General features: G+C 71.0%; 44 protein-coding genes and 1 other RNA gene. 36 read left to right on the top strand and 9 right to left on the bottom strand.

Features of this window, described 5'->3' with window-relative positions:
* Positions 1-81: 81 nt before the first annotated feature.
* The gene (locus tag ACFU95_RS26025) at positions 82-273 is read right to left on the bottom strand and encodes a hypothetical protein (RefSeq protein ID WP_383831864.1); all 192 of its coding nucleotides are present in this window, start codon (positions 271-273) and stop codon (positions 82-84) included.
* A gap of 226 nt (positions 274-499) precedes the next feature.
* Between ACFU95_RS26025 and ftsE the strand changes: the two genes are divergently transcribed.
* The 8 genes from ftsE to dacB all read left to right on the top strand — a co-directional run bounded on the left by ftsE (position 500) and on the right by dacB (position 8,647).
* The gene (gene ftsE, locus ACFU95_RS26020) at positions 500-1,189 is read left to right on the top strand and encodes a cell division ATP-binding protein FtsE (protein WP_383831862.1); all 690 of its coding nucleotides are present in this window, start codon (positions 500-502) and stop codon (positions 1,187-1,189) included.
* 37 nt (positions 1,190-1,226) lie between these two features.
* Positions 1,227-2,144 (top strand): permease-like cell division protein FtsX, encoded by a 918-nt coding sequence (gene ftsX / locus ACFU95_RS26015; RefSeq protein ID WP_383831860.1) that lies wholly within the window; start codon positions 1,227-1,229, stop codon positions 2,142-2,144.
* A 68-nt stretch (positions 2,145-2,212) separates the two neighbouring features.
* Positions 2,213-3,379, top strand: coding sequence for a S41 family peptidase (locus ACFU95_RS26010; RefSeq protein WP_383831858.1), 1,167 nt, complete (start codon positions 2,213-2,215; stop codon positions 3,377-3,379).
* Between the two features lie 59 nt (positions 3,380-3,438).
* Positions 3,439-3,984 (top strand): SsrA-binding protein SmpB, encoded by a 546-nt coding sequence (gene smpB / locus ACFU95_RS26005; protein WP_383831947.1) that lies wholly within the window; start codon positions 3,439-3,441, stop codon positions 3,982-3,984.
* Between the two features lie 138 nt (positions 3,985-4,122).
* Positions 4,123-4,509, top strand: a transfer-messenger RNA (tmRNA) gene (ssrA, locus tag ACFU95_RS26000).
* Between the two features lie 192 nt (positions 4,510-4,701).
* Positions 4,702-5,781, top strand: a complete 1,080-nt coding sequence (locus ACFU95_RS25995; protein ID WP_383831856.1) for a DUF4232 domain-containing protein — start codon at positions 4,702-4,704, stop codon at positions 5,779-5,781.
* A 217-nt stretch (positions 5,782-5,998) separates the two neighbouring features.
* Positions 5,999-6,982, top strand: a complete 984-nt coding sequence (locus ACFU95_RS25990; RefSeq protein WP_383831854.1) for an alpha/beta hydrolase family esterase — start codon at positions 5,999-6,001, stop codon at positions 6,980-6,982.
* A 72-nt stretch (positions 6,983-7,054) separates the two neighbouring features.
* Complete coding sequence (gene dacB / locus ACFU95_RS25985; RefSeq protein WP_383831852.1) at positions 7,055-8,647, top strand: D-alanyl-D-alanine carboxypeptidase/D-alanyl-D-alanine-endopeptidase; 1,593 nt, start codon at positions 7,055-7,057, stop codon at positions 8,645-8,647.
* A 38-nt stretch (positions 8,648-8,685) separates the two neighbouring features.
* On the opposite strand, the gene ACFU95_RS25980 is transcribed toward dacB, so the two are convergent.
* The gene (locus tag ACFU95_RS25980; RefSeq protein ID WP_383831850.1) at positions 8,686-9,531 is read right to left on the bottom strand and encodes an SDR family oxidoreductase; all 846 of its coding nucleotides are present in this window, start codon (positions 9,529-9,531) and stop codon (positions 8,686-8,688) included.
* 111 nt (positions 9,532-9,642) lie between these two features.
* Here ACFU95_RS25980 and ACFU95_RS25975 point away from each other — a divergent pair, with 111 nt between their 5' ends.
* The gene (locus tag ACFU95_RS25975; protein WP_383831848.1) at positions 9,643-10,053 is read left to right on the top strand and encodes a winged helix-turn-helix transcriptional regulator; all 411 of its coding nucleotides are present in this window, start codon (positions 9,643-9,645) and stop codon (positions 10,051-10,053) included.
* A gap of 181 nt (positions 10,054-10,234) precedes the next feature.
* Here the strand turns inward: ACFU95_RS25975 and ACFU95_RS25970 are convergent, their stop codons facing one another.
* The 3 genes from ACFU95_RS25970 to yicI form a co-directional block, all read right to left on the bottom strand.
* Complete coding sequence (locus ACFU95_RS25970; RefSeq protein ID WP_383831846.1) at positions 10,235-10,369, bottom strand: hypothetical protein; 135 nt, start codon at positions 10,367-10,369, stop codon at positions 10,235-10,237.
* 252 nt (positions 10,370-10,621) lie between these two features.
* Positions 10,622-11,632 (bottom strand): LacI family DNA-binding transcriptional regulator, encoded by a 1,011-nt coding sequence (locus tag ACFU95_RS25965; protein ID WP_383831844.1) that lies wholly within the window; start codon positions 11,630-11,632, stop codon positions 10,622-10,624.
* Positions 11,632-13,884 carry an alpha-xylosidase gene (gene yicI / locus ACFU95_RS25960; RefSeq protein ID WP_383831842.1) on the bottom strand — a complete coding sequence of 751 codons (2,253 nt, stop codon included), beginning with the start codon at positions 13,882-13,884 and terminating at the stop codon, positions 11,632-11,634. Before yicI ends, ACFU95_RS25965 begins: the two co-directional genes overlap by 1 nt.
* 128 nt (positions 13,885-14,012) lie before the next feature.
* Here yicI and ACFU95_RS25955 point away from each other — a divergent pair, with 128 nt between their 5' ends.
* Positions 14,013-15,389: a cytochrome P450 gene (locus ACFU95_RS25955; RefSeq protein WP_383831840.1), complete on the top strand. Its 1,377-nt coding sequence runs from the start codon at positions 14,013-14,015 to the stop codon at positions 15,387-15,389.
* 102 nt (positions 15,390-15,491) lie between these two features.
* Here the strand turns inward: ACFU95_RS25955 and ACFU95_RS25950 are convergent, their stop codons facing one another.
* Positions 15,492-16,799, bottom strand: coding sequence for an MFS transporter (locus ACFU95_RS25950; protein ID WP_383831838.1), 1,308 nt, complete (start codon positions 16,797-16,799; stop codon positions 15,492-15,494).
* 101 nt (positions 16,800-16,900) lie between these two features.
* Between ACFU95_RS25950 and ACFU95_RS25945 the strand changes: the two genes are divergently transcribed.
* From ACFU95_RS25945 to ACFU95_RS25915, 7 genes are all read left to right on the top strand, one after another.
* On the top strand, positions 16,901-17,872 hold the full coding sequence (locus tag ACFU95_RS25945; RefSeq protein WP_383831836.1) for a LysR family transcriptional regulator: 972 nt from the start codon (positions 16,901-16,903) through the stop codon (positions 17,870-17,872).
* Between the two features lie 445 nt (positions 17,873-18,317).
* Positions 18,318-19,223 (top strand): hypothetical protein, encoded by a 906-nt coding sequence (locus ACFU95_RS25940; protein WP_383831834.1) that lies wholly within the window; start codon positions 18,318-18,320, stop codon positions 19,221-19,223.
* The gene (locus ACFU95_RS25935; RefSeq protein ID WP_383831832.1) at positions 19,223-21,427 is read left to right on the top strand and encodes a glycosyltransferase; all 2,205 of its coding nucleotides are present in this window, start codon (positions 19,223-19,225) and stop codon (positions 21,425-21,427) included. The genes ACFU95_RS25940 and ACFU95_RS25935 overlap by 1 nt, the downstream gene beginning before the upstream one ends.
* Entirely contained in the window at positions 21,424-22,746 is a 1,323-nt protein-coding gene (locus ACFU95_RS25930; RefSeq protein WP_383831830.1) for an acyltransferase, read from the top strand. Before ACFU95_RS25935 ends, ACFU95_RS25930 begins: the two co-directional genes overlap by 4 nt.
* 143 nt (positions 22,747-22,889) lie before the next feature.
* Positions 22,890-23,816: a hypothetical protein gene (locus tag ACFU95_RS25925; RefSeq protein ID WP_383831828.1), complete on the top strand. Its 927-nt coding sequence runs from the start codon at positions 22,890-22,892 to the stop codon at positions 23,814-23,816.
* A 183-nt stretch (positions 23,817-23,999) separates the two neighbouring features.
* A complete protein-coding gene (locus tag ACFU95_RS25920) occupies positions 24,000-25,382 on the top strand; it encodes a nitrate/nitrite transporter (RefSeq protein ID WP_383831826.1) in 1,383 nt (460 codons plus the stop codon).
* Positions 25,383-25,557: 175 nt separating this feature from the next.
* Entirely contained in the window at positions 25,558-26,709 is a 1,152-nt protein-coding gene (locus ACFU95_RS25915; RefSeq protein ID WP_383831824.1) for a uroporphyrinogen-III synthase, read from the top strand.
* A 78-nt stretch (positions 26,710-26,787) separates the two neighbouring features.
* On the opposite strand, the gene ACFU95_RS25910 is transcribed toward ACFU95_RS25915, so the two are convergent.
* Positions 26,788-27,300, bottom strand: a complete 513-nt coding sequence (locus ACFU95_RS25910) for a DUF1772 domain-containing protein (RefSeq protein WP_383831822.1) — start codon at positions 27,298-27,300, stop codon at positions 26,788-26,790.
* A gap of 204 nt (positions 27,301-27,504) precedes the next feature.
* On the opposite strand from ACFU95_RS25910, the gene ACFU95_RS25905 reads away from it, so the two are divergent.
* The 6 genes from ACFU95_RS25905 (at position 27,505) to ACFU95_RS25880 (ending at position 34,537) form a co-directional block, all read left to right on the top strand.
* Positions 27,505-28,101: a CGNR zinc finger domain-containing protein gene (locus ACFU95_RS25905; protein WP_383831820.1), complete on the top strand. Its 597-nt coding sequence runs from the start codon at positions 27,505-27,507 to the stop codon at positions 28,099-28,101.
* Between the two features lie 319 nt (positions 28,102-28,420).
* Positions 28,421-28,942 (top strand): sigma-70 family RNA polymerase sigma factor, encoded by a 522-nt coding sequence (locus ACFU95_RS25900; RefSeq protein WP_010039908.1) that lies wholly within the window; start codon positions 28,421-28,423, stop codon positions 28,940-28,942.
* Positions 28,942-29,775 (top strand): anti-sigma factor family protein, encoded by an 834-nt coding sequence (locus ACFU95_RS25895; protein WP_383831818.1) that lies wholly within the window; start codon positions 28,942-28,944, stop codon positions 29,773-29,775. The genes ACFU95_RS25900 and ACFU95_RS25895 overlap by 1 nt, the downstream gene beginning before the upstream one ends.
* Before the next feature lie 69 nt (positions 29,776-29,844).
* Complete coding sequence (locus ACFU95_RS25890) at positions 29,845-32,157, top strand: HelD family protein (protein WP_383831816.1); 2,313 nt, start codon at positions 29,845-29,847, stop codon at positions 32,155-32,157.
* A gap of 313 nt (positions 32,158-32,470) precedes the next feature.
* Positions 32,471-33,895 carry an NAD-dependent malic enzyme gene (locus ACFU95_RS25885; protein ID WP_383831814.1) on the top strand — a complete coding sequence of 475 codons (1,425 nt, stop codon included), beginning with the start codon at positions 32,471-32,473 and terminating at the stop codon, positions 33,893-33,895.
* A gap of 360 nt (positions 33,896-34,255) precedes the next feature.
* Positions 34,256-34,537: an HU family DNA-binding protein gene (locus tag ACFU95_RS25880; RefSeq protein WP_007498188.1), complete on the top strand. Its 282-nt coding sequence runs from the start codon at positions 34,256-34,258 to the stop codon at positions 34,535-34,537.
* A 268-nt stretch (positions 34,538-34,805) separates the two neighbouring features.
* On the opposite strand, the gene murA is transcribed toward ACFU95_RS25880, so the two are convergent.
* Positions 34,806-36,146, bottom strand: coding sequence for a UDP-N-acetylglucosamine 1-carboxyvinyltransferase (gene murA / locus ACFU95_RS25875; protein ID WP_383831812.1), 1,341 nt, complete (start codon positions 36,144-36,146; stop codon positions 34,806-34,808).
* Positions 36,147-36,455: 309 nt separating this feature from the next.
* Between murA and ACFU95_RS25870 the strand changes: the two genes are divergently transcribed.
* From ACFU95_RS25870 to ACFU95_RS25820, 11 genes are all read left to right on the top strand, one after another.
* Entirely contained in the window at positions 36,456-37,028 is a 573-nt protein-coding gene (locus ACFU95_RS25870; protein ID WP_030054423.1) for a YqgE/AlgH family protein, read from the top strand.
* A 29-nt stretch (positions 37,029-37,057) separates the two neighbouring features.
* Entirely contained in the window at positions 37,058-37,345 is a 288-nt protein-coding gene (locus tag ACFU95_RS25865) for a DUF3039 domain-containing protein (RefSeq protein ID WP_030054422.1), read from the top strand.
* Positions 37,346-37,532: 187 nt separating this feature from the next.
* The gene (locus tag ACFU95_RS25860) at positions 37,533-38,831 is read left to right on the top strand and encodes an extracellular solute-binding protein (protein ID WP_383831809.1); all 1,299 of its coding nucleotides are present in this window, start codon (positions 37,533-37,535) and stop codon (positions 38,829-38,831) included.
* On the top strand, positions 38,828-39,763 hold the full coding sequence (locus ACFU95_RS25855) for a carbohydrate ABC transporter permease (protein WP_383831807.1): 936 nt from the start codon (positions 38,828-38,830) through the stop codon (positions 39,761-39,763). The genes ACFU95_RS25860 and ACFU95_RS25855 overlap by 4 nt, the downstream gene beginning before the upstream one ends.
* Before the next feature lie 14 nt (positions 39,764-39,777).
* Positions 39,778-40,611 carry a carbohydrate ABC transporter permease gene (locus ACFU95_RS25850; protein WP_383831945.1) on the top strand — a complete coding sequence of 278 codons (834 nt, stop codon included), beginning with the start codon at positions 39,778-39,780 and terminating at the stop codon, positions 40,609-40,611.
* 15 nt (positions 40,612-40,626) lie between these two features.
* Entirely contained in the window at positions 40,627-42,237 is a 1,611-nt protein-coding gene (locus tag ACFU95_RS25845; RefSeq protein WP_383831805.1) for a beta-N-acetylhexosaminidase, read from the top strand.
* Between the two features lie 226 nt (positions 42,238-42,463).
* Complete coding sequence (locus ACFU95_RS25840; protein WP_383831803.1) at positions 42,464-43,357, top strand: FAD binding domain-containing protein; 894 nt, start codon at positions 42,464-42,466, stop codon at positions 43,355-43,357.
* Entirely contained in the window at positions 43,354-44,916 is a 1,563-nt protein-coding gene (locus ACFU95_RS25835; protein ID WP_383831801.1) for a 2Fe-2S iron-sulfur cluster-binding protein, read from the top strand. The genes ACFU95_RS25840 and ACFU95_RS25835 overlap by 4 nt, the downstream gene beginning before the upstream one ends.
* Complete coding sequence (locus tag ACFU95_RS25830; RefSeq protein ID WP_383831799.1) at positions 44,913-47,222, top strand: xanthine dehydrogenase family protein molybdopterin-binding subunit; 2,310 nt, start codon at positions 44,913-44,915, stop codon at positions 47,220-47,222. The genes ACFU95_RS25835 and ACFU95_RS25830 overlap by 4 nt, the downstream gene beginning before the upstream one ends.
* Positions 47,223-47,519: 297 nt before the next feature.
* Positions 47,520-48,743 carry an SUKH-4 family immunity protein gene (locus ACFU95_RS25825; protein WP_383831797.1) on the top strand — a complete coding sequence of 408 codons (1,224 nt, stop codon included), beginning with the start codon at positions 47,520-47,522 and terminating at the stop codon, positions 48,741-48,743.
* A gap of 6 nt (positions 48,744-48,749) precedes the next feature.
* Positions 48,750-49,262 (top strand): GNAT family N-acetyltransferase, encoded by a 513-nt coding sequence (locus ACFU95_RS25820; RefSeq protein WP_383831795.1) that lies wholly within the window; start codon positions 48,750-48,752, stop codon positions 49,260-49,262.
* A gap of 26 nt (positions 49,263-49,288) precedes the next feature.
* On the opposite strand, the gene ACFU95_RS25815 is transcribed toward ACFU95_RS25820, so the two are convergent.
* Positions 49,289-50,548 carry an LPXTG cell wall anchor domain-containing protein gene (locus ACFU95_RS25815; protein ID WP_383831793.1) on the bottom strand — a complete coding sequence of 420 codons (1,260 nt, stop codon included), beginning with the start codon at positions 50,546-50,548 and terminating at the stop codon, positions 49,289-49,291.
* Between the two features lie 569 nt (positions 50,549-51,117).
* On the opposite strand from ACFU95_RS25815, the gene ACFU95_RS25810 reads away from it, so the two are divergent.
* Positions 51,118-52,593, top strand: a complete 1,476-nt coding sequence (locus ACFU95_RS25810) for an alpha/beta fold hydrolase (RefSeq protein ID WP_383831943.1) — start codon at positions 51,118-51,120, stop codon at positions 52,591-52,593.
* Entirely contained in the window at positions 52,593-54,194 is a 1,602-nt protein-coding gene (locus ACFU95_RS25805; protein ID WP_383831941.1) for an alpha/beta fold hydrolase, read from the top strand. The genes ACFU95_RS25810 and ACFU95_RS25805 overlap by 1 nt, the downstream gene beginning before the upstream one ends.
* The last annotated feature ends 599 nt before the right edge of the window (positions 54,195-54,793 follow it).

Here is a 54,793-nt window from a genome sequence, read left to right as displayed (position 1 = left end):
GTGTTCCTCCACTGGGGTTCGCCTCTCCGCGGTAGTCAGGGGCCCAAGGATCCCCCCCCCCCCCGTCCCCCTCGCCATGTCCTAGGCGGTCTGGTGCGCCAGTAGTGCCACCGCCGCGATCAGCACCGCGAGCAGGGCGATCAGTGTCATCGGGTTCAGACCCGCGAACGGGTTCTGCTGCTGCAGCCGCTCTCGGTTCGCCCGGCAGACGGGGCAGCGGCCCTCACTCACGGGCGCGGCACAGCTCGCGCACACCAGCCGGTCGTACGTCATGCGCCACCCTCCTTGCGGGTCCCTCCGGGGGTTCAACGGGCCTGGCCCCGCGAATGTTCCCCTCTCCACCATGCCAGGTTCCGCCGGGAACGGCTCGGGCGCTCGTCAAAGAGCCAACCCCGTACAAAAGTGCACAAGGGTCGCGCAACCCTCCTGGTGACTGCGCCCCCGCCCCCGGTTCGCGTATGGTCCCCCTCATCTACCCCCGGCGACCCGTGGTGCATCCGTGATCCGATTCGACAACGTCTCCAAGGCCTACCCCAAGCAGAACCACCCCGCACTCAGGGATGTGTCCCTGGAAGTGGAGAAGGGTGAGTTCGTGTTCCTCGTGGGGTCCTCGGGCTCCGGGAAGTCCACCTTCCTGCGGCTGATCCTCCGCGAGGAGCGGTGCAGTCACGGGCAGGTGCACGTCCTGGGCAAGGACCTCGCGCGCCTTTCCAACTGGAAGGTGCCGCAGATGCGCCGCCAGCTGGGGACGGTGTTCCAGGACTTCCGTCTGCTGCCGAACAAGACCGTCGCCGAGAACGTGGCCTTCGCGCAGGAGGTCATCGGCAAGTCCCGCGGCGAGATCCGCAAGTCCGTTCCGCAGGTGCTCGACCTCGTCGGGCTGGGCGGGAAGGAGGACCGGATGCCCGGTGAGCTGTCCGGTGGTGAGCAGCAGCGGGTGGCGATCGCGCGCGCGTTCGTCAACCGGCCGAAGCTGCTGATCGCGGACGAGCCCACCGGCAACCTCGACCCGCAGACCTCCGTCGGCATCATGAAGCTGCTCGACCGGATCAACCGGACCGGTACGACGGTCGTGATGGCCACGCACGATCAGAACATCGTGGACCAGATGCGCAAGCGCGTCATCGAGCTGGAGAAGGGCCGCCTCGTCCGCGACCAGGCGCGCGGCGTCTACGGCTACCAGCACTGACCCCCGTAGAAGTCCGGAAAGGCCTGAAGAAGCCGCCATGCGCGCCCAGTTCGTACTCTCCGAGATCGGTGTCGGTCTCCGCCGCAATCTGACGATGACGTTCGCCGTCGTTGTCTCCGTCGCCCTGTCGCTCGCCCTGTTCGGCGGGTCGCTCCTGATGAGCGACCAGGTCAACACCATGAAGGGCTACTGGTACGACAAGGTCAACGTCTCGGTCTTCCTGTGCAACAAGGCCGACGCCGAGTCCGACCCCAACTGCGCCAAGGGCGCCGTCACCGAGGACCAGAAGAAGCAGATCCTCTCCGACCTGGACAAGATGACGGTCGTCGAGAAGGTGACGTACGAGTCGCAGGACCAGGCGTACAAGCACTACAAGGAGCAGTTCGGCGACTCCCCGCTGGCCGCCTCGCTCACGCCGGACCAGCTTCAGGAGTCGTACCGGATCAAGCTGAAGGACCCCGAGAAGTACCAGGTCGTCGCGACCGCCTTCAACGGGCGGGACGGCGTGCAGTCCGTGCAGGACCAGAAGGGCATCCTGGACAACCTCTTCAAGCTGCTCAACGGCATGAACTGGGCGGCGCGCGCGGTGATGGCGCTGATGCTGGTCGTCGCGCTGATGCTGATCGTCAACACGGTGCGCGTCTCGGCGTTCAGCCGCCGGCGGGAGACCGGGATCATGCGCCTGGTCGGTGCCTCGGGCTTCTACATCCAGGCGCCGTTCATCATGGAGGCCGCGGTCGCCGGGCTCATCGGCGGGACGGTCGCCTGTGCGTTCCTGGTGATCGCGCGGTACTTCCTCATCGACCACGGTCTCGCCCTCGCCGACCAGCTGACCCTGGTCAACTTCATCGGCTGGGAAGCCGTGTTGACCAAGCTGCCGCTCATCCTCGCGACCAGCCTGCTGATGCCCGCGTTGGCGGCGTTCTTCGCGTTGCGCAAGTATCTGAAGGTGTGACCAACGCCAAGGGGGCCGTACGGGCAACGGGCCGTACGGCCCCTTCGCGTTGTCCTAGACTCACCGCCATGTCAGGTCGTGACCTGTTCTGTCAGCCCCGCCGCTTCGGCCGCGGGGCCGCCCTGACATTGGTGTTCGCGAGCGTGCTCGTCGCCGGTGCCGCGACCGGCTCCCTGCCCGGCCCCGACCGGAAGGCCTCGGCCGACACCGCCGGTTCGGCAGCACCCGCGGGCCGGCACGTGGACGTCGCCGCGGCCGCCGCCGAGGCCATGGCCGAGGGCGAGTCCCCCGTGGAGGCCGCCGAGCGCGCGGTCAGCCGCAGCGGGGACCGCTGGGGCGCCGTCTACTCCCAGGGCGAGTACGAGGAGTTCGAGGAGGCCCTCGACGGCGAGTACACCGGCGTCGGGCTGTGGGCCCGGCGCGAGCGGGACGGCCGTATCGAGGTGACGAAGGTGGGGACCGGGTCGCCCGCGGCCTCCGCCGGGATCCGGGCCGGCGACCTGCTGCGCAGCGTCGACGGACGGAAGGTCGACGGGCGCCCCGTCACCGAGGTCGTCTCCTTACTGCGCGGCGACGCGAACGACGCGCCCGCCGGTACGCCGGTCAAGGTGGGTCTGGAGCGCGGCCCGCGCGCGTGGGACCTCACGCTGCGCCGCGCCCGGCTGTCCACCGACTCGGTCACCGTCTCGGAACTCGCCGGCGGAGTCACCGTCATCAGGATCGCCTCCTTCACCAAGGGTTCCGGCGACGCGGTCCGCCAGGCCGTGCGGCAGGCCCCGGCCGCCACCGGCGTCGTCCTCGACCTGCGCGGCAACTCCGGCGGCCTGGTCACCGAGGCCGTCACCGCGGCCTCCGCCTTCCTCGACGGCGGCCTCGTCGCCACCTACGACGTGGACGGCGACCAGCGCGCCCTGCACGCCGAGCCCGGCGGCGACACCGGCAGACCCCTGGTCGCGCTCGTCGACGGCGGCACGATGAGCGCGGCCGAGCTGCTCACCGGGGCCCTCCAGGACCGCGGCCGCGCGGTCGTCGTGGGCACCCGCACCTTCGGCAAAGGCTCGGTCCAGATGCCGAGCCGCCTCCCCGACGGCTCCGTGGCCGAGCTGACCGTCGGCCACTACCGCACCCCCTCGGGCCGTGCCGTCGACGGCCGGGGGATCACGCCCGACCTGGAGGCCGACCGAGGTGTCCTGGAGCGGGCCGAGACGGTCCTGAGCGGACTCGGCGACTCGTAAAAGGGCTTTCCGCCCACCCCCCGCGTAGTGCGAAAATGGACGGCACTATGAGCAAGGGAATGTACGTACCGAAGGAGTCCCAGCCCAAGCAGGGCGGGGCGGCGGCCGCGAAGGCCAGGGACGGCGAGAAGGGCGGCAAGCGCAAGATCGTCGCCCAGAACAAGAAGGCCCGGCACGACTACGCGATCATCGACACCTTTGAGGCCGGCCTGGTCCTCATGGGCACCGAGGTCAAGTCGCTGCGTGAGGGGCGGACGTCGCTGACCGACGGCTTCGTCCAGATCGACCGGGGCGAGGCGTGGCTGCACAACGCCCACATCCCGGAGTACCACCAGGGCAGCTGGACCAACCACTCCGCGCGCCGCAAGCGCAAGCTGCTCCTGCACCGCGAGGAGATCGACAAGCTGGAGGCGAAGTCCCAGGAGACGGGCCACACGATCGTGCCCCTCGCCCTGTACTTCAAGGACGGCCGCGCGAAGGCCGAGATCGCCCTCGCGCGAGGCAAGAAGGAGTACGACAAGCGCCAGACCCTGCGGGAGAAGCAGGACCGGCGGGAGTCGGACCGGGCGATCGCGGCGGCGAAGCGGAAGCAGCGGGGCGCCTGACCGGCAGGTAGGCCGGGAATACGGTGGCATCGTCGTGCGTTGGTCACGTACGATGGCACTGCACCTCACAGAGGGTGCGCGCCCCCCTCCGGTTCGCCGGGGAGGATTGAACTGTTTTTTAATTGAATACAGCAACATGGGGATGATCGGTTTCGACAGCGGCTGTTGAAACAGGGGAAGCGTGTCGAGGAAGCGGCAATGATCTCGTTAACCATATGTCGCAACCAATAATCGCCAATTCCAAGAGCGATTCCCGCGCCTTCGCCCTCGCTGCCTAATAAGCAGTGAGTGAAGGCCCTTACGGGTGTCAGACCGGGGATGTTCCCGACCCGGACCCTGGCATAATCTAGGGAACTAAACCATCCGGCCCGGTCACGGGGTCGGATGGGAAATCAAACAGTGGCTGGGCCCGTCGGCGACTTGTTCGCGTGATCGCCGGGGCCGAGAAAATCGCAGCGAACTGCACACGGAGAAGCCCTGATTCTGCACCGTTGGACGCGGGTTCGATTCCCGCCATCTCCACGATCGGGAGGTTTCCGAACCTCCTTTGACCCATGTGGGCAAAGGCCCCGCCGCCTTAGGGCAGCGGGGCCTTTGTCATGCCGGGATCTCGTCTGCCGTGCCGAATTCCCCTCCTGAACGATCTGTGACAGCGCTGTGACCGGAGCTGTGGCTTCCACCACAGCCGGGCGGTCCGACCGCTGATGAGGTGGGCGGATGTCTACCGCCTCGCGCACCGTTCCCACCGCCCTGGCCGGTGTTCTGCTGCTTGCCGCGTGTGGTTCCCAGAGCGCCTCACAGGGCGATGACGCGACGCGGGCTCGCGACGCGGGGGCTCCGGTCAGCGCCGCCCCGCTGTGCCCGTCGGACCACTCCGGGTACGGCGGCACGCCGCCGCCTGCCGGGGCCGAGGCGTCCGTCACCCCCTCCGGTTCGCCGACGCCGCTGCCCCTGCCCGCTCCCGGCGGTCCGGGCGAGAAGGGTGTGAAGGTCACCGGCCTGTACGCCTGGGGCGCGGAGACCGGCTGCGCGGCCGACTACTCCGCCGAGTTCGAGATCACCAACAACGGGAGGAAGACGGCCACCTACACGGTGACCTTCGGGTTTCTCTCGGCGTCCGGCGGCGCGGTCGACAACGTCGAGCAGACCGTCGCGGCGGTCGGGCCCGGGCGGACCGTCAAGGGAGCAGTCGCCATGGCGGAGACCACCGTGAGCGCACCCGAGGTGTCGGGCATCGAGGTCGTCAAGGTGCGCGTCGTTCCCGCCGACGAGGCGCCGTCCGCCTCGGGACCGTGCCCCGAGTCCGGGGTGCGGGTCTACGCGGACGAGGGGGACGCCGCCATGGGGCTGCGCGTCGTCGGACTGCACCTGATCAACTGCGGCGCCAAGAACTACGAGCTCAACGGCTACCCGGAGCTCGAACTCCTCGACGAGGACCACGCCACCGTGGACGGTGTGCGGATCCTCCAGGGAACCGATCGGATCAGCACCGCCACCGGCGGGGGCGGCAGCCCGCAGCCCGTCGTTCTGCGACCGGGTGAGGCCGCTCAGTCGACGCTGGCGTGGCGGAACACCACCGGGTTCGGCGCGCCGGTGAACGTGCCGTACGTCCGCGTGCGGGCGAAGGCCGGGGCCGGCCCCGTGATGGTGGAGCCGGAACTGGACCTCGGCACGACAGCGCAGCTCGGGGTCGGGCCGTGGAAAAGGGACGAGACGACCCGGGGTGCCGACACCGCCACCGGACGGCCGACACCGCCCGCCCCGTCCCGCGTCCCTTCGGCCCTTCCCTCCTTGTGAACCACGGCCCCCGGTGGCCGGTTTGGTCTGGTTCCCTGGTGAGCGGTCTGCTGCTGCTCGGGGTCGGCCTGTGGGAGGTCGGGCGGGACCCGGGGACGGTCGTGCGGCCGTTCCGTGGGGACACCTCGCCCTCCGGGTGAACCACCATGGCGGAGGTGTCCGTTGTGGTGTCCCACTCCATATCGACGGGTCGTTCAGGCTTCTACGGTCCCTCCGCATGACACAGACCAGAGCCGCAAGCCGTCGCACCGTCGTCCTCGTGACCCTTCTCGTCGCCCTGATCGCCGCCTTCCTCACGCCGGGCCGGGCCACGGCCGCCTCCCTCCAGGAGGTGACCGGGTTCGGCTCCAACCCCGGTGCGCTGCGCATGTTCCGGTATGTCCCCGACGGGCTGCCCGCCGGCCGGCCCGTGGTCGTCGCGCTGCACGGATGCACCCAGAACGCCTCCGGATACGGCACCGGCAGCGGCTGGCTCCAGCTCGCCGACCGCTGGGGCTTCTCCATCGTGCTGCCGCAGCAGCAGACCGCCAACAACGCCTCGTCCTGCTTCAACTGGTTCCAGAACGGCGACATCGCGCGCGACCAGGGCGAAGCCGCGTCCGTAGCGCAGATGACCGACCGGCAGCTCGCCGACACCTCCGGTGACGCGTCGCGGGTGTACGTCACCGGGCTGTCCGCCGGGGGCGGGCTGACCGCCGTGATGATGGCGGCGTACCCGGAGAGGTTCGCGGCGGGCGGGATCGTCGCCGGGCTGCCGTACGGGTGCGCCCAGGCCGCGGGGTCGCCGTGGGTGTGCATGTACGTCGGGGCGACGCAGACCCCGAAGCAGTGGGGGGACCGGGTGCGCGCCGCCCGGCCCGGGTATGGCGGGCCCAGGCCCACGCTCGTCGCCTTCCAGGGCACGGCCGACTACACCGTGAAGCCCGTCAACATGAGCGACCTGATGAAGCAGTGGACCGATGTGCACGGGGCCGACCAGGTCGCCGACGTCAGCGACAGCGTCGCCGGGTATCCGCACCAGGTCTTCCGCGACGCCGGGGGGCGTGCCGTCGTGGAGACGTACAGCGTCACCGGGATGGGGCACGGGCAGCCCGTGGATCCGGGGAGCGGGAGCGAGCAGTGCGGGAGCGCCGGGGCGTATGTCCTCGACGTGAACCTGTGTGCCGCGTATCGGATGGGGCGGGCCTGGGGGCTGGGCTGAGCCGGCCGCGGGACCGCAGGCGCCCGGAGGTGCTCTGTCGTCGTGGGCGGTTGTCCGGGATGCTGCTGAAGCATGAGCGGACCCGTGAGAGTTTCCGGGAGAGGCTTCGACTCCCGTAGAAGAACGTGGATCTGGCCCGTCGCCGTGGCGCTCGTCGCCGCCGTCCTGGGGCCCGGCGCGCAGGCCGGTGCGGACGCCGACCGTACCGGCCTGCCGGAGGCCATCGACACCGTCCTCGGCGATGCGCGGATGGAAGGCGGGGTGGCGAGCGTCGTGGTCGCGGACGCCGGAACCGGTGAGCTCCTCTATCAGCATCTGCCCGCCACCCGGCTGATGCCCGCCTCCAACACCAAGCTCGCCACCTCGGCCGCGGCCATGGAGATCCTCGGGCCGGAGTACCGGTTCACCACCGACGTGCTGGCCACCGGGCGACGGCACGGCTCCGTGCTGCGCGGCGACCTGTACCTGCGCGGCACCGGGGACCCGACCCTGCTCGCCGACGACTACGACGACCTGGCCGCGCGCCTCGCCGCCGAGGGCATCAGACGCGTGGACGGGCGGCTGATCGCCGACGACACCCGGTTCGACGGGGTGCGGCTCGGGCGCTCCTGGGCCGCCGACGACGAGTCCTCCTACTACTCCGCGCAGATCAGCGCGTTGAGCGTGGCGCCGGACACCGACTACGACACGGGGACCGTGATCGTCACGGTCGCGGCGGGGGAGGAGGCCGGAGACGAACCGGTCGTGTCCGTCACCCCCGACACCGACTACGTCGACATCGACGTACGGGCCACGACCGTCGCCGCCGGCGGGGCGAACGCCCTCACCGTCGAGCGGGAGCACGGCACGAACACCGTGGTGGTCAGCGGCACGACCCCGGTCGGCGGCGCCGGTGCCAAGGAGTGGGTCACCGTGTGGGAGCCCACCGGATACGCCGCCGCCGTCTTCCGGGACGCGCTCGCGGCGCACGGGGTCGGGGTGAGCGGCCCCACCCGGCTCGGGCGGCAGACACCCGGCACGGCCGTGGAGTTGGCGTCCCACCGGTCCATGCCGCTCAAGGACCTGCTCGTCCCGTTCATGAAGCTCTCCAACAACATGCACGCCGAGATCCTCACCAAGGCCATGGGACACAAGGTCTCGCGGGAGGGGAGCTGGGGCGCCGGGCTGGCCGCGATCAGCGGCTACCTCAAGGGCGTGGGCGTCGACGCCGGGAAGGTGCGGCAGGTGGACGGTTCCGGGCTCTCGCGGATGAACAACTTCTCCGCCGGGCAGCTCCTCGACCTGCTCCTCGCCGTGCGCGCCGAGCCCTGGTATGCCGACTGGTACCGCTCTCTGCCCGTCGCCTGTGCCCCCGACCGGTTCGTCGGGGGCACCCTGCGCACGCGGATGTGCGGGACGCCCGCCGCGCTCAACGCCCGTGCCAAGACCGGGTCGTTGACCGGCGCGTCGGCTCTGTCCGGGTACGTCACCGCCGCCGACGGACGGGAACTCGTCTACGGCATCGTCCTCAACAACTATCTGGCCTCGTCCGTGAAGGCGCTGGAGGACGCCATCGTGGTGACGCTGGCCAGGTCGACCGCCGAGGCCGCGGCGCCCGCCGCCACACTCAGGGGCGGCGCGAGCGCCGACGTCGAGTGCGCGTGGCGCAAGCCGCTCTCCTGCTGAGACGCGAGGCACAGGCACAGGCCGTCCCGGACGCGGCGCTACTCGAAAGCGTGGACGTGGCGCCGCGCCCACCCGGCGAAGGAGCCGGCCGGGCGGCCGAGGACCTTCTCGATGTCGGGGCTGACCCGCTGTTCGGCGGGGAGCGGCTCGCCGAGGATGTCGAGCGTGCCCTCGATCACGGGCTCGGGCATGAACCGCGCCATGTGCTCGCGGGCCTGCTCACGGGTCAGCTCCACGAAGCCCACCTGCTCGCCGAGCGCCTCGGAGAGGGCCGCCGCCTGCTCGCGCGGGGTGACGGGGGCCGGCCCGGTCAGCTCGTACGTCTGCCCGAAGTGGCCCTCGTCGCGCAGGGCCACGGCGGCGACCTCGGCGATGTCCGCCGGATCCACGACCGGGAGCGCCACGTCGGCGAACGGGGCGATCACGGTGCGCCGGGTGCGGACGGTCTCGCTCCAGGCGTAGGCGTTGGAGGCGAAACCGCCCGGCCGCAGGACCGTCCAGTCGACGCCCGAGGAGCGTACAACGTCCTCGAACTCCCGCAGCCGGCCGTGCGAGAGGGCGTCCGGGCGGGTGCCGTTGATCTGCGAGGAGAGCAGTACGACGCGCCGCACGCCCGCCCCCCTTGCGGCGGCCAGAACCTGGGCTGCGGGTGCGCCGCCGCCGAGCAACTCCCCGGCCAGCAGGAGGAAGAGAGCCTGCGCACCCTCCAGGGCGGGAGCCAGGGTGACGGGATCGGCGAGGTCGGCGCGGACATGCCGCGCTCCCTCCGGGAGGGCGTAGGGGAGGGGGTTACGGGACACGGCCGTCACCTTCTCGCCCGCGAGGGCCAGCGCCTCGACGAGCGGACGGCCGATGTTTCCGGAGGCACCGGTCACCACGAACACAGAAAACTCCCAAAGTCGTTGAAAAGAGGTGGAGTTGGGCGATGTCTGTGACGCTAGCATCCTTCGTATAGTAGGTACCTAGAGGAAAGTGACTTCCCTGGAAGGGGTCAAATGGGTGGCAGTACCGGTGTCTTGGGCAACGGCGCCACGCGTGGCGGGCATGTCGACCCGGAGCGGGCGTGCCCGGTCTCCCCGGTCGTCGACCTCGTCTTCAGTCGCTGGACGACGCCGATCCTGTGGACGCTGAACGAGTTCGGCCGACAGCGTTTCGTCCAACTCCAGCGCAACATCGGCACGATCACGCCGAAGGTCCTCACCCAGCGGCTGCGTCAGATGGAGCGCGACGGCCTGGTCGTGCGGACGTACCACCCCGAGGTGCCGCCCCGCGTCGAGTACGAGATCAGCGCCCTCGGCCGCAGTCTGGCCCCGATCTTCGCCCACCTCGCCGACTGGTCCGCGGAGAACCTGCCGAAGGTCGAGGAGGCCAGGCGGGAGTTCGACGCGGCGGACGGCCTCTCATAGCTGTCCGTTGTCGCACGACAGCGCGCCGTAGCCGGTAGGGTTGCGCCCGTGACGCACCCGCGACGGGTGCGTCCTCCCTTCACTCCGGGCCCCGTCCCCTCGGGGCCCGGCCCGACGAGAGCGGTCCCGGGACCGTGACTGACCGCCTCACGTCGAAGGGAGGACGCCCCAGCATGGGCGGTCACGAGGAGCAGAAACCGACTCTCGTCATGCGGCTGATCCGGCTCTTGCCGGAACGAGCGGCGCGGCACGCGAGGAGGTGGCTGCTCTGGTGGCTCAGCAGGTAGCCGGATATCCCCACACGGGATGGGGACATCCGACAGGCTCCTGATGAGCCGGGCCCTGCTCGGAGTTCCCGCTCCGGGTGGGGCCCACCTGCTCTGGTGGCTCAGCAGGTAGCCGGATATCCCCACACAGCCTGGGGACATCCGACAGGCTCCTGATGAGCCGGGCCCTGCCCGGAGAATCCCGCTCCGGGTGGGGCCCACCTGCTCCTGCTGGAGCGGGCGGCGAGGCAGTTCCAGTACAGCACAGGACCTCTCCGCCGGGCACCAGGATCACCGACAGTTCACGCCACCGCCCGCCGCCGGGTGCTCCCTCTCTCCGTCATCCTCGGCGCCAGCACCGTGGCCTCCGGAACCCTCTTCCCGCCCAGCTTCGCCACCAGCAGCTCCACCGCCCGCTCCCCCACCTCGGCGGCAGGCAGCGCGATCGATGTGACCGGCACCCGGAGTGATGCCGCGAGTTCGTCCGGGCAGATCGCGGTGACCGAGAGGTCGGACGGCACCCGCAGGCCCAGCTCCTCGAACGCGTCGATCAGTGGCCCCAGGACGGCCTCGTTGTGGACGACGACTCCGGTCAGCGCGGGCTGCTCCCGCAGCAGTCGCTCGGCGAGCGCGCGGGCCGCCGCGGGCGAGGCCTCGCACGGATGGACGGCGGAGATGAGCCGTCCCCGGTCGGCGGCGGCCGTGAAGCCCTGTACCACCCGCTGGGCGAACGCCGTCCCCCGTACGTACACCTCCGGGGGCGACCCCACCAGCGCCACCACCCGGTGGCCGAGCCGCGCCAGATGTTCCACACACGCCTCACCCGCCGCCCTGAAGTCCAGGTCGATGCAGGTCAGACCCTCCGAATCGGCCGGGAAGCCGATCATCACCGACGGCCGGTCCAGGTCGCGTAACAGCGCAGGGCGAGGATCGTTCAGCTGCACGTCCATCACGACCAGCCCGTCGACCAACGCCGTGTCCACGACCCGCCGCAGTCCCTGCGTGCCCTCCTCCTGGGTCAGCAGCAGCACGTCGTGGTCGTGGCGTCGGGCCGTCGTCACCACCGACGCCGCGAACTGCATCACCACCGGAACGTCGATGCCCGTCCGCAGCGGCATCACCAGAGCGAGCACGTTCGACCCGCCGCCGGCCAGGGCACGGGCGCCGGCGTGCGGGCGGTAGCCGAGCCGGCGGATGGACTCCTCGACGCGGCGCCGGGTCTCGTCGGAGATCGGGCGCTTGCCGCTCAGCGCGTACGACACGGTGCTGGGGGAGACCCCGGCATGCCGGGCCACATCCGTGATCTTCACCATCAGCCCAGCTCCAGCGAGAGGAACCCGGTCCCCGCCCGCGCCCGGACCTCCCGCTCGCCCGACGCCAGCCCCCAGGGCGCGGCCGGGTCGTCGCAGGACGCCCGCAGCGTGTCCCCTTCCCGTACGACCGTGAAGACCACGTCTCCGATCCGCACCGTCCGCCGGTCGCCCCGCTCCAGGCCGTACGCCCGCAGCGTCACCCCGTCGGCATGGTCGTAGTCGGGCCGGTCGTCCACCGCGCCCACCGGGATCACCGCACCCGGCCGGACCAGCAGCGGCACGCTGGTGAAGTCGTGCTGCTCGCGCACCCAGCGCGGACCGGTCACCGTCCGCCCGCTGAGGAAATGCGTCCAGATGCCCTCGGGGACGTAGTACGTCACGTCCCCCTCGTCGTTGAAGACGGGGGCCACCAGGAGGTCCGGCCCGAGCATGTACTGCCGCTCCAGATGCGCGCACCCCGGGTCGTCCGGGAACTCCAGCACCATCGCCCGCATCATCGGCACCCCCTCGGTGTGGGCGATGCGGGCGGCCTCGTAGAGGTAGGGCATCAGGCGCAGCTTGAGGTGGGTGAAGTGGCGGGCCACGTCCACCGACTCCTCGTCGAACAGCCAGGGGACGCGGTACGACGACGAGCCGTGCAGCCTGCTGTGCGAGGACAGCAGGCCGAACGCCAGCCACCGCTTGAACAGCGCGGGCGTCGGCGTGCCCTCGAAACCGCCGATGTCATGGCTCCAGTAGCCGAAGCCCGACAGGCCGAGCGAGAGACCGCCGCGCAGCGACTCCGCCATCGACTCGTACGTCGCCTCGCAGTCGCCGCCCCAGTGCACCGGGAACTTCTGGCTGCCCGCCGTAGCCGAGCGCGCGAAGAGCACCGCCTCCTCCTCGCCCCGGTGCTTGCGCAGCACGTCGAAGACGGTGCGGTTGTAGAGGTACGTGTAGTAGTTGTGCATCCGCTCCGGGTCGGAGCCGTCGGACCACGCCACGTCGAGCGGCACCCGCTCGCCGAAGTCGGTCTTGAAGCAGTCGACGCCCTGCGCGAGCAGCGCCTCCAGCTTCGCGGCGTACCAGTCGCGGGCGGCGGGCAGGGTGAAGTCGACCAGCGCCATGCCGGGCTGCCACAGGTCCCACTGCCAGACGCTCCCGTCCGGCCGCTTCAGCAGGTACCCCAGCGCCTTGCCCTCCGCGAACAGCGGGGAGCGCTGGGCGATGTACGGGTTGATCCAGACACAGATCCGCAGGTCCTTGGCCTTCAGCCGGGCCAGCATCCCCTCCGGGTCCGGGAAGACGCGCGGGTCCCACTGGAAGTCGCACCAGTTGAACTCACGCATCCAGAAGCAGTCGAAGTGGAAGACGGAGAGCGGCAGTTCGCGCTCCCGCATGCCGTCCACGAACGACGTCACCGTCTCCTCGTCGTACGACGTCGTGAAGGACGTCGACAGCCACAGGCCGAAGGACCACGCGGGCGGGAGGGCGGGGCGGCCGGTCAGGGCCGTGTACTTGCGGAGGATGTCCTTCGGGGTCGGGCCGTGGATGACGTAGTACGTCAGCTCCTGGGTCTCCGCGCTGAACTGCACCCGGGACACCACCTCCGAGGCCACCTCGAAGGAGACCTTGCCCGGGGTGTCGACGAAGACGCCGTAGCCCGCGTCGGTCAGGAAGAACGGCACGTTCTTGTACGCCTGCTCGCTGCACGTGCCGCCGTCGGACTGCCAGATGTCGACGACCTGCCCGTTCTTGACGAGGGGGCCGAAGCGCTCGCCGAGACCGTAGACGGAGGTGCCGACGCCGAGGTTCAACTGTTCGCGAAGGTAGTGCGCGCCTGTCGCGTCCCGCATGATGCCCATGCTCTTGGGGCCGCTGGAGGTGAGGGTGCGGCCGCCGGCCAGGAACTCGACCTGCCAGGAGCCGGTGCGGGCGACCCGGACCGAGAGCCCGCCGGAGGTGAGGGTCGCGTGCTCGTCGTCGTACGAGATCTGCGCGGCGGTCTCCGCCGACTCGGTGAGCTCGAACTCGGGGCCGCGGGGCTGCTCGCCGCTGAAGTGCGTCAGGGTCAGGCCGATGACGTCGGGCATCGGCGTGTGGGCGTTGATCGTCATGACCGGTCCCGTCATCAGGTCGCCGCGCGTGCGGATGGGCCGGGTCGGCGCGTGGATCTCCAGGGCGCCGTCCGACTCGGTCACGTCGAGGACTGTGGCGGGGTGGGCCGCGGTGACGCCTTCGCGCAGCAGCCAGTAGCCGTCGGTGAACTTCATGTGGGGGTCCCTTAGCGCGTCTGGTCCTGTCGAATCGTTTCGATCACTGGTGTCGAAGCGCTTCGATTGGCGAAGGTATGTGCGACCTGGGAGTGAGTCAATGGGGCGGCATGGGAATGGGGGGCACCATGACGATGACGACGACGGCCGCGCAGGCGCCGATCGTGACGGGGAGCGCCTTGCTCGGCTCGATGAGCGACCTGCTGAACGACCCCCTCGCCGCATATCTGCGGGCCCGCCGCGACCACGGTGACGTGGTGCGCTTCCGGGCCGGACCACCGGGGCTGCGGTCCGACATCTACGCGGTGTTCTCCCCCGAGGGAGCACAGCAGGTGCTGGCGACCCGGGCGGCCGACTTCCGCAAGGACAACGTCTTCTACGAGGAGCTGCGCCAGTCGGTCGGCAACGGACTGCTCACCAGCCAGGACGCCACCTACCTCCGCCAACGGCGCCTGGTGCAGCCGCTGTTCACGCGCCGCCGGGTGAACGGCTACGCGATCCAGGTGGCCGAGGAGGCGGCCGCGCTGACCGCCGGCTGGCGTGCCGTGCCCGGTGACGGGACCGTCGAACTGGTCGGGGAGATGCACCGGTTCGCGCTGCACGTCGTCGGCCGGATCCTGTTCGGAACGGACGTACAGCAGGCGTTCGGGATCATCGAGCGCACCCTGCCCGCGCTCCAGGAGTACTCCCTCAAGCGCGGCTTCTCCCCGCTCAGGGTGCCGCGCTCCTGGCCCACCCCCGCCAACCGCCGCGCCGGACGCCTCCAGGCGGAGCTGCACGCGCTGTGCGACAGGATCATCGCCGGCCGCCGCGGCCGGGAGGACCGGGACGACCTGGTCACCCTCCTCGTGCACGCCGAGAACGCCGAGGACGGCAGCCTCGACGCCGACGAACTCCGCGAGCAGGTCCTGATCTTCCTGCTGGCAGGCCACGAGACGACCGCCACCGCACTCGCCTTCGCCCTGCACCTGCTCGCCCGGCACCCCGAGGAACAGCGCCGTGTGCGGGAGGAGGTGGACCGGGTGCTCGGCGGCCCCGGCGGACGGGCGCCCACCGCGGACGACATGGAGGCGCTGCCGTATCTGACGATGGTGGTGAAGGAGGCGATGCGGCTGTACCCCTCCGCGCCCGTGATCGGCCGCCGCTCGGTCGTCGAGGCGGAGGTCGACGGCGTACGGATACCGGCGGGCGCCGACCTCCTGGTCAGCCCGTGGGTCACCCAGCGCCACCCCGACCACTGGCCGGACGCCGAGCGGTTCGACCCCTCCCGCTTCACCCCCGAGGCGGAGGCGGGGCGCCCGCGGTACGCCTGGTTCCCGTTCGGTGGCGGACCGCGCGCCTGTATAGGCCAGCACCTGTCGATGCTGGAGTCGGTGCTGGGGCTGGCGGTGCTGCTGCGGGAGTTCGCGTTCGAGGACGCGGGGGAGGGGGAGGTGCCGCTCGGGGCGGGGATCACGTTGATGGCGAAGGGGCCCGTGCGAGCGCGGGTCGCTCCGCGGGGTTGAGCGGTGGGGGCGCCGTGTGGTGGGCGGCCTTTTGTCCGCGGCGCCGTTGTGGCTGGTCGCGCCCTGCGGCGGAGCCGCACATTGACGCAGGCCCGCGCCCCTTCAGGGGGTTGTCGCCAGGGCGATCAGCAGTGCTGTCGCCGCTGCTGCGAGCGGTACTCCGTAGGCGGCTGTCGGGGTCACGTGCTCCGCCATCCAGCCTCCTGCCGCGCTGCCGCACGCGATCCCGCCGAGCAAGGCCGTCACCGCGAGGGTCATGCCCTCGTTGAGGCGGCCGTCCGGGGTGCGCTGCTGCACCAGGGCCATGTTGGTGATCATGGTCGGGGCGGTGGCCATGCCGGCGATCAGCAGGGCGAGGGCCAGCGGCGCGAGCGAGCCGGTCAGGGACGCGGCGAGCAGCGGCAGCGTCAGCAGCGTGGTCATCGCCGCTATGCACCAGGGGTAGCGGTGCTCGGCGGGACCGGAGAGCCTGAGCCGGCCGTACAGCAGGCCCGCCGCGCAGGACCCGGCCGCCTGGAGCGCGAGCACCGCACCCGCCGCCGTACGGTGACCCGCCGCGTCCGCGAACGCGAGGGTGACGACCTCCGTCGATCCGAACACCGCGCCCATGGCGAGGCAGACGGCCAGCAACGGGGGCATGCCGGGGGCGCGGAACGGCGACTTCACGGCCGTATGCGTCGTCGCACCCGGCCGGTCCCGAGGTGGCGTCGGCGGCTCGGTCGACCGCTGCGCCGCGAAGGCCAGCACGCCCGTCACCAGGAGTACGACCCCGACCAGCGTCCCGGCCTCCGGGAACAACGTCCCGCACAGGAAGGCCGCGAGCACCGGCCCCAGCATGAAGCACAGCTCGTCGGCGGCCTGCTCGAAGGAGTTCGCGGTGTGCAGGGACCCGGCGTCGCCCTTCAGCAGATGGGACCAGCGGGCCCGGGACATGCCGCCGGTGTTCGGGGTGGTCGCGGTGGCGGCGTATGAGGCGAAGAGGGTCCACACCGGGGCCTCGTAGCGCACGCACAGCAGCAGCGCGAGGCTGCCCAGCGCGGCGACGAGCGTGGCGGGCACGGCCACCCGGGCCTGTCCGTACCGGTCGACGAGCCGTGCGGTCCAGGGGGCGACCAGCGCGGTCGCCGCGAGGCCGGTCGCGGTGACCGCGCCGGCGAGGGCGTACGAGCCCCGGGTGCCGGCGATCATCACGACCGCGCTCACGCTGAACATGCCCATGGGCAGGCGGGCGACCAGGTTCGCGAGGGTGAAGGCACGTGTGCCGGGGTGCTCGAAGAGCCGGCGGTACGGGCCGGGCGGCCGGCTCCTCGTGCGGGCGCCGAAGTCGACGGCGACGAGGGTGTCGGCGGTGACGGTGAGCAAAGGGGCGTGAGGGACGGTCCGGTCTTCTCCGGACGGCGGTTGCGGCATGGATCCACCGTCACCCGGAGTGGATCACGTGGTCCAACACCTGCTCGGCGCGGATTCACGCACCTGTGTTGTGAGACGGGCGCGCGCTGTAGGTTCCCCGCATGTCCGCTCCCGCTCACCTCGACCCCCGCCTTCTGCGTGCCTTCCTCGCCGTGGCGGAGGAACTCCACTTCACGCGCGCCGCGGCACGGCTGTACGTCGCCCAGCAGGCGCTCAGCCGGGACATACGGCGGCTGGAGCGGGAACTGGGCGCCGAGCTGTTCGTGCGGACGACCCGGCAGGTCGCGCTGACGGCCGACGGCGAGCGGCTGGTGCCGTACGCGCGCCGGGTCCTCCAGGCCCAGGACGATCTGCTCGCCGCCTTCGGCCAGGCGCGCGCCCTGCTGGTGGACATCAACTCCCCGGGCCTGGGCACCCCGCGCCGCGTCCTGTACCGGGCCCGCGAACTCGCCCCCGAGCACGAGCTGATGGCCCGCTACGAGAGCGGCCTGACGGGGGCGGCCGGCGAGATGGCCGCGGGGCGGCTGGACGCGTCCTTCGGCCGGTTCGCGGGGCTGGACCCGGCGCTGCGGGCCGACCTCGACCATCAGCCGGTCCGCTACGAGCCCATGGCGATCCTGCTCCCCGAGGAGCATCCGCTGGCGGCGCTGGACGCGGTGCCGCTCGCCGCGCTCGCGGGGCAGACCGTCTACGCCGGGGCCGGAAACCCCCGTACCCCGGAGTGGACCGACCTGGCGCACCGGCTGTTCGACGGCCGGGGCATCGAGGTCGCGGCGCCCGCCCCGCTCGCCGTGGGGGACGAGGAGTTCGAGCGGATCATGGCCAAGACGGGGACTCCCGTCCTCGTCGTCGTGGACTTTCCGGCCATGCCCCGGACCGTGCTGCGTCCCTTGATCGATCCGGTGCCCCTGTCACCTGTTTCCCTGGTGTGGCGAAAGGGCCTGGTGCACCCCGCGTTCGACGCCCTTCGACGGGCTGCGGCCCAGGTCACGGCCGAGGAGGACTGGCTCCGCAGGCCCGCCGACGCGTGGATTTCGGCCATGGATTCGGCCATCATGAGTGCGCACAATTGACACACGGCAACCACGAAACCTCCGCGTGCGCTACATTCTTGGCCTGAGCACGATGTGGTAATGGGGGGCGCTCGGCCGGGTGGGGGCTCGGTACGGCGACGGGTGCTCAGTGTCGTGCGCGCACCCAGAACGGTCCCGTGGGGGGATGTGCGTGCACGTGAAGAAGTGGCGAGAAGACGCCCAACCGGAGTGGCCCGAGATCGCAGCGGGCCCCGGAGGCGGTTCTTCCGCGGGGGGTTTCCGGGGTGACACCCAGGCCTTCCCGGCGACCGGGGCGGTCGGCGTGCCTGGTGTGCCCGGTCAGGGCCATCGCTCCCGATCCGAAGCAAGGGAGACGGAGATACACCACGGCGGCCGGCGCGCGTCCTCGGACGCCGACGAGACAGAGATCCTGAGAGGCGGTCCCCGGGCCTCCGCGTCCGCTTCCGGGGCCGACGAGACCGCGGTGCTTCCGTCGGTCGGGAGAGTTGACGGCTGGTCGGCCTTCGAGCGGCCGTCGGCCCGGCGGAACGAGGGCGGGTTCCCCGCCGGCGGCGAGACCCACACTGCTTCCGCGGGCACCGCTCGCGCTGTCCGCGACCCGTGGAGCGAGCCCGAGGAGCCGGAGGGGTCCGTGCGGCCCGGCGCGACCCACGATCCGCACGAGGTCACCGTCCAGCTCGACGGCGTGGGCGTCCAGCTCGACAACATGCTGCGCGCCGCCAAGGACGCCCCGGGCGGCGGCGAGAGCTCCGACGGACCGGTGTTCGTCGACGAGTCGGGCCGCCGCAGCCGCCGCTACCGCCGTATCGGCATGGCCGTGGCCCTCGCCTGCGCCGTCTACGCCGTGGTCATCGTCGCCACCGTGCTGTCCGGCAACTCCGACGCGCCCTGGCTGCCGGTGGAAGGCCCCAAGGAGCAGCCGACCGGGCAGGTCGACACCTCGCCGCTGCCCGCGGAGTCGGCACCGGTGCCCTCCGGCACCGGCGATGTCTCGCCGGGAGCCTCGCCGACGGCCGACCCCGGTACGACCGCGTCCCCGGGCGCCGACACGACCGCGCCCGGCGCGTCGGCCGGCGCCGAGGACCCGGGGGCGTCCGCCGATCCCGAGCCGAGCGCCACGAACCCCACCACGAAGCCGGACACGGATCCCACCCAGGACCCCGATCCGACCGTCGAGCCCACCGCGCCCGACCCCGACCCGACCCCGACGGACGGCGGCGGCCCCACCGAGGAGCCGACCGACACCCCGACCATCGACGAACCCGGCACCGGCACGGTCGCCGACGGTCCGAGCGACCCGTCGCCCATCGCGCAGGAGCCGGGCGACCTCGCCTCCGCCCCCGCCCCGTCCCCGGAGTACACCCTCTGATGGCCTCCCGCACCCGCCGTCACGGGCCCGCGAAGGGAGCCCCAGACGGCTCCCGGCGCCGCCGCGTGCCCATGCGCCTGCTGCTGCCCTGCCTCGTCCTCGTCGCGCTGATGGCGATGCTGATGCTGCGCGGGTACGTCCACAGCGAGATCCTGGCCGATCACCGTGTCCGTCCCGCCGCCGCCACCGAGAAGGTGCCTCAGGAGATCCTGAGCGGCGGCCCCGTCATCGACACCCGCAGCGGCCGCACCGAGAGCCTGGGCCTCCAGGACCACCGACTCGTCCTTACCTTCGACGACGGCCCGGACCCGACCTGGACCCCCAAGGTCCTGGACGTGCTCAAGAAGCACGACGCGCACGCGGTCTTCTTCGTCACCGGCACCATGAGCTCGCGCTATCCGGACCTGGTCCGGCGCATGGTCGAGGAGGGCCACGAGGTCGGCCTGCACACTTTCAACCACCCCGACCTCTCCTACCAGTCGAAGAAGCGCATCGACTGGGAGCTGTCCCAGAACCAGCTGGCGATCAGCGGCGCGGCCGGCATCCGTACCTCCCTGTTCCGGCCGCCGTACTCCTCCTTCGCCGACGCCATGGACAACCAGTCCTGGCCGGTGACCGAGTACATCGGCAAGCGCGGTTACATCACCGTCGTCAACAACACCGACAGCGAGGACTGGCGCAAGCCCGGCGTCGACGAGATCATCCGCCGGGCCACCCCCAAGGGCGGCAAGGGCGCGATCGTGCTGATGCACGACTCCGGCGGCGACCGGCACCAGACCGTCGAGGCGCTGGACCGGTTCCTCCCGGACATGCAGGCCAAGGGCTACGAGTTCGACAACCTCACCGAGGCGCTCGACGCCCCCAGCGCGCACACCCAGGTCACCGGCCTGGACCGGTGGAAGGGCAAGGCCTGGGTCTTCCTGGTCCAGGCGTCGGACGACATCACCGGCGTCATGGTGGTCGGTCTCGCGGTGATCGGCTTCCTGGTCATCAGCCGCTTCGTGCTGATGCTGCTGCTGTCGGGCATCCACGCGCGCCGGGTGCGGCGCCGGGGCTTTTCCTGGGGCCCGCCGGTCACCGAACCGGTGTCGGTGCTGGTCCCGGCGTACAACGAGGCCAAGTGCATCGAGAACACCGTCCGTTCCCTGATGGCGAGCGAGCACCCGATCGAGGTGATCGTCATCGACGACGGCTCCAGCGACGGCACGGCACGGATCGTCGAGGCGATGGGCCTGCCGAACGTCCGCGTCGTCCGCCAGCTCAACGCGGGCAAGCCGGCGGCCCTCAACCGGGGCCTGGCGAACGCCCGTTACGACCTGATCGTGATGATGGACGGCGACACCGTCTTCGAACCGGCCACGGTCCGCGAGCTGGTCCAGCCCTTCGGCGACCGGCGCGTCGGCGCCGTCGCGGGCAATGCGAAGGTCGGCAACCGGGACTCCCTCATCGGGGCCTGGCAGCACATCGAGTACGTGATGGGCTTCAACCTCGACCGCCGGATGTACGACATGCTGCGCTGCATGCCGACCATCCCGGGCGCGGTCGGAGCGTTCCGCAGGTCCGCTCTGGAACGGGTCGGCGGCATGAGCGACGACACGCTCGCCGAGGACACGGACATCACCATGGCGATGCACCGGGACGGCTGGCGGGTCGTCTACGCCGAGAACGCCCGGGCGTGGACCGAGGCCCCGGAGTCGGTCCAGCAGCTGTGGTCCCAGCGCTACCGCTGGTCGTACGGCACGATGCAGGCGATCTGGAAGCACCGCAGGGCACTGGTGGAGCGGGGCCCGTCGGGCCGCTTCGGCCGGGTCGGCCTGCCGCTGGTGTCGCTGTTCATGGTCCTGGCCCCGCTGCTGGCCCCGCTGATCGACGTGTTCCTGCTCTACGGACTGGTCTTCGGCCCGACGCAGAAGACGATCGGCGCCTGGCTGGGCGTCCTGGCCATCCAGGTGGTCTGCGCCGCCTACGCCTTCCGCCTGGACAAGGAACGCATGACCCATCTGATCTCCCTCCCGCTCCAGCAGGTCCTCTACCGCCAGCTCATGTACGTCGTCCTGCTCCAGTCCTGGATCACCGCCCTCACCGGCGGCCGCCTGCGCTGGCAGAAGCTGCGCCGCACGGGCGTCGTCGAGGCGCCCGGCGGGCCCGTACCGCGCCAGCGGGCGGCGGGCACGCGCGACGGTGACCGGAGGCCGGTCGGATGACCCACGGATACCAGCCGACGGGCACGGGCGGGGGCACGGAGGCCGGACCCGCGGAGACCGCGTGGCGGGCTCAGATGACGGCGCCTCACGCCGTCCCGCAGCAGCGCACGACGGAGCCGGAGCCGGCTCCCGCGCCCCCCGCACCCGCCGTCGAACCCGCCGCGGCCGCGCCCAGGAAGCCGGGCCGGGACCGGTACCTGGACCTGCTCCGCTCGCTGGCCCTGGTCCGCGTGGTCGTCTACCACCTCTTCGGCTGGGCCTGGCTGACGGTGCTGTTCCCGTCCATGGGCGTGATGTTCGCGCTGGCCGGCTCGCTGATGGCCCGCTCCCTGAACCGCCCGGCATGGGGCGTGATCAAGGGGCGCGTCCGCCGTCTCCTCCCTCCCCTGTGGGTGTTCAGCGCGGTGGTGCTGGCGCTGATGTTCGGCGGCGGCTGGAACCCGGCGAAGGACCCGGACCACAGCGGAACGTGGGCCCTGGTCGAACTCGTCAACTACGTCGTCCCGATCGGCGCACCGCCCTTCCCCTGGCACATCGGCTCCCAGTCGGGCCTGCTGGAGGACACCTGGGCGGTCCAGGCGGCGGGCGTGCTGTGGTACCTGCGGGCCTACCTGTGGTTCGTGGTGGCGTCCCCCCTGCTGCTGTGGGCGTTCCGCAGGGCACCGTGGCCGACCCTGCTCGCCCCGCTCGGACTGACGGCGGTGGTCGGCACCGGACTTGTCTCCATCCCCGGCGAGACGGGCAACGCGGTCACCGACTTCGCCGTCTACGGCAGCTGCTGGGTCCTGGGCTTCGCCCACCACGAGGGCTTCCTGGCGAAGATCCCGCGCTATGTGGCCGTCTCCGGCGCCTCGCTCGTGATGGCCTTCGGACTGTGGTGGGCCTCGGGCCACCTGGGCCCGGACGGCTGGGACCTCAACGACATCCCGCTGGCCCAGGCCACCTGGTCCTTCGGGTTCGTCGTGATCCTGCTCCAGTACTCCCCGTCGTGGCAGGAACTGCCCGGACGGCTCGCCAGGTGGGACAAGCTGGTGACGCTGTCCAACAACCGCGCGGTCACGATCTACCTCTGGCACAACCTCCTGATCATGGCCACCGTCCCGCTCCTCGACCAGCTCTACCAACTCCCCTTCATGCAGGACGAACGAGCCACGGCGGCGCTCGACTCGACCTACATGATCTGGATGTTCTTCCTGGTGTGGCCGTTGATCGGCCTGGCGATCATCGCCGTGGGCTGGGTCGAGGACATCGCCGCGAAGCGAAGCCCGAGAATGTGGCCGAACGGGGCCGGGAAAGCGACGCGGCACCGGGCCCGGTGAAGAGTTCCACCAAGATCCGGTGAACCCCACCGGCCGAGGTTCCGGCTGTCAGACCCCCGTGGAACACTGATCGCGTTGCGGAAGTGAACGGGGCGGCCCAAGTGGCCGGGCGGGCCTGTGCGGCCGGTGGGGAGCGGGTAGGGATGAGCAAGCGGCAGGTGCAGAAGATGCTGCGGCTGATGGCGAGCGGGGAGCCGGTCGAGCTGACCAGCCCCATGGCCTCGGTGAAGAAGCTCGCCACGCTCGCCTTCCTCGCCCAGCAGTTCGGGTACGAGTACATGGACGTCCGGCAGAGCGGCAGTCGCAACAACGCGCTCGTCATGCTGATCGCGCCCGACCCGAGCCCCCAGGCCCGCGCCCGCGCCGCGCAGAACTGGGCGCAGTATCCGAACGTCGGCGACGGCGTCTCCGTACCGCCCCTGATCCCCGACGCCTTCGAACTGCTCAAGGCCCGCATCAACTTCGACCTGACCGGCAAGAACGCCGAGAAGCGGATGGGCTACGCGGCCATCGGGCTCACCGTCGGCGCGGTGATCCTCGGGCTGCGGCTCGGCGCGGACGCCGCCGCCTGGGTCGCCGCGTTCCTCACCTGGGCGTTCTTCATGGCGATCGTCGGCATCGGCTTCGCCGTGACCCGCAAGCGCAATGCCAGGTTCGCGGCCAGGCTCCAGGCCGCCGGGTTCATGCCGGTCACCGACCAGACGGGGCGGGTGCGCTACCTGCCGCCGGGCGCGCAGGTCCCGGGACAGTTCCCGGCGCAGCAGAACCCCTTCGCCGCCGGCCCCTACGGCAACCAGCCCCCGCCCGCCCCCGCCGGTTACGGGCAGCAGGCCGCCCCCGCCCCGTACGCCGCCCCGGCCCCGGGCCCCTACGGCGCTCCCCAGGCCCCGGGCCCGTACGGCGCCCCACAGCAACAGCAGCCGTACGGCCAGCCGCAGCCACAGCAGCCGTACGGCCAGCCGCAGCCACAGCAGCCGTACGCGCCGCCGCAGCAGCAGCCGTACGGCCAGCCGCAGCCCTACCCCCAGCAGAACCCCCACTGGCAGCCCCCGCAGCCGCCGCAGCACTGACGCACCCCGCGCGGACGCCCTCTCCTTAAGGGAGCGACCAACAGAACCTCTCATCCACCCTCTCCGCCGGGTGAGAGCAAAGTTCCTTTCCGGTCACTCGTCGCCACAGCTTGGAAACGCGGCCTCTCTACCTTCGGGATCAGCACTCGTAGTGCGACCGAGCCCGAAGACCGTGGAGGCGTCATGACAGCCCCGAGCACAGCCCCCGCTGCGAGCAGGGGAGGCCGCTGGATCGATCACTGGGACCCCGAGGACGAGGCCTTCTGGAACGAGACCGGAGAGAAGATCGCCAAGCGCAACCTCTTCTTCTCGGTCCTCTCCGAGCACATCGGGTTCTCGATCTGGACCCTGTGGTCGGTGATGGTGCTCTTCATGGGGCCGGAGTACGGGCTCACCCCCGCCGACAAGTTCACCATCGTCTCGATGGCCACGCTGGTCGGCGCCGTCGTCCGCGTGCCGTACACCTTCGCCGTCGCCGTCTTCGGTGGCCGGAACTGGACGGTCATCTCGGCGACCCTGCTGCTGGTGCCGACGGTCGCCGCGTTCACCGTGATGGAGCCGGGGACCTCGTTCTCCACGTTCCTGCTGTGCGCGATGCTGGCCGGTGTCGGTGGCGGGAACTTCGCCTCCAGCATGACCAACATCAACGCCTTCTTCCCCCTCCGCAAGAAGGGGTGGGCCCTCGGCCTGAACGCCGGCGGCGGCAACATCGGCGTCCCCGTCGTGCAGCTCATCGGTCTCGCGGTCATCGGCGCCGGCGGCGGCCCCCGCCTGCTGCTCGGGATCTACATCCCGTTCATCGTGATCGCCGCCACCCTCGCGTGGCTGAAGATGGACAGCATCTCGTCCGTCAAGAACGACACCGGCGCCGCCAAGGACGCCGCGAAGGACGCCCACACCTGGATCATGTCCTTCCTCTACATCGGGACGTTCGGCTCCTTCATCGGCTACAGCTTCGCCTTCGGCCTCGTCCTGCAGACCCAGTTCGGCCGTACGCCGCTCCAGGCCGCCTACGTCACCTTCATCGGCCCGCTGCTCGGCTCCCTCATCCGCCCCATCGGCGGCTCGCTCGCCGACCGGTTCGGCGGCGCGAAGATCACGCTGTGGAACTACGTCGCCATGGCCGCCGCGACCTCGGTCATCATCGTGGCCTCGATGCAGAAGTCGCTGCCGCTGTTCACCACCGCGTTCATCGCCCTGTTCGTGCTCAGCGGGCTCGGCAACGGCTCGACGTTCAAGATGATCCCCGGCATCTTCCACGCGAAGGCCCTCGCCAAGGGGCTCACCGGTGACGAGGCCGCCGCCTACGGGCGCCGGCTCTCCGGTGCCTCCATGGGGCTCATCGGCGCGGTGGGCGCGGTCGGCGGACTCGGCATCAACCTCGCCTTCCGCCAGTCCTTCCTCTCCGTCGGCTCCGGCACCGGCGCCTTCGTCACCTTCCTCGCCTTCTACGGCGTCTGCTTCGTGGTCACCTGGGCCGTATACCTTCGCCGCCCGGCTGTCTCCGAGACGAACGCCACAACGGCGACGGAGGCAAAACCGCAGCTCAGCTACGCAGAGGTGTGACGTAACACCGCCGACATCAAGCTGAACCGAGCCTGTCACGCACCGTTGACAGGCTCGTTCGGCATGCAGGTGTAACCACCATCGGGTGCGATCAGGAAGGCACCATCGAACCTTGGCCACCCGGTGCGGCCGACCTGGCGCAGGCACCACCCCTCGAGTGCGGGACGAGAGTTCTATGTACGACGAACAGCAGCAACCCGACCATGGACCCCTCGCGGGGTTCACCGTGGGCGTCACCGCCGCGCGCCGGGCCGACGAGCTCGGGGCACTGCTCCAGCGACGCGGCGCCGCCGTGCTGCACGCCCCTGCCCTGCGCATCGTGCCGCTCGCCGACGACAGCGAACTGCTCGCCGCCACCAAGGAGATCATCCAGCGGACGCCGGACGTCGTGGTCGCCACGACAGCGATCGGCTTCCGGGGCTGGATCGAGGCCGCCGACGGGTGGGGACTGGGCGAGGACCTGCTGGCACGGCTGCGCGGCGTCGAGCTGCTCGCGCGCGGCCCCAAGGTCAAGGGCGCGGTCCGGGCCGCCGGGCTGACCGAGGAGTGGTCACCGTCCAGCGAGTCCATGGCCGAGGTGCTGGACCGGCTGCTGGAGGAGGGCGTCGACGGGCGCCGTATCGCCATCCAGCTGCACGGGGAGCCGCTCCCCGGGTTCGTGGAGGCGTTGCGGGCCGGGGGAGCGGAGGTGCTCGGGGTGCCGGTCTACCGGTGGCTGCCGCCGGAGGACATCGGACCGGTCGACCGGCTGCTGGACGCGGCGGTCTCCCGCGGCCTGGACGCCGTCACCTTCACCAGCGCGCCCGCCGCGGCGTCCCTGCTCTCGCGGGCCGAGGAACGCGGGCTGCTCGCGGAGCTGCTCGCCGCCCTCAGCCACGACGTCCTCCCGGCCTGCGTCGGCCCGGTCACCGCGCTGCCTCTGCAGGCCCTCGGTATCGACACCGTGCAGCCCGAACGCTTCCGCCTCGGTCCGCTGGTCCAGCTCCTCTGCCAGGAGCTCCCGAACCGGGCCCGGTCCCTGCCGATCGCCGGGCACCGGGTGGAGATCCGTGGGCACGCGGTGCTGGTCGACGGGGCGCTGCGGCCGGTGCCGCCGGCGGGGATGTCCCTGCTGCGGGCCCTGTCCCGACGGCCGGGCTGGGTGGTGCCGCGTGCGGAGCTGCTGCGGGCGTTGCCGGGTGCGGGGCGGGACGAGCATGCCGTGGAAACGGCGATGGCGAGGCTGCGTACGGCTCTGGGGGCGCCGAAGCTGATCCAGACGGTGGTGAAGCGGGGGTACCGGCTGGCGCTGGACCCGGCTGCCGACGCCAAGTACGCGGACCGGTGAGGGGGCACCCGGCGTCGTGTCGCCCTCGCTGGGGGCTGCCGCCCCCAGACCCCCGCTTCGGCCTGAACGGCCTCGTCCTCACACGCCGGACGGGCTGGGTCGAGCTGACCGGAGCCGCGCCCTGCCGTACAGCACCAGCGCCCGCCCCAGACACCCCACCGCCACCGTCGCCAGCACTGCCCGTACGGCATTCCACGCCAACCACGGGTCCTCGAACGCCTCCCGCAGGGCGGCCGGATCACCGCCCCCCTTCAGACTGTCGTTCAGCGGGATGCTGAAGGCGACGGTGACCACGAAGGCCAGCCCGTACGCGACCGCCGCCGCCCATACCCACCCCCGGTACGACGCCCCGCGCAGCTGCCACGCCGACACCCCCGTCAGCACCAGCGCCCCGAGGAAGCTCAGGAAGAACACCGGGTTCTCGAAGGCGCCGTTGATGTCGCGCATGACGTCGACGTACACCCGGTCGTCGCTGCGCGCCAGCCCCGGCATCACCCCGCAGGCGAAGATGTAGAAGGCCCCGGCGATCAGGCCCATCGCGACCGTGGCCGCGCCCAGTACCGCTCCGGCCATTGCGCTGTTCCGTGTCATGCCCTCCAGTCAACGGACCCGAGGCCCGCCCGGACATGGCCGTCACGCGCAGCCCCATAAGCGGTCGTCCAGCGCCTGCCGCCGGTACGAGGGGTTCCGGCTCCGCTTCTGGGCAGGCACTGTTAGAGGGAACGGTTTCCCAGCTCTCCTCACGGCATCTCACCGACCCCTGCTGACCGGGTGACCCTAGGCGGTGACAGGCACATGGCACTGGGTACGGCCACGGGCCCGTACGAACTGCGATTCGGCGCCGGGCGGATCTCTCTGGATCTCCTCGCGACCACCCACCCCGACGAGCGGTTCGACTCCGTCGAGGTGCTGCGCGCCTGGATCGTCGGGGCCGGTCTGGCGCCACCGGGTACGCCGCTGGCCCACGCCGACGCCGCCTGGCTGGTCGGGTTCCGTGAACTGCGCGGACGTATCGGACAGTTGGTGCGCGGCGGACTCGCCCCCGAGCCCTGGCCGTCGTACGACATCGCGCTCGCCCGGGTCAACGACATCGCCCGCGCGGCGCCGCCCGCCCCCCGTGCCGTACGCGGTGAAGACGGGACCCTCGTCCGGCAGTTGGATCATCCGCCCGAGTGCGCCGCGCTGCTCGGCGCCCTCGCGCGGGACGCCCTGGAACTGCTCACCGATCCGGTCGCGCGGGCTGGGCTCAGGGAGTGCGAGGGAGACAACTGCCCGATCGTTTATGTCGATTCGTCCCGGGGGCGCAGGAGGCGCTGGTGCTCCAGTGAGGTCTGCGGGAACCGGGAAAGGGTGGCCCGGCACCGTCGCCGCGCGGCCCTCGCCCGTGCCTGACAGTCCGTTATGCGGCTTCTGTGGAACGGCTGTCGAAGTGATTTCGATTACATGCCGTTTACCTACGCACCCGTAGGGAAGCTCTTTTTTGATCTTGCCGATGTGACGGAAATGTAAAGATCGCACGGTGGGAATGTGCTGCCATGTCCCGCTCGTCACGTCACTCCGAAGAAAACTGTCGCCTCACTTTGAACGCTCAACGGGCCGCTTCCGTACGGGTGGTCGAGCGACCGACTGGGGGAACCCCCGGACATCGGAGGTGGGCGTGCGCAAGGATTCCGTCGTGGCCAATGAACGTGGATCGAGGGCCCGACATCGCATGTCCCAGCCCTCGGAACCTGATGAGGAGCTGATGCGTGCGCTGTACAGAGAGCACGCCGGACCCCTCCTTGCGTATGTCCTTCGACTGGTCGCCGGTGACCGGCAACGAGCAGAGGACGTCGTGCAGGAGACGCTCATCCGTGCCTGGAAGAACGCCGGACAGCTCAATCGAGCGACCGGATCGGTACGCCCCTGGCTGGTGACGGTCGCACGGCGCATCGTCATCGACGGCCACCGCAGCCGGCAGGCCCGGCCGCAGGAGGTCGACCCGTCGCCGCTGGAGGTCATCCCCGCGGAGGACGAGATCGACAAGGCGCTGTGGCTGATGACGCTGTCGGACGCACTCGACGACCTGACCCCCGCCCACCGGGAGGTCCTGGTCGAGACGTACTTCAAGGGGCGTACGGTCAACGAGGCGGCCGAGACTCTGGGCATACCCAGCGGCACCGTTCGCTCAAGGGTTTTCTATGCCCTGCGGTCGATGAAGCTGGCTCTGGAGGAGCGGGGGGTGACGGCGTGATGAGTGTTTACGGGGGAAACCAGGGATTCGGGATGGGCGGTTCGGGTATGTCTGGTCCCATGCAGGGACATCCGGCCCCGAGCGAGCACGAGACCGTCGGCGCCTATGCCCTCGGGATCCTCGACGACGCCGAGGCAACCGCTTTCGAGGCGCACCTCGCGACCTGCGAATGGTGCGCCCAGCAGCTGGACGAGCTCGCCGGAATGGAACCGATGCTGGCCGCGCTCGCGGACCTGCCCGGTGCCGGTACGCCCGCGATCGGTGACTCCCTCTCCGCCAAGCCCAGCCCGCGCCTGGTGAACAAGCTCGTCGACGAGGTCGCCGAGCGCCGCGCCCAGAAGCGCCGGCGCAGCTTCTACATGGTCGCCGCGGCGGCCGCGCTGATCGTCGGCGGCCCGTTCGTGGCCGTGGCGACGAACGGCGGGGACGGCGCCGGTGGCGGCGAGGAGAACCGGACCGTGCAGGCGGCCAACCCCGCCAAGGACCTGTTCACGGGCATCGAGAACAAGGTCTCGGGGACCGACTCGACGACCGGCGTCAGCGCGACCGTCGCCCTGTCCGAGAAGTTGTGGGGCACCGAGACGGCCCTCGAACTCAAGGGCGTCAAGGGTCCGCTCAAGTGTTCCCTGATCTTCGTCAGCAAGGACGGCGAGCGCGAGACGGCCGCCTCCTGGTCCGTCCCGAAGTGGGGCTACGGCATCCCGGACGCCAAGACCGAGCAGGCCAGGAACCCTCTCTACGTCAGCGGCGGCGTCTCGATGGCCCCCGACGACGTCGATCACGTCGAGGTCATGGACTTCGACGGAAAGAAGATCGTCGAGGTCGACGTGTAGTCGCCGTAGCGATTCCGGGTCTCCTTCGCGTACGGTTGACGGCTGCCCAGCACGTCAGAAGGGGGCCCGGTGGCCGCTCAGGCTTCGCAGGAAACCGCGCTCGAAGACTCCTTGAGAGATCGGGAGATCGGCGTCGAACAGGAACACCTGGACCGGGTGTACCGACGGCTCGAGGAGAAGATCCACGAGGCGGAGTTCCTCATGAACGACGCGGCCAAGCGCGGCCAGGTCGGTACGCCCGGCGCACTCGCCGAGCGGGACGCGCAGGTCTTCCGGGCGGGCGTCCACCTCAACCGGCTCAACAACGAGTTCGAGGACTTCCTCTTCGGCCGGATCGACCTGCTGCCCGGCAGGGACGGCAAGAAGGGACCCGACGGCGCGTACACCGCCGTCGAGCCCGCCGAGGGCGCGATCCGCGAGGACAACACCGCCGACATCGCCGAGACGCTGCACATCGGCCGCATCGGTGTGCTCGACCAGGACTACGCCCCGCTGGTCATCGACTGGCGGGCCCCGGCCGCGGCGCCGTTCTACCGCTCCACCCCGGTGGACCCGGGGCGGGTCGTACGGCGCCGGGTCATCCGCTCCAAGGGCCGCCGGGTGCTGGGCGTCGAGGACGACCTGATGCGCCCCGAGCTCAAGGCGTTCCTGCGCGGGGACGAGCTGGCCGTCATCGGTGACGGCGCCCTCATGGCCGCCCTCGGCCAGGCCCGCAGCCACACCATGCGGGACATCGTGGCCTCCATCCAGGCCGAGCAGGACCTGGTCATCCGCGCCCCCGCCGCCTCCGTGACCTACGTCGAGGGCGGCCCCGGCACGGGCAAGACGGCCGTGGCCCTGCACCGCGCCGCCTACCTCCTCTACCAGGACCGGCGCCGGTACGCGGGCGGCATCCTGATCGTCTCCCCGACCCCGCTCCTCGTGGCGTACACCGAGGGCGTGCTCCCATCCCTCGGTGAGGAGGGCCAGGTCGCCATCCGCGCGATCGGCTCGCTCGTCGACGGCGCCGAGGCCACGCTGTACGACTCCCCGTCCACGGCCCGCGCCAAGGGCTCGTACCGCATGCTCAAGGTGCTGCGGAAGGCCGCCCGCGGAGCCCTGGAACTGAACGATTCGCCGACCCGGCTCAGAGTCGTCGCCTTCGGCCGCCGGCTCGAACTGGAGGCCGGGGAGCTGGAGCGGATCCGCCGCAACGCCCTCGGCGGTACGGCCCCCGTGAACCTGCTGCGCCCGCGCGCCCGCAAACTGCTGCTCGACGCCCTGTGGACGCAGTCGGGCGGCGCTTCCCGCCACTCCGACCCCGAGCTGGCCGCCGAGCTGCGCTCCTCCTTCGACGAGGACGTCAGCACCGAGGACAGCTTCATCGCCTTCCTCGACGCCTGGTGGCCGGAGCTGACCCCGAAGAGCGTCATGACGGCCATGGCCGACGAACGCCGCCTCGGCCGCTGGGCCCGCCGGATCCTCAACCCCGGCGAGGTGCGCAAGGTCGCCCGCTCGCTCAAGCGGGACGGGTACTCCGTGCACGACATCGCCATGCTCGACGAACTCCAGGCGACCCTCGGCACCCCGGCCCGCCCCAGGAAGAAGCGCGAGCTGGACCCGCTCGACCAGCTCACCGGCCTGGAGGAGCTGATGCCGGTGCGCGAGGAGTCGCAGCGCGAGCGCGCCGAGCGGCTGGCGGCCGAGCGCACCGAGTACGCCCACGTGATCATCGACGAGGCCCAGGACGTCACGCCGATGCAGTGGCGGATGCTCGGACGCAGGGGCCGCCACGCGACCTGGACGGTCGTCGGCGACCCGGCCCAGTCGTCCTGGTCCGACGTCGACGAGGCGGCCGAGGCACGCGACGAGGCACTGGGCACCCGCCCGCGCCGTCGCTTCCAGCTCACCGTGAACTACCGCAACCCGGCCGAGATCGCCCAGCTGGCGGCGAAGGTGCTGGCGCTGGCCATGCCGGGCTCGACCTCGCCGTCGGCCGTCCGCTCCACCGGCGTCGAGCCACGTTTTGTGACGACGAACAACGCACGCGGCACTGTCGTACGGGACTCCCTCGCGCACACCGTCCGCGAGGAGGCCGCCCGGCTGCTCGACCGCGTCGACGGCACGGTCGGAGTCGTCGTCGCCATGCAGCGGCGCGACGAGGCGGCCAAGTGGCTCGCCGGACTCGGCGACCGCGTCGTGGCGCTCGGCAGCCTGGAGGCGAAGGGGCTGGAGTACGACGCGACGGTCGTCGTCTCCCCGGCGGAGATCGCGGACGAGTCACCCGCCGGACTGCGCGTGCTGTACGTCGCGCTGACCCGGGCCACCCAGCAGCTCACGGTGGTGTCGGGGGAGCGGGACGAGCCGGACGCGTCCGGGGTGCCGGACCTGCTCCGAGATTGATCCGGAAGAACCGCCGGTACGGGAATGGCCCTACGGGATCTGTTTGTTAGCCTGGGTGTGGCACCGGCTCGATCCAAGCCCCCGGGCCCAACCTTCGTCGCTACGAGCGACCACTTGCCGCGAGGCGAGCATGGCGGGTCGGTGTCATGAACGGAGAGAAGGGACCCACGTCATCAAGTGACGTGGGTCTCTTTTCATGAGAAGGCGTGGCGAACAATACGTTCGCAATTCAAGCCCGGCTAACTCCTACTCGGCGGTAGGTGCGACGATCGGACGGCATCCAGCGCACAGGTGAAAGCAGAGGAAGTCGGCCATGGCAACGGCGCCCAGCGTCTCCTACTCGATGACGGTCCGGCTGGAGGTGCCCGCGAGCGGAACCGCGGTCTCTCAGCTCACCGGAGCCGTCGAGTCCCACGGAGGCTCGGTCACCGGCCTCGACGTCACCGCCTCCGGGCACGAGAAGCTCCGCATCGACGTCACCATCGCGGCCACGTCCACCGCGCACGCGGACGAGATCGTCGAGCAGCTGCGCACCATCGAGGGCGTCACGCTCGGCAAGGTCTCCGACCGTACGTTCCTGATGCACCTCGGCGGCAAGATCGAGATGGCGTCCAAGCACCCCATCCGCAACCGTGACGACCTCTCGATGATCTACACGCCCGGCGTGGCCCGGGTCTGCATGGCGATCGCCGAGAACCCCGAGGACGCCCGGCGTCTGACCATCAAGCGCAATTCCGTTGCGGTTGTGACGGACGGTTCGGCGGTGCTGGGCCTCGGCAACATCGGCCCGAAGGCCGCGCTGCCCGTCATGGAGGGCAAGGCCGCCCTCTTCAAGCGCTTCGCCGGCATCGACGCCTGGCCGATCTGCCTGGACACCCAGGACACCGACGCGATCGTCGAGATCGTCAAGGCGATCGCCCCCGGGTTCGCCGGCATCAACCTCGAGGACATCTCCGCGCCCCGCTGCTTCGAGATCGAGGCGCGGCTGCGCGAGGCCCTCGACATCCCCGTCTTCCACGACGACCAGCACGGCACGGCCATCGTGGTCCTCGCCGCCCTCACCAACGCACTTCGCGTGGCGAGCAAGGCGATCGAGAACATCCGCGTCGTCATGTCCGGCGCCGGCGCGGCCGGTACGGCCATCCTCAAGCTGCTGCTCGCGGCGGGCGTGAAGAACGCCGTCGTCGCCGACATCCACGGCGTCGTGCACGCCGGCCGCGAGGACCTGCGGGACGCCCCCGCGGACTCGCCGCTGCGCTGGATCGCCGACAACACCAACCCCGAGGGCCTGACCGGCACGCTGAAGGAGGCCGTGCGCGGCGCGGACGTCTTCATCGGCGTCTCGGCCCCGAACGTTCTCGACGGCGACGACGTGGCCGCCATGGCCGACGACGCGATCGTGTTCGCGCTCGCGAACCCGGACCCCGAGGTCGACCCGGCAATCGCCCGTCAGACGGCCGCAGTTGTGGCCACGGGCCGCTCCGACTTCCCGAACCAGATCAACAACGTGCTGGTCTTCCCGGGCGTCTTCCGCGGTCTGCTGGACGCGCAGTCCCGCACGGTCAACACCGAGATGATGCTCGCGGCCGCGAAGGCGCTGGCGGATGTCGTGACCGAGGACGAGCTGAACCCGAACTACATCATCCCGAGCGTGTTCAACGACAAGGTCGCGGGCGCGGTCGCCGGCGCGGTGCGGGAGGCCGCGAAGGCCGTCTCTGCCGCGGGTTCGGGCGAGTAACCACCCGGTACGAGTGCCTCACAGCCCCGCGAAGTGTGCACGGGCTGTGAGGATCGCCACGGCAAGCCCTTGTAACGGCGCGTCGTGGAACCAAGGGCCTCTGGACGCCGTTTATCGTGACGGCCACGTTCAGACCCTCTCTTCGTGTGACTCCCAAGGGTTGTCTCACGACTCCTCCGGGCGCCGGATTGGCTTTCCCGCCGCAGGTAGGGGCAGGATGCGTCTCTGGGCGCGAGGGTCTGACGACGGACCCGGGTCCCGGGTCTCACCGAGGACCCTGGCAGCATCGACATCGCTGTGCCCGACATGCGGCTACGCCGCGTGGCACGCCTCAAGGCAAATGAACACGGGAGTAACAACATGAACCGCAGTGAGCTGGTGGCCGCGCTGGCCGACCGTGCCGAGGTGACCCGCAAGGACGCCGACGCCGTGCTGGCCGCGTTCGCCGAGACCGTCGGCGAGGTTGTCGCCAAGGGCGACGAGAAGGTCACCATCCCTGGCTTCCTGACCTTTGAGCGCACCCACCGTGCCGCTCGCACCGCCCGCAACCCGCAGACCGGCGACCCGATCCAGATCCCGGCCGGCTACAGCGTGAAGGTCTCCGCGGGCTCGAAGCTCAAGGAAGCCGCCAAGGGCAAGTGACCTTGCCGTCTGTACGCCACGGGACGGCGTGCGGCTTGTAGAACGCCGATGGGGCGGCGCCCGGTTCTCGGGTGCCGCCCCATCGTGGTTGCTCTCACCGATGGCCTCAAACGCCGGCCGGGCTGGAATTACCCCAGCGCCTTGCCGGGCAGTTCGACCTTCGCGCCCAGCTCGACGAGCTTCTCCATGCTGTGCCTGCCCGGGGGCCGACCCCCGGACCCCCAGCCGAGGACCGGCGTGTCCGCGGCCGGGGGTCAGGAGATCGCCGTCAGCCCAGCGCCTTGCCGGGCAGCTCGACCTTCGCGCCCAGCTCCACGAGCTTCTCCATGAAGTTCTCGTAGCCGCGGTTGATGAGGTCGATGCCGTGGACCCGGGAGGTGCCCTGGGCCGCCAGGGCCGCGATGAGGTACGAGAAGCCGCCGCGGAGGTCGGGGATGACCAGGTCGGCGCCCTGGAGCTTGGTGGGGCCCGAGACGACGGCGGAGTGCAGGAAGTTGCGCTGGCCGAAGCGGCAGTCGGAGTTGCCGAGGCACTCGCGGTAGAGCTGGATGTGAGCGCCCATCTGGTTCAGGGCCGAGGTGAAGCCGAGACGGGACTCGTAGACCGTCTCGTGGACGATGGACAGGCCCGTCGCCTGCGTGAGGGCCACCACCAGCGGCTGCTGCCAGTCCGTCTGGAAGCCGGGGTGCACGTCCGTTTCGAGGGCGATGGACTTCAACTGGCCGCCCGGGTGCCAGAAACGGATGCCCTCGTCGTCGATCTCGAAGGCACCGCCCACCTTCCGGTAGGTGTTGAGGAACGTCATCATCGAGCGCTGCTGGGCGCCACGGACGTAGATGTTGCCCTCGGTCGCCAGCGCCGCGGACGCCCAGGAGGCGGCCTCCAGGCGGTCCGAGAGGGCGCGGTGGGTGTAACCGCCGAGGCTGTCCACACCGGTGATGCGGATGGTGCGGTCGGTGTCCATCGCGATGATGGCGCCCATCTTCTGCAGCACGCAGATGAGGTCCTCGATCTCCGGCTCCACGGCCGCGTTCGAGAGCTCGGTGACGCCTTCGGCGAGGACGGCCGTCAGCAGGACCTGCTCGGTCGCGCCCACGGACGGGTACGGCAGCCGGATCTTCGTACCGCGCAGCCGCTGCGGAGCCTCCAGGTACTGCCCGTCGGCCCGCTTCTCGATCGTCGCGCCGAACTGCCGCAGTACCTCGAAGTGGAAGTCGATGGGACGGCCGCCGATGTCGCAGCCGCCCAGGCCCGGGATGAAGGCGTGCCCGAGGCGGTGCAGCAGCGGACCGCACAGGAGGATCGGGATACGGCTGGAACCCGCGTGGGCATCGATGTCAGCGACGTTCGCGCTCTCCACGTGGGAGGGGTCCATCACCAACTCGCCCGGTTCCTCACCCGGACGGACCGTCACCCCGTGCAACTGGAGCAGACCGCGTACGACCCGCACGTCACGGATGTCCGGCACGTTGCGCATTCGACTCGGCGCGCTGCCCAGCAGGGCAGCCACCATGGCCTTCGGTACGAGGTTCTTCGCACCGCGGACACGGATCTCGCCCTCCAGCGGGGTTCCGCCGTGGACAAGCAGGACATCGTCGTTGACGGTCATGTATCTCGCGTTCCGATGAGTTGGGCAGGGGCCAGGAGGGAAAGGGTAATCGCCGTCGGCCCCCCTTCCGTAAGCCCGAGGACGGCTCAGGATCGTCATAGCTCTGTCACAACACGAAACGTTCCCCGCCGGGCACAAGCGGTCACCGTCCCGGCCGTGCGCCCGCCGACGCTCCTTTCCGCCCTCCCGTCTCCCACCACCACCCCCAAACGAGGCCTTACCAGGCCGCTCCTCCAATTCATGGCTGCATTCACTCCCGAACCGGCATTGCCTCCCCACATGAAGGGAAGATGCGGGATCATGTCTGGCATGACCGAGGTGTCCTCGCTCACAGGGCGGTTGCTCGTGGCCACGCCCGCCCTGGCGGACCCGAACTTCGACCGCGCGGTGGTGCTCCTTCTCGACCACGACGAGGAGGGCTCCCTTGGTGTCGTCCTCAACCGTCCCACCCCCGTGGACGTCGGTGACATCCTGGAGGGCTGGGCGGACCTGGCGGGCGAACCCGGTGTCGTCTTCCAGGGCGGCCCGGTGTCGCTGGACTCGGCGCTCGGTGTCGCCGTCATCCCCGGTGACGCGAACGGCGAGAGCGCCCCGCTGGGCTGGCGCCGGGTGCACGGCGCGATCGGGCTCGTGGACCTGGAGGCACCGCCGGAACTGCTCGCCTCGGCCGTCGGCAGCCTGCGGATCTTCGCCGGATACGCCGGCTGGGGACCCGGCCAGCTGGAGGACGAGCTGGTGGAGGGCGCCTGGTACGTCGTCGAGTCGGAGCCCGGAGACGTGTCCTCGCCGTCGCCGGAAAGACTCTGGCGCGAGGTCCTGCGCCGGCAGCGCAACGAGCTCGCGATGGTGGCCACGTACCCCGACGACCCTTCGCTCAACTGATGCGTGTGAGCTTCAGTACTCTTGGCGGTATGAGCACTCTCGAGCCCGAGCGCGGGACTGGTACGGGGACCCTCGTCGAGCCCACGCCGCAGACTTCCCACGGCGACGGCGACCACGAGCGCTTCGCCCACTACGTCCAGAAGGACAAGATCATGGCGAGCGCCCTCGACGGCACCCCCGTCGTGGCGCTCTGCGGCAAGGTCTGGGTGCCCGGCCGCGACCCCAAGAAGTACCCGGTGTGTCCCATGTGCAAGGAGATCTACGAGTCCATGGGCGCCGGCGGCGACGACAAGGGCAAGGGCGGCGACAAGAAGTAACCCCTCCCTCGGTCTGAGGTCATCGAGGCCCCCGGGGCGCGTTTCGGCGCGCCCCGGGGGCCTTCGCGTGTCACGAAGTGGTTGAGACCTCTTGTGGACATGTTCGCGTAGTCCCTAGGCTCCGATGCGTTGTGCAGAGCGAAACCGTCATTGCATATGTTGCAACGCACGCTCGGAGGACCGCTCCATGAAGCTCGCCCCCAGACTCGCCGTACTGCTCACCGCCCTGGCCGTCAGCGCCTGCGCCTGCGCCCCGCAGACCTCCACCAACTCCTCCTCCGACAAGGACGAGAAGACCGGCACCCTGCGGGTCTGGCTCTTCCAGGAAGTCGGCAACAAGCCGAAGGAGAAGGTCGTCGACTCCGTCGTCACCGCCTTCGAGAAGGCCCATGACGGCACGAAGGTCGACGTCGAGTACATCCCGGTCGAGACCCGCGCCCAGCGCGTCAAGGCCGCCTTCAACGACCCGAAGTCCGCCCCCGACGTCATCGAGTACGGGAACACCGACACCGCCGGCTATGTGAAGGACGGCGGACTCCTCGACGTGTCGAAGGAGTTCGGCGACTGGAACGAGGCGAAGGACACCGACCCCACGGCCAGGCAGTCCGTCACCGTGGACGGCAAGGTCTACGGCGCGCCCTTCTACGTCGGTGTCCGCGCCCTGTACTACCGCACCGACGTCTTCGCGGAACTCGGCCTCGAAGTGCCGAAGACCATGGCCGAGTTGGCGACCACGGCCCGCAGGATCCGTGCCGAGAAGCCCGAGCTGTACGGGCTCGTCGTCGGCGGGGCGTACACCTACGGCGCGATGCCGTTCGTGTGGGCCAACGGCGGCGAACTCGCCACCGGCAAGGGCGGCACGTACGCCTCGGCGATCGACAGCGCCGCCGCCCGGAAGGGCATCAAGGCGTACACGTCCCTGTTCAGCGACGACAACTGTCCCGCGGCCAAGTGCGCGGGCATGGGCGGCAACGACACGGTCACCGCGTTCGCGGCCGGCAAGGCGGGCATGGCGATCGGCGGTGACTTCAGCCATGCGGCGGTGGAGGCCGGGAAGGTCAAGGGCAAGTACGCGGTCGTGCCGCTGCCGGGGGTCGGGGCAGGGTCCGTCGCGCCGGCGTTCGCCGGGGGCAACAACATCGGTGTCCTGAAGAGCACGTCGCATCGGACGCTGGCGGTTCAGCTGATGGAGCAGTTGGCGTCCAAGGAGACGCAGGCGTCGATGTTCGAGGCGATGGGGTTCTTGCCGACGTTCGGGGATGTGCGTCAGCGGGCCGCGGCGGAGAAGCCGTACGTGAAGCCGTTCGTCGAGACGCTGGCGGCGGGGACGAAGTTCGTTCCCGCCTCGCCCGCCTGGTCCGCAATCGACTCGTCTCTTGTGCTGCCGACGATGTTCCAGGAGGTCATCAGCGGTAAGAAGGATGTCGCCGGGGCGTCGGGGGACGCGGCCAGGAAGATGGACGAGGCGTTTGGCTCCGCCGGATGACGGCGCCTACCGGGGTGCGGGTCGAGGGTCCCCCGCGCCCCTACGGGCGTCCGCGTGGGCGGAGTCGGCAAGTCCCCTGGCTCTATCTCGCTCCCGCCCTTGTCGTCCTCGGTGGGCTGCTCGTCTATCCCGTCTACCAGCTCGGGCTGATCTCGTTCTTCGAGTACACGCAGGCTCAGGTCAGTGGCGGAGAGCCGACGACCTTCCAGGGGTTCGGGAACTATGCCGAGCTCTTCGGCGATCCGCAGTTCTGGCAGGTGCTGCTGACCACCGTCGTCTTCGCGGCGGCCTGTGTGGTGTCGACGCTCGCCGTCGGGTGTGCGCTCGCCGTGCTGCTCACGCGCATACGTGCTGTGCCTCGGCTCGCCTTGATGCTGGCCGCGTTGGGGGCCTGGGCGACGCCCGCGATCACCGGGTCGACCGTCTGGCTGTTCCTGTTCGACCCGGACTTCGGGCCGGTGAACCGTGTCCTCGGGCTCGGTGACCACTCCTGGACGTATGGACGCCTCAGCGCCTTCTTCCTGGTGCTGCTCGAAGTCGTGTGGTGCTCCTTCCCGTTCGTGATGGTGACGGTGTACGCCGGGATCAGGGCCGTTCCCGCCGAGGTGCTGGAGGCCGCCGCGCTGGACGGTGCCTCGCAGTGGCGGATCTGGCGGTCGGTGCTGGCGCCGATGCTGCGGCCCATCCTGGTGGTCGTCACCATCCAGTCGGTCATCTGGGACTTCAAGGTCTTCACGCAGATCTATGTGATGACCAACGGCGGCGGCATCGCGGGGCAGAACCTCGTCCTGAACGTGTACGCCTACCAGAAGGCGTTCGCGTCCTCGCAGTACAGCCTGGGCTCGGCGATCGGCGTCGTGATGCTGCTGATCCTGCTGGCCGTGACGCTCGTGTATCTGCGGCTGCTGCGCAGGCAGGGGGAGGAACTGTGAGTTCCGTGCATCCGATGAGGCTCGTACGGCGTCCCTGGCGGCTGCTCGCGGAGGTGTCCGCGCTGCTGATCGCCGTCGTGGTGGCCTTTCCGCTCTACTGGATGGTGCTCAGCGCCTTCAAACCGGCTGGGGAGATCGAGTCGAGCGAGCCACGGCCCTGGACGCTCGCTCCCTCGCTGGATTCCTTCCGGCGGGTCTTCGAGCAGAACGATTTCGGCCGCTACTTCCTCAACAGCCTGGTCGTCGCGTGCACGGTCGTGATCGTCTCGGCGCTGATCGCGTTTCTCGCCGCGACCGCGGTGACACGATTCCGCTTCCGCTTCCGGACGACCTTGCTGATCATGTTTCTGGTGGCCCAGATGGTGCCGGTGGAGGCCCTGACGATCCCCCTCTTCTTCCTCATGCGGGACTTCGGGCAACTGAACACGCTCGGCTCGCTGATCCTGCCGCACATCGCCTTCTCGCTGCCCTTCGCGATCTGGATGCTGCGGGGGTTTGTGAAGGCGGTTCCGGAGGCCCTGGAGGAGGCCGCGTACATGGACGGGGCGAGCCGGTCCCGATTCCTGTGGCAGATCCTTTTCCCGCTGGTCTTCCCGGGGCTGGTGGCGACGAGCGTGTTTTCCTTCATCTCGGCCTGGAACGACTTCCTGTTCGCCAAGTCCTTCATCATCAGCGACACTTCGCAGTCAACCCTGCCGATGGCCCTGCTTGTCTTCTACAAGCCGGACGAGCCGGACTGGGGCGGCGTGATGGCGGCCTCCACGGTGATGACGATTCCGGTGCTGATCTTCTTCGTACTGGTGCAGCGGCGTCTGGTGTCCGGGCTCGGCGGCGCGGTCAAGGACTGAAAGGTCTGGTCATTCATGGAGCTCATTCCGGTACCTCACCAGATGGAGCGGCCCACGGGCTTCCTCGAAGTCGGCGACGGCTTCGGGATCGAGGCAGGACCGGGCACCGAGGGCACCGCGCGATGGCTGCGCGCGACGCTCGGCGCGGCGTCCGGGCTCGCGCTGCCGCCCAAGAAGGGGGACGAGTACGACGTCCTCCACCTGTCCGTCCGGCCCGGACTCGATGCCGAGGCATACCGCCTCGGCATCGCCCCCCACGGCATCCACCTGCACGGCGGCTCGCCCGCCGGTGTCTTCTGGGGCGCCCAGACGCTGCGCCAGCTTCTCGGCCCCGACGCCTTCCGGCGCGCACCCCTTCCCGGCCGTACCTGGCGGCTGCCCCTGACGGAGATCCGGGACTTTCCCCGCTTCCGCTGGCGCGGCCTGATGCTCGACGTGGCCCGGCACTTCATGCCCAAGGACGGCGTCCTGCGCTACCTGGACCTGATGGCCGCCCACAAACTCAACGTCTTCCACTTCCATCTGACGGACGACCAGGGCTGGCGTGCAGAGATCAGGAAGTACCCCCGGCTGACGGAGGTCGGCGCCTGGCGCGAGCGGACGAAATTCGGTCATCGGGCCTCCCCGCTCTGGGAGGAGAAGCCGCACGGTGGCTACTACACCCAGGACGACATCCGCGAGATCGTCGCCTACGCCGCCGAGCGGCATATCACCGTCGTCCCCGAAATCGACGTACCCGGCCACTCGCAGGCGGCCATCGCCGCGTACCCGGAACTCGGCAACACCGACGTCATCGACACCAACGCCCTCTCCGTCTGGGACACCTGGGGGATCAATCCGAACGTACTCGCCCCCACTGACAACACCCTGCGCTTCTACGAGGGGGTCTTCGAGGAAGTCCTGGAGCTGTTCCCCTCGGAGTTCATCCATGTCGGGGGTGACGAATGCCTCAAGGACCAGTGGCGGCAGTCGCCCACCGCACAGGAACGCATCAGGGAACTCGGTCTGAAGGACGAGGACGAACTCCAGGCGTGGTTCATCGGCCACTTCGACAAGTGGCTGGCCGCGCGCGGGCGCAGGCTCATCGGCTGGGACGAGATCCTGGAGGGCGGGCTCGCGGAAGGGGCGGCCGTGTCGTCCTGGCGCGGGTACGCGGGCGGGGTCGCCGCCGCGCGGGCCGGGCACGACGTCGTCATGTGCCCCGAGCAGCAGGTGTATCTGGACCACCGTCAGGACGCGGGCGCCGACGAGCCGGTGCCGATCGGTCACGTCCGCACCCTGGAGGACGTCTATCGGTTCGAGCCCGTTCCCGCGGAGTTGACGCCTCAGGAGGCCCGGCACGTGCTCGGGACGCAGGCCAACGTGTGGACCGAGGTGATGGAGGACCACGCGCGCGTGGACTACCAGGCGTTCCCGCGCCTCGCCGCCTTCGCCGAGGTCGCCTGGAGCAGCCTGCCCGCCCCGGCGGAACGGGACTTCGCCGGCTTCGAGCGCCGGATGGCGGCCCATTACGCGCGGCTCGACGCCCTGGGCGTCGCCTACCGTCCGCCGACGGGTCCGCGGCCCTGGCAGCGGCGCCCCGGCGTGCTCGGCCGCCCGATCGACGGCCCGCCCCCGAACAGATAATTGAAAAAAACCGGCAAGGGGTCACCGAAGAGTGTCAATCGGTAAACACTGGTGATGCCGTACGAAAACGGACCATCTCCCCGGTGAGGTGGGCGAATGCCTCCTGGCGCACCCCTGTCCTCGGGTCCTGCGAAGATGTGCCAGAGTTGCCACGTCCGCCCTGTCAGCACGTACCGTACGGCAGCACAGGTGGGACCAGGTGGGGCAGCGGGAAGGGGTAGCCGGTTTGACCACGCACACACCGCAGGCGGCGCAGGCCGTCACGCTGCCCACGACGCTGGACGAGGCCGTGGCGGCACTGGCCGCCATGCCCGCCGCCGTACCCGTCGCGGGCGGCACCGACCTCATGGCCGCCGTCAACTCCGGGCAGCTCAGGCCCGCCGCGCTGGTCGGCCTCGGCAAGATCAGCGAGATCCGCGGCTGGCAGTACCAGGACGGTCACGCCCTGCTGGGGGCCGGCCTCACGCACGCGCGTATGGGCCGCCCCGACTTCGCCGCCCTGATCCCGGCGCTCGCGGCCGCCGCGCGCGCCGCGGGCCCGCCGCAGATCCGCAACGCGGGCACCCTCGGCGGCAACATCGCCTCGGCGTCCCCGACCGGTGACGCGCTGCCCGTCCTCGCCGCTCTCGAAGCGACCCTGATCGTCGCGGGCCCGGGCGGAGCCCGCCGGGAGATCCCGGTGTCGCACCTGCTGGCCGGCATGGAGATGCTGCGGGCCGGCGAACTCATCGGCTACGTGCGCGTGCCGCTGCTGCACGCCCCGCAGGTCTTCCTCAAGGCCACCGGCCGCACCGGCCCGGGGCGTGCGATGGCATCCGTCGCGGTCGTGCTCGACCCCGCCCGGCGCGGCATCAGGTGCGCCGTCGGCGCCATAGCGCCGATGCCGCTCAGGCCCCTGGACGCCGAGCACTGGGTCGCCCAGCTGATCGACTGGGACAACAACCGCGCGATCGTCCCCGAGGCGCTGAACGCCTTCGGGGAGTACGTCGCCGCGGCCTGCATCCCGGACCCGGCCCCGGCCGAGGACGGCTCCGTACCGCAGCATCCGCCCGCCGTACTGCACCTGCGGCGCACTGTCGCCGCACTGGCCCGACGAGCACTCGGGAGGGCGCTGTCGTGACCGACGACGACCGGCACGGAGAGGGCGCGCCCCAGGGCGGCGGTCGCTGGGACCCGCTGCCCCAGGGCGACTACGACGACGGCGCCACCGCCTTCGTCAAACTCCCCGAAGGGGGCATCGACGCCCTCCTGGCCTCCTCGGACACCCCGCTCGCCGCGCGTGGCCACGGCTATGTGCCCCCGCAGATAACGGTCGCGCCGGGATCGACCGGGGGCGCCGACCCCGCGGCCCCGGGCGGCTGGCCCGTCGCGGGAGTGCCCGCCGACGGTGCCCAGTGGCCCGACCCGAACGCGGTGCCGCAGGACACGGGTACCGGCCAGTTCACCTACAACCCCGGGGCGACCCAGCAGTGGGACTTCTCCGAGACCGGGCAGGGCCGCGTCGGCCAGGCGGGTCACGAGGCCGCCGCGCCCGGTCACGACGTCACCGGGCAGTGGTCGATTCCCGTGGCCGACGGGGACCTTCCGGATGAATCGGGCGAGTTCACCACGTCGTCGCTCGTCGAGCAGTGGGGCGGAACCCCTCCGGCCACACTGCCGGGCGGCGCGCCCGCGCCGTGGGCGACGCAGCCGACCGGGCAGCCGTGGGGACAGCAGGCGGAGGCCGCGGCGACGGCCGAGGAAGCCGTGGGAGCCGGGCCCGTGGCCGGGCACGTGCACGAGCAGCCGCCCGGGGGAGCGCCCGACTTCGCCCCCGCGCCGCCCGCCGACGGCTCCGCTGAAACCGCTCCAGAAGCCTCCCAGGCCGCTCCCGTGGCCGATGAGCACGCCGCGGACGCCCAGGGCGCCCCAGAGGCTGCACAGGGCCCGGCAGAGGCTTCCGCCGACCCCGCGCGGCCCGAGGGCGACGACTCCGCCGCGGAGACCGCCGAGGAAACCGCCCAGGCCGCCTCCGACGACGTGGCCGACGTACCGGTGCCCACCGGCGAGGAACACCCCCTCGCCTCCTACGTCCTGCGCGTCAACGGCGTCGACCGGCCCGTCTCGGACGCCTGGATCGGCGAGTCGCTGCTCTACGTGCTGCGCGAGCGGCTCGGGCTCGCGGGCGCCAAGGACGGCTGCTCGCAGGGCGAGTGCGGAGCCTGCAACGTGCAGGTCGACGGTCGGCTCGTGGCGTCCTGCCTGGTGCCGGCCGTGACCGCCGCCGGCAGCGAGGTCCGTACCGTCGAGGGCCTGGCCGAGGAAGGACAGCCCTCCGACGTGCAGCGGGCGCTCGCGCGGTGCGGCGCCGTGCAGTGCGGATTCTGCGTGCCGGGCATGGCGATGACCGTGCACGACCTGCTGGAGGGCAACCCGGCGCCCTCCGAGATGGAGACCCGCCAGGCACTCTGCGGCAACCTCTGCCGTTGTTCCGGCTACCGGGGCGTGGTGGAGGCCGTCAAGGAGGTCGTCGCCGAACGCGAGGCACACGCGGCCGGCGACGCCGAACAGGACGGCGACGAACCGCGTATCCCTCACCAGGCGGGCCCCGGGGCCGGCGGGGTCAACCCGTCGGCGTTCGAGCCACGCGCCAGGGCACCGCATGACCAGGCGTACGGACAGGACGGAGGCCAGGCGTGAGCAACGAAGCCGCCACCGCGACCACAGCCGCGGAGGCAGCCCCCGCCCCCGAGCCGATCCCGCACGGCCTCGGCGCCTCCCTGCCGGCCGCCGACGCCCGCGCCAAGACCGAGGGCACGTTCCCGTACGCGGCCGACCTGTGGGCCGAGGGCCTGCTGTGGGCGGCCGTACTGCGCTCGCCGCACCCGCACGCGCGCATCACGTCCATCGACACCTCCCACGCGCGTGAGATGCCCGGCGTCCGGGCCGTCGTCACGCACGAGGACGTGCCGGGCAGCCCGCTGCACGGCCGCGGCACGGCGGACCGCCCGGTCTTCGCCGCCGAGGTCGTACGCCACCACGGCGAACCCATCGCCGCGGTCGCCGCCGATCACCCGGACACCGCCCGCCTGGCCGCCGCGGCCGTCATCGTCGAGTACGAGGTACTCGACCCGGTGACCGACCCCGAGCAGGCCTTCGAGGCCGAGCCGCTGCACCCCGACGGCAACCTGATCCGCCACATCCCGCTGCGCCACGGCGACCCCGACGCGGCCGGCGACATCGTGGTCGAGGGCCTGTACCGCATCGGCCGCCAGGACCCGGCCCCCATCGGCGCCGAGGCGGGCCTCGCGGTACCGCGTCCCGACGGCGGCGTGGAGCTCTACCTGGCCTCGACCGACCCGCACACCGACCGCGACCGGGCCGCCGCCTGCTACGGCCTGGAACCCGAGCGCGTCAAGGTCGTCGTCACCGGCGTCCCCGGCGCCACCGCCGACCGCGAGGACCAGGGCTTCCAGCTTCCGCTGGGCCTGCTGGCGCTGAAGACCGGCTGCCCGGTGAAGCTGACGGCCACGCGCGAGGAGTCCTTCCTGGGTCATGTGCACCGGCACCCGACCCTGCTGCGGTACCGCCACCACGCGGACGCCGAGGGCAGGCTCGTGAAGGTCGAGGCGCAGATCCTGCTGGACGCGGGCGCGTACGCGGACACGTCCGCCGAGGCCCTGGCCGCCGCCGTCGGCTTCGCGTGCGGGCCGTACGTCGTCCCGAACGCCTTCATCGAGGGCTGGGCCGTCCGCACCAACAACCCGCCCTCCGGCCACGTACGCGGCGAGGGCGCCATGCAGGTGTGCGCCGCCTACGAGGCGCAGATGGACAAGCTGGCCAAGAAGCTCGGCGTGGACCCGGCGGAGCTGCGCCTGCGCAACGCCATGGCGACGGGTGACGTGCTCCCGACGGGCCAGACGGTGACCTGCCCGGCCCCGGTGGCCGAACTGCTCCAGGCCGTACGGGACTACCCCCTGCCGCCGCTCCCCAAGGACACGCCCGAGGACGAGTGGCTGCTGCCCGGCGGCCCCGAGGGCGCGGGCGAACCGGGTGCCGTGCGGCGCGGCGTGGGCTACGGCCTGGGCATGGTGCACATGCTCGGCGCGGAGGGCGCGGACGAGGTCTCCACGGCGACCGTGAAGGTCCACGACGGTGTCGCGACGGTGCTGTGCGCGGCCGTGGAGACGGGCCAGGGCTTCGCGACGCTGGCCCGGCAGATCGTCCAGGACACGCTCGGCATCGACGAGGTGCATGTGGCGCCCGTCGACACCGACCAGCCCCCGGCAGGCGCGGGCTGCCGCGGCCGTCACACCTGGGTGTCGGGCGGCGCGGTGGAGCGGGCGGCGAAGATGGTCCGTACGCAGCTGCTCCAGCCCCTGGCGCACAAGTTCGGCATGTCCACGGAGCTGCTCCAGATCACGGACGGCAAGATCACCTCGTACGACGGCGTCCTGTCGACCACCGTCACCGAGGCGTTGGACGGCAAGGAGCTGTGGGCGACGGCCCAGTGCCGCCCGCATCCGACGGAACCGCTGAACGAGGTCGGCCAGGGCGACGCCTTCGTCGGCATGGCCTTCTGCGCGATCCGCGCGGTCGTGGACGTGGACATCGAGCTGGGCTCGGTACGGGTGGTCGAGCTGGCGCTCGCCCAGGACGTCGGCCGGGTGCTCAACCCGGCCCAGCTGGAGGCGCGGATCGAGGCGGGCGTGACGCAGGGCGTGGGCATCGCGCTCACGGAGAACCTGCGCTCGGCGCGCGGCCTGATCCGCCACCCGGACCTGACGGGCTACTCCCTGCCGACGGCCCTGGACGCCCCGGACATCCGCATCGTGAAGCTGGTCGAGGAACGCGACGTGGTCGCGCCCTTCGGCGCGAAGGCGGTGAGCGCGGTACCGGTGGTCACCTCGCCGGCCGCCATCGCGTCGGCCGTGCGGGCCGCGACGGGCCGCCCGGTGAACCGTCTCCCGATCCGTCCGCAGGCAGCGGTGGTGACCGGCCACTGAGCCGGCTCCGGCGGAGCGGCTTGCGAGGCCGGCGTCCGTCCGGGTGACGTACGGAGACCGGCGAGGCGGTTTCGGCGCAAAGGGAACGTACGAGGGTGGGCTGAGCGTCTACTGAGGTGAAGCGCTGTCAGTGGGCGTGCCGAGCCGGACGCGTTGTCGGCGGTTGTGCCGGTCCGGGGGCGTTGTCAGTGGTGGCGCGTAGTGTTCTGGGCAGTGGGGACGGCGGCCGCGTTCAGCGGGCCGGTCGGTCGGCCGTGTCCTGCCCGGGGGCGATGAGCAAGCGCATGCGGGGGAGCCATGAACACGACGATCACGACTCACGCCGGTGATACGGCGATCATCCTGGCCGAGGCCGAGCTGGATCCGTATGTCACGCACGCGGCGACGCGGCGCTGGCTGACGGGGCCCGGACTGCCCGGCGACAGCGGCGTGTTGAGCTTCGCCGAGCTGTGCCGGCAGGACCGGGAGGGCCTCGAAGGCCGGGAGGTTCTGCGGACGGTGGCGGAATCGACCGGCGATCCGGACCACCGGCTGGCGGCGGAGCTGCGGGGCCAGCTGGTGATAGGCGGACTGCTGGGCCCCGGCGGCCTGGAGACGGAGTCGGTCCTGCTGGACGGCGCGACGGGTGAGATCTCCACGACGTACTTCCTGCACGACCGTCCCGACCTGATGGACCGCCGCGTGCTCGCGCCGTCGCTGCGGACACTGGTCCGGTTCGCCGAGGCGACGGACGAACTGGCGGGCCTGCGCGGCCAGTTCGCGTCCTATGTCGGCCGTTACGGCCCGAAGGCGGTGGCGGAGGCCTCGCAGCACCTGCTGACCGTGTTCGAGGAGGGCACGGACGGCGAGCCGGCGCCGTTCTGGAAGATGGCCGCCCTGATCCGCCCCCTGGCGCTGGTGGCGGGCCGGGCCGGGCGGTCGGGCCTCGCCCTGGACCTCCCGCCCCGCCTGCTGGACCAGGAGTTCGGGCAGGGCAAGGTGGTGCGCTTCGAGGAGGTCGACTTCCCCGTCACCCTCACCCACGAGCCGACCCGCCGCTTCCTGCGCGAGGTGGGCCTGCCGGAGGACGGCTTCCTGTTCTCGCTGGACACGGATGTGCCGCTCCAGACGCTGGCCGAGCGCCGCGCCGACGAGGAGTGGTCCACCGAACTGCCCGCCCGGGCCGAGTACTTGATACGCCTCGGCCATCTCGTCGAGGACAACAGCCTGGTCGTCGACGGTGAGACGGGCGCGGTCCTGAACTGGAGCGAGCCCGAGGCGAGGCTGTTCCCCCTGAACACGGACGTCTCGACCCTCGCCTTCACCCTCTGGCTGCTGCACCGCGAGCAGGCGATCGACGAGGAGTCGGGCCACGAGCTGACGACCGACACCTACGACCAACTGGCCATGACGATGCTCCAGGTCCTGTCGACGGTCGACCCGACCGGGACCCGGGCCGGCGCGGACGGCCGGCACTACTGGACCGAGGTGTTCCAGGACGAGGCGAGCGGGGTCCTGGAGTCGGTGGGCGGGGCGTGGTGAATCGACATGGACCACGTCATCGTCCGCCCGGCGGAACCGGGTGAGCTGGCGGCCGTCGCGGAACTGCGCTGGCAGTGGATCGTGGAGAACGACAGCGCGGTACCGGCGGGCGTGGAACGCGACGCCTTCGTGCGCCACTTCGTGACGTGGGCCGAGCAGAACGCGGCGTCGCACCGCTGCATGGTCCTCGTCGACACGGACGGCAGCGGTGTTCTCGGTGCTGACGCCGGGATCATCGGCATGGCGTGGCTGGCAGTGGTGCAGCGCGTGCCGACGCCACACGCGCCGCACCGGGCGTCCGGTGACCTCCAGTGCGTGTACGTGGTGCCGGAGGCGCGTGACGCGGGGCTGGGCGGACGGCTGATCACCGAGACCCTGGCCAGAGCCAAGGACCTGGGGCTGGAGCGGGTCACCGTCCACTCCTCACCCCGGGCGGTCGCGGCCTACGTCCGCCAGGGGTTCGAGAACTCGCCCCGTCTCCTCCAGGCCCACGTCGCGCGGATGACGCCGTATCCCTGAGGACGTATCCCTGAGGCCGGGTGCCGTCAGACGGACTTGACGGTGGCGCGGCGGCGGCGGACGGCCAGGACCAGGACGCCGCCGAGGGCTGCCGCGGTGGCCGCGGCGCCGGCGATGAGCGGGGTGCCGTCGGAGCCGGTGCTCGCGAGGTTGCCGTCGACGGATCCGGTGCCGGAACCGCCGGTCGAGGTGCCCGTGGAGGTGCCGGACGAGGTGGCGCCCGTGCTGCCGGTGCTGCCGGTGCCGCCGGTGGACTGGCCGCCGGGGTCGTTGCCGTCGCCGCCCGCGGTGGAGCCGCCGTCCGTCGAGCCGCCGGTGGAGGAGCCGCCGGAGGTGGACGGGCCGGGCTCGTTGTCGGTCGGGATGGCGACGCGGATCCGGTCCGTGTCGTTGGCGGGGTTCTTGTCGAAGGCCGGGTGGATGTCGTACACGGAGGTCGCCTTCACCTCACCCGTGGTCGTCTTCGTGTCCTCCTTGATGTCCAGCATGAAGGTGAAGGAGAGCGACTCGCCGACGTCGAGGGTGTGGTCGGCGGGCGAGCAGACGTACTTGGCCTTGCCCGGGGTCCCCGCGGGCCCGGACGGGCCGTCGATCCCGAAGGGCGCGCAGTCCTTCGGCACTTCGGCGGCCACCGTGCCCGGCGGGATCCGCACCATGAGCGCCGTCTGGTCGTCGCTCTCCTGGTTCTGGATCCAGCCGGGGCCGTCGTTGCGGAGCTGCACCGTGATGGACTGGCTGTCGCCCGCGAGCGCCTCGGTGTCCTCGCCGACGGCCGCGAGATCGGCCGTGCTGTCCGCGGTCAGGGTCAGCCGCCGGTGGCTGTCGGTGAACCCCTCGCCCGGGGCGGCGCCGGTCGCCGAGGTGCCGTACTCGACGGCCTCCATCAGCGCGTTGGGCCGGGCCTTGAACCGTACGGGCGTCTCGACGGAGGCGCCGGGTTCGATCACGGTGTCGAGCTCGCAGAGCGCCTGCCTGACCTGGTCCTCGACGGTCGAGTAGGTGCAGCCCTGGACGGTCTCGGGGAAGTCGAGTCCCCGGGTGAGCCGGACCCGGAAGGTGACCTTGTCCGCTGCCGCGGTGCCCTTGTTGGTGATGACGACGGACTCGTCGTACACCTCGCCGGGCTGGGGAGAGGTGCGCGGCAGATTCGAGATCACCAGGGAGGGCTCGCCCTCCTCTGCGTACGCCGTCGGAGCGACGACCGCGGGAACGGCCGCGGCGAGCGCGGCGGCGGCCACGAGGGCCGCCGAGTGACGGAGGTGCGAGGGGCGGATGCGCTGGCGCACGGGTGGGTCTCCTCGTCGGGACAGGAAGCAGGGCGACCGGCGGTTCGCCGACCAGTCATGTCCTGGACACCCGGAGGGTGCGGAGGGTTGTGCTGCCGTTCGAGGAGATGGAGGGGAGGAGTGGGGGCAGCGGCGCGGAGATGGAGGGGAGGCGTGGGGGACAGGGGAGGTGAGAGGGGGGTCGTGGCGAGGGCCGGACCGGTGTAACTCGTTTGCCTGCCCCCGAGATTCGTCCACCCGGGGCGATACGGCCCCCGAGTGGAGCCCACGAGTGGTGGACGTCTCCCCCCGGGCACAGGCTGGCCTACGCGGTGCCCGTCCGAACCACGCGGTGGCGGGCGGAGCCACGCGTGCTGTCCCGGGTCCCGCCCGGGCCTTGGTCACCAGAGAGACGGGATCACATGGCGGAACAGGGCATTGATCCGGATGGTCCGACGTCCGGTCGGGGGAGCGGCAGGTTCGTACGCGGGCGGGTGCGGCGCCGGTACACACGGCGGCTCTCCCGGGGTGGGCGCACCGGGGTGGCGCTCGCGGTAGCCGGTCTGGCCCTCGTGGGCGCGTCCGGCCCGATGCCGGGCGGGGCCGTGTCACCACCTGCCCGCGCGTCCCTGCCGGCGGATCCGGCGCGGTTCGTGCCCGGTCCCTGTCCGCGGACGCCCGAGCCGATCCCCGGCCGATGCGGCGTCCTGGAGGTGCCGGAGAACCGTGCCCGCCACGGCGGGCGGACCATCCGGCTGGCCGTCGCGATCATTCCGGCGGCGTCGGCGAGGCCGGCCGCGGACCCCGTGGTGTTCATGACGGGGGGTCCCGGCGGTGACGCGCTCGGGGACATTCCCTTCCTGGTCGCCGCCGGCGTGAACCGGGACCGCGATCTGATCGTCATGACCCAGCGCGGCGGGCTCTACGCGCAGCCGAACCTCGCCTGCCCGGAGATCGACCGGTTCTACGCGCGGGCCGTGGGGCTGCCCTACGACGCGCCGTCGACCGGACGGCTCCTGGTGCGTGCGACGAAGGAGTGCCGGGACCGTCTGACGGCCGGTGGGGTCGAGCTGAGTGCCTACAACACGACCGAGAACGCCGCTGACTTCGCGGACCTGCGCAGGGCGCTGCGCATCGACCGGTGGAACGTCTACGGGTACTCCTACGGCACCGACCTGGCTCTCACCTACCTGCGCCGGCACCCCCAGGGGACTCGCTCGGTGGCGATCGACTCGGTCGTCCCTCCGCAGATCGTGAGCCTGCCGTGGACCTGGGACAGTGCCCGGGAGGGGATCGGCGCGATCTTCGCGGCGTGTGCGGCCCAGCCCGCCTGCAAGAACCGCTACCCGGACCTCCCCCGCACGCTGACCAGGCAGGTGCGCCGGCTGGAGGCGCACCCTCTGACGCTGAACGCCCGACCGCCGGGCGGCGGAACCCCGGTGAAAGTCGTCCTGGACGGGGGCGCGCTGGTGAACCTGCTGGTCGCCAACGCCGTCCCGGCCGTCGACGTCCCCGCGGCGCTCGACGAACTCGCCCGCGGGAATCCGGAGCGCTTCGCACGGGCCCGGGCCGCCGGCGCGACGCCCGTCATCGGTGAGTTCGCCCACGGCCTGACCCAGTCGGTGGCGTGCAGCGAGTGGGTGCCGGGCCATTCGCCGCTCGAACTGCTGATCGCGGGGCGAATGGCTTTCCCCGGGTGGCCGGATTCGGTCCTGGCCCAGGCGCCGCAGCTCCCCTTCGAACACGAGGTGTGCCGCGTCTGGAACGTTCCGGACCGCACCGCCGTCCAGCGGCTGCCCACGGTCAGTCAGGTGCCGACGCTCATCGTCTCCGGGACGTTCGACGCGAAGACCGGGGCGAGCTGGGGGCCGTACGCGGGTCGCACGCTGCTCCGTTCGACCGCCGTGCGGATTCCCGGAATCGGCCACTGGGTGGTTCCTCAATCGCCCTGCGCGCAGAGCGTCCTGGCCTCGTTCCTGGCCCGTCCGACCGCACCCGACACCGGCTGCGTGGCCGGACTGGCACCGAAACCGTTCACCATCACGCCTGACCCGGAGGCCGAATGATGTCCCTTCGCCCGCCCCGCCCAAGGCGGTCCGTGCGACGACTTCCCGCCGCCCTGGCCGGGGTGACGGCCTGTGCCGTCACCGCGGGCCTCGTCGCGGGCCTGGTCGCGACGCCGGCTTCGGCCCGGAGCGGTGCCGGTGCGCCGCTCGGCACGGTCGCCCGCACCTCGGGAAACGCCCGCTTCGTGCCGGGCCCCTGCCCGAGGACGGCGGATCCGATCCCGGCGCTGGAGACGGCCCGCTGCGGAACGCTCACCGTGCCCGAGAAGCGTGCCCGGCCCCACGGGAGGAAGATCACCCTCGCGGTCGCCATCGTGCCGGCGGCAACGAGGAGACCGGCGTCCGACCCGATCGTGTGGTTCGCCGGCGGTCCCGGTGACGACGCGGTCTCGGAGATCCCGATGGCGCTCGCCGGCGGCCTGAACCGCGACCGGGACGTGATCTTCATGTCCCAGCGCGGTACCTACTCGGCAACCCCGGTGCTCACCTGCCCGAACATCGACGAGTTCAACGCGCGCGCCCTCGGCCTCGTCTACGGTGCGCCGCTCACCGGGCGCCTGCACGTCGCGGAGACGCGGATCTGCCGCGCGCACTCGGCGGCCCGCGGGGCCGACCTCAGCGCCTACAACAGCACCGAGAGCGCCGCCGACTACGCGGACCTGCGCGTCGCCCTGGGTATCAGGCGGTGGAACGTGTTCGGCATCTCCTACGGCACCGACCTGGCGCTCCTCTACATGCGCGAGCACCCGCAGGGCATCCGCTCGGTCGGCATCGACGGCATCCTGCCGCCGTCCCTGGCAGGCCCGTCCCTGACCTGGAGCAGCGCGCGCGAAGGCTTCGACGGCCTGTTCAGGGCCTGCGCGGAGCAGCCCGCCTGCAACCGCCGCTATCCGAACCTGTCGGCCACCTTCGAACGCCTCGTCCGCCGGCTCGAAGCCCGTCCGATCACCACCACCGTGAGGGTCCCCGGCCAACTCGCGCCGGCCCGGGTCGTGATCGACGGCGGGGTCCTGGTGAACTGGCTGACCTCGGCCACCCACCTGGCGGCCGGAGTGCCCCGCTCCCTCGACGAGCTGGCCCACGGCAACCCGCAGCGCATCGCCGAGCAGTGGGCGGGCGGCAAGCTCAGCCCCCAGGCCGTCGGGAGGCTCGCCCACGGACTCGCGTACGGCGTCTTCTGCAGCGAGTGGACGCCCTTCGACAGCCAGGCCGACGTGATCCGGGCGGGGCGGCGCGCCTTCCCGTCGTTCCCCCGCTCGGTACTGGCCAACGCCCCGCAGCTCCCCTTCCTCCACGCCGACTGCCGCGCCTGGAACGTCCCCGCGGCGCCGCGCTCGATCCGGGAGGTGACACGGAGCGACATCCCGACCCTCGTCATGTCGGCCGGCTTCGACGCCCAGACCGGCGCGAGCAACGGCGCCTACGCCGCCCGGACGCTGAGCCGTTCGACCGCCGTCACCGTCCCCTACGTCGCGCATGTGGCGTTCGCCGAATCGCCGTGCGCGCAAAAGATCACGACCTCGTTCTTCAACACCCCGACGGCACCGAACACGAGGTGCCTGGCAGGTCTGCGGCCGCCCGCGTTCGAGATCGGCCCCTGAGACCGGACACACGAAGGGCGGCACCCTGTCGGGGGTGCCGCCCTTTCGTTCTGCCTGGTCAGGCATTGCAGAGGCCGTGGCGGGATTCGAACCCACGTAACTCGCTTTGCAGTCAGTACGCCTACGCTCCGTGACTACACCTAGTCTGAGCTGGGGAAACGCTCTGGGTCAAGGCGGGAGAGCGGCACCAGTCGAGTCACCCAGCAGAGCGGCATGGACGGCACGGCCGCTCTGAACTGGCCGCGAGATACGCGCCTCTCGTAGAGCGCACTCCTGGCATGGCGGCCTTCTCAATCGCCCTCTCGGGGGGATAGGCCCAGCCCCACTCGCGCACACACGCGAGACGGCCAACCGGGTCTATACCTGACCTACGTTCCACACCCAGCGACGTACGCTCACGCCGCCTCAGCCGCGTCACTCAGCCTCAGTATCTGTTCCACACCAACCACTCGACTCGATGTCCAATCGCTCTCGTCATCGCTGTATCGCTGAGCTGTGCGCTTCTTAGAGGCTGTTGTCGTTCCGATCTTGAGGGGTGTGGACCGAACGGGAGTTTCGATGGGGTGAGCTAGCCTGTCCGCCGTGGACCACGCCCCCGA

The organism is Streptomyces sp. NPDC057623 (assembly GCF_042800355.1).
In the GTDB taxonomy this organism is placed as follows: Bacteria; Actinomycetota; Actinomycetes; order Streptomycetales; family Streptomycetaceae; genus Streptomyces.
Note: the sequence above shows the minus strand (reverse complement) of the source record. Positions and strands in the feature narration are given on the sequence as shown.

What these genes read in the sequence shown, in the direction of transcription:
- ACFU95_RS25825 (WP_383831797.1), top strand. Translation starts at nt 47,520, where the DNA reads ATGAACACGACGATCACGACTCACGCCGGTGATACGGCGATCATCCTG.
- ACFU95_RS25990 (WP_383831854.1), top strand. Translation starts at nt 5,999, where the DNA reads ATGACACAGACCAGAGCCGCAAGCCGTCGCACCGTCGTCCTCGTGACC.
- ACFU95_RS25810 (WP_383831943.1), top strand. Translation starts at nt 51,118, where the DNA reads ATGCCGGGCGGGGCCGTGTCACCACCTGCCCGCGCGTCCCTGCCGGCG.
- ACFU95_RS25900 (WP_010039908.1), top strand. Translation starts at nt 28,421, where the DNA reads ATGTCCCAGCCCTCGGAACCTGATGAGGAGCTGATGCGTGCGCTGTAC.
- ACFU95_RS25945 (WP_383831836.1), top strand. Translation starts at nt 16,901, where the DNA reads ATGTCCGCTCCCGCTCACCTCGACCCCCGCCTTCTGCGTGCCTTCCTC.
- ACFU95_RS25805 (WP_383831941.1), top strand. Translation starts at nt 52,593, where the DNA reads ATGTCCCTTCGCCCGCCCCGCCCAAGGCGGTCCGTGCGACGACTTCCC.
- ACFU95_RS26010 (WP_383831858.1), top strand. Translation starts at nt 2,213, where the DNA reads ATGTCAGGTCGTGACCTGTTCTGTCAGCCCCGCCGCTTCGGCCGCGGG.
- ACFU95_RS25865 (WP_030054422.1), top strand. Translation starts at nt 37,058, where the DNA reads ATGAGCACTCTCGAGCCCGAGCGCGGGACTGGTACGGGGACCCTCGTC.
- ACFU95_RS25845 (WP_383831805.1), top strand. Translation starts at nt 40,627, where the DNA reads ATGGAGCTCATTCCGGTACCTCACCAGATGGAGCGGCCCACGGGCTTC.
- ACFU95_RS25820 (WP_383831795.1), top strand. Translation starts at nt 48,750, where the DNA reads ATGGACCACGTCATCGTCCGCCCGGCGGAACCGGGTGAGCTGGCGGCC.
- ACFU95_RS25925 (WP_383831828.1), top strand. Translation starts at nt 22,890, where the DNA reads ATGAGCAAGCGGCAGGTGCAGAAGATGCTGCGGCTGATGGCGAGCGGG.
- ACFU95_RS25970 (WP_383831846.1), bottom strand. Translation starts at nt 10,369, where the DNA reads ATGTCCCCATCCCGTGTGGGGATATCCGGCTACCTGCTGAGCCACCAG.
- ACFU95_RS25995 (WP_383831856.1), top strand. Translation starts at nt 4,702, where the DNA reads ATGTCTACCGCCTCGCGCACCGTTCCCACCGCCCTGGCCGGTGTTCTG.
- ACFU95_RS25920 (WP_383831826.1), top strand. Translation starts at nt 24,000, where the DNA reads ATGACAGCCCCGAGCACAGCCCCCGCTGCGAGCAGGGGAGGCCGCTGG.
- ACFU95_RS25910 (WP_383831822.1), bottom strand. Translation starts at nt 27,300, where the DNA reads ATGACACGGAACAGCGCAATGGCCGGAGCGGTACTGGGCGCGGCCACG.
- smpB (WP_383831947.1), top strand. Translation starts at nt 3,439, where the DNA reads ATGTACGTACCGAAGGAGTCCCAGCCCAAGCAGGGCGGGGCGGCGGCC.
- ftsX (WP_383831860.1), top strand. Translation starts at nt 1,227, where the DNA reads ATGCGCGCCCAGTTCGTACTCTCCGAGATCGGTGTCGGTCTCCGCCGC.
- ACFU95_RS25870 (WP_030054423.1), top strand. Translation starts at nt 36,456, where the DNA reads ATGACCGAGGTGTCCTCGCTCACAGGGCGGTTGCTCGTGGCCACGCCC.
- ACFU95_RS25860 (WP_383831809.1), top strand. Translation starts at nt 37,533, where the DNA reads ATGAAGCTCGCCCCCAGACTCGCCGTACTGCTCACCGCCCTGGCCGTC.
- murA (WP_383831812.1), bottom strand. Translation starts at nt 36,146, where the DNA reads ATGACCGTCAACGACGATGTCCTGCTTGTCCACGGCGGAACCCCGCTG.
- ACFU95_RS25895 (WP_383831818.1), top strand. Translation starts at nt 28,942, where the DNA reads ATGAGTGTTTACGGGGGAAACCAGGGATTCGGGATGGGCGGTTCGGGT.
- ACFU95_RS25855 (WP_383831807.1), top strand. Translation starts at nt 38,828, where the DNA reads ATGACGGCGCCTACCGGGGTGCGGGTCGAGGGTCCCCCGCGCCCCTAC.
- ACFU95_RS25885 (WP_383831814.1), top strand. Translation starts at nt 32,471, where the DNA reads ATGGCAACGGCGCCCAGCGTCTCCTACTCGATGACGGTCCGGCTGGAG.
- yicI (WP_383831842.1), bottom strand. Translation starts at nt 13,884, where the DNA reads ATGAAGTTCACCGACGGCTACTGGCTGCTGCGCGAAGGCGTCACCGCG.
- dacB (WP_383831852.1), top strand. Translation starts at nt 7,055, where the DNA reads ATGAGCGGACCCGTGAGAGTTTCCGGGAGAGGCTTCGACTCCCGTAGA.
- ACFU95_RS25915 (WP_383831824.1), top strand. Translation starts at nt 25,558, where the DNA reads ATGTACGACGAACAGCAGCAACCCGACCATGGACCCCTCGCGGGGTTC.
- ACFU95_RS25975 (WP_383831848.1), top strand. Translation starts at nt 9,643, where the DNA reads ATGGGTGGCAGTACCGGTGTCTTGGGCAACGGCGCCACGCGTGGCGGG.
- ACFU95_RS25935 (WP_383831832.1), top strand. Translation starts at nt 19,223, where the DNA reads ATGGCCTCCCGCACCCGCCGTCACGGGCCCGCGAAGGGAGCCCCAGAC.
- ACFU95_RS25965 (WP_383831844.1), bottom strand. Translation starts at nt 11,632, where the DNA reads ATGGTGAAGATCACGGATGTGGCCCGGCATGCCGGGGTCTCCCCCAGC.
- ACFU95_RS25950 (WP_383831838.1), bottom strand. Translation starts at nt 16,799, where the DNA reads ATGCCGCAACCGCCGTCCGGAGAAGACCGGACCGTCCCTCACGCCCCT.
- ACFU95_RS25880 (WP_007498188.1), top strand. Translation starts at nt 34,256, where the DNA reads ATGAACCGCAGTGAGCTGGTGGCCGCGCTGGCCGACCGTGCCGAGGTG.
- ACFU95_RS25905 (WP_383831820.1), top strand. Translation starts at nt 27,505, where the DNA reads ATGGCACTGGGTACGGCCACGGGCCCGTACGAACTGCGATTCGGCGCC.
- ACFU95_RS26025 (WP_383831864.1), bottom strand. Translation starts at nt 273, where the DNA reads ATGACGTACGACCGGCTGGTGTGCGCGAGCTGTGCCGCGCCCGTGAGT.
- ACFU95_RS25955 (WP_383831840.1), top strand. Translation starts at nt 14,013, where the DNA reads ATGACGATGACGACGACGGCCGCGCAGGCGCCGATCGTGACGGGGAGC.
- ACFU95_RS25930 (WP_383831830.1), top strand. Translation starts at nt 21,424, where the DNA reads ATGACCCACGGATACCAGCCGACGGGCACGGGCGGGGGCACGGAGGCC.
- ACFU95_RS25850 (WP_383831945.1), top strand. Translation starts at nt 39,778, where the DNA reads ATGAGGCTCGTACGGCGTCCCTGGCGGCTGCTCGCGGAGGTGTCCGCG.